General features: G+C 69.6%; 53 protein-coding genes (1 of these 53 running past the window's edge). 29 read left to right on the top strand and 24 right to left on the bottom strand.

The window, feature by feature from the left end; genetic code table 11:
* Positions 1-406, top strand: the end of a protein-coding gene (locus RS83_RS01405; protein ID WP_045277717.1) for an ATP-grasp domain-containing protein. 548 nt of this gene lie to the left of the window's left edge; 406 of the gene's 954 nt are visible here — the last part of the coding sequence; its start codon lies off the left edge, out of view; it ends in the stop codon at positions 404-406.
* A gap of 40 nt (positions 407-446) precedes the next feature.
* Here the strand turns inward: RS83_RS01405 and RS83_RS01400 are convergent, their stop codons facing one another.
* From RS83_RS01400 to RS83_RS01370, 7 genes are all read right to left on the bottom strand, one after another.
* Complete coding sequence (locus RS83_RS01400) at positions 447-1,274, bottom strand: carbohydrate ABC transporter permease (RefSeq protein ID WP_045277716.1); 828 nt, start codon at positions 1,272-1,274, stop codon at positions 447-449.
* Complete coding sequence (locus RS83_RS01395; protein ID WP_045277715.1) at positions 1,271-2,218, bottom strand: carbohydrate ABC transporter permease; 948 nt, start codon at positions 2,216-2,218, stop codon at positions 1,271-1,273. The genes RS83_RS01400 and RS83_RS01395 overlap by 4 nt, the downstream gene beginning before the upstream one ends.
* A complete protein-coding gene (locus RS83_RS01390; RefSeq protein WP_045277714.1) occupies positions 2,218-3,459 on the bottom strand; it encodes a sugar ABC transporter substrate-binding protein in 1,242 nt (413 codons plus the stop codon). Before RS83_RS01390 ends, RS83_RS01395 begins: the two co-directional genes overlap by 1 nt.
* Positions 3,460-3,901: 442 nt before the next feature.
* On the bottom strand, positions 3,902-5,269 hold the full coding sequence (locus tag RS83_RS01385) for an NtaA/DmoA family FMN-dependent monooxygenase (RefSeq protein ID WP_045277713.1): 1,368 nt from the start codon (positions 5,267-5,269) through the stop codon (positions 3,902-3,904).
* Positions 5,266-6,633, bottom strand: a complete 1,368-nt coding sequence (locus tag RS83_RS01380; protein ID WP_082071466.1) for an amidohydrolase family protein — start codon at positions 6,631-6,633, stop codon at positions 5,266-5,268. Before RS83_RS01380 ends, RS83_RS01385 begins: the two co-directional genes overlap by 4 nt.
* Positions 6,634-6,700: 67 nt before the next feature.
* On the bottom strand, positions 6,701-7,960 hold the full coding sequence (locus tag RS83_RS01375) for an adenosylhomocysteinase (protein WP_045277712.1): 1,260 nt from the start codon (positions 7,958-7,960) through the stop codon (positions 6,701-6,703).
* Complete coding sequence (locus RS83_RS01370) at positions 7,957-8,712, bottom strand: hypothetical protein (RefSeq protein ID WP_045277711.1); 756 nt, start codon at positions 8,710-8,712, stop codon at positions 7,957-7,959. Before RS83_RS01370 ends, RS83_RS01375 begins: the two co-directional genes overlap by 4 nt.
* Positions 8,713-8,812: 100 nt before the next feature.
* Here RS83_RS01370 and RS83_RS01365 point away from each other — a divergent pair, with 100 nt between their 5' ends.
* Together RS83_RS01365 and RS83_RS01360 are read left to right on the top strand one after the other, a co-directional pair.
* Positions 8,813-10,192 (top strand): O-acetylhomoserine aminocarboxypropyltransferase/cysteine synthase family protein, encoded by a 1,380-nt coding sequence (locus tag RS83_RS01365; protein WP_082071465.1) that lies wholly within the window; start codon positions 8,813-8,815, stop codon positions 10,190-10,192.
* Positions 10,189-11,397, top strand: a complete 1,209-nt coding sequence (locus tag RS83_RS01360) for an acyl-CoA dehydrogenase family protein (RefSeq protein ID WP_045277710.1) — start codon at positions 10,189-10,191, stop codon at positions 11,395-11,397. Before RS83_RS01365 ends, RS83_RS01360 begins: the two co-directional genes overlap by 4 nt.
* 477 nt (positions 11,398-11,874) lie before the next feature.
* Here the strand turns inward: RS83_RS01360 and RS83_RS01355 are convergent, their stop codons facing one another.
* Entirely contained in the window at positions 11,875-12,339 is a 465-nt protein-coding gene (locus tag RS83_RS01355) for a hypothetical protein (RefSeq protein WP_045277709.1), read from the bottom strand.
* Between the two features lie 144 nt (positions 12,340-12,483).
* On the opposite strand from RS83_RS01355, the gene RS83_RS18165 reads away from it, so the two are divergent.
* Together RS83_RS18165 and RS83_RS01345 are read left to right on the top strand one after the other, a co-directional pair.
* Entirely contained in the window at positions 12,484-14,526 is a 2,043-nt protein-coding gene (locus tag RS83_RS18165; protein WP_052678745.1) for an acyl-CoA dehydrogenase family protein, read from the top strand.
* Entirely contained in the window at positions 14,523-15,776 is a 1,254-nt protein-coding gene (locus RS83_RS01345) for an LLM class flavin-dependent oxidoreductase (RefSeq protein ID WP_045277708.1), read from the top strand. The genes RS83_RS18165 and RS83_RS01345 overlap by 4 nt, the downstream gene beginning before the upstream one ends.
* A gap of 134 nt (positions 15,777-15,910) precedes the next feature.
* Here the strand turns inward: RS83_RS01345 and RS83_RS18640 are convergent, their stop codons facing one another.
* The 6 genes from RS83_RS18640 to soxR form a co-directional block, all read right to left on the bottom strand.
* On the bottom strand, positions 15,911-16,606 hold the full coding sequence (locus tag RS83_RS18640; RefSeq protein WP_045277707.1) for a hypothetical protein: 696 nt from the start codon (positions 16,604-16,606) through the stop codon (positions 15,911-15,913).
* Positions 16,603-17,871, bottom strand: a complete 1,269-nt coding sequence (locus RS83_RS01335) for an LLM class flavin-dependent oxidoreductase (protein ID WP_045277706.1) — start codon at positions 17,869-17,871, stop codon at positions 16,603-16,605. Before RS83_RS01335 ends, RS83_RS18640 begins: the two co-directional genes overlap by 4 nt.
* The gene (locus RS83_RS01330) at positions 17,868-19,175 is read right to left on the bottom strand and encodes an acyl-CoA dehydrogenase family protein (RefSeq protein ID WP_052678742.1); all 1,308 of its coding nucleotides are present in this window, start codon (positions 19,173-19,175) and stop codon (positions 17,868-17,870) included. The genes RS83_RS01335 and RS83_RS01330 overlap by 4 nt, the downstream gene beginning before the upstream one ends.
* 3 nt (positions 19,176-19,178) lie before the next feature.
* Positions 19,179-20,252: a nucleoside hydrolase gene (locus RS83_RS01325; protein ID WP_052678739.1), complete on the bottom strand. Its 1,074-nt coding sequence runs from the start codon at positions 20,250-20,252 to the stop codon at positions 19,179-19,181.
* Positions 20,253-20,272: 20 nt separating this feature from the next.
* Entirely contained in the window at positions 20,273-20,626 is a 354-nt protein-coding gene (locus RS83_RS01320) for a carboxymuconolactone decarboxylase family protein (RefSeq protein ID WP_045277705.1), read from the bottom strand.
* A 151-nt stretch (positions 20,627-20,777) separates the two neighbouring features.
* Positions 20,778-21,275, bottom strand: coding sequence for a redox-sensitive transcriptional activator SoxR (gene soxR, locus RS83_RS01315; RefSeq protein WP_045277704.1), 498 nt, complete (start codon positions 21,273-21,275; stop codon positions 20,778-20,780).
* An 83-nt stretch (positions 21,276-21,358) separates the two neighbouring features.
* Here soxR and fdxA point away from each other — a divergent pair, with 83 nt between their 5' ends.
* Genes fdxA through RS83_RS01295 form a run of 4 tightly spaced genes read left to right on the top strand, consistent with a single transcriptional unit; the run spans position 21,359 to position 24,202 of the window.
* Positions 21,359-21,685, top strand: a complete 327-nt coding sequence (gene fdxA, locus RS83_RS01310; RefSeq protein ID WP_045277703.1) for a ferredoxin — start codon at positions 21,359-21,361, stop codon at positions 21,683-21,685.
* Positions 21,682-23,040, top strand: a complete 1,359-nt coding sequence (locus RS83_RS01305; RefSeq protein ID WP_045277702.1) for an FAD-dependent oxidoreductase — start codon at positions 21,682-21,684, stop codon at positions 23,038-23,040. Before fdxA ends, RS83_RS01305 begins: the two co-directional genes overlap by 4 nt.
* A complete protein-coding gene (locus tag RS83_RS01300) occupies positions 23,037-23,546 on the top strand; it encodes a flavin reductase family protein (protein ID WP_045277701.1) in 510 nt (169 codons plus the stop codon). Before RS83_RS01305 ends, RS83_RS01300 begins: the two co-directional genes overlap by 4 nt.
* A 26-nt stretch (positions 23,547-23,572) precedes the next feature.
* Positions 23,573-24,202 (top strand): superoxide dismutase, encoded by a 630-nt coding sequence (locus RS83_RS01295; RefSeq protein ID WP_045277700.1) that lies wholly within the window; start codon positions 23,573-23,575, stop codon positions 24,200-24,202.
* A 106-nt stretch (positions 24,203-24,308) separates the two neighbouring features.
* Here the strand turns inward: RS83_RS01295 and RS83_RS01290 are convergent, their stop codons facing one another.
* The 3 genes from RS83_RS01290 to RS83_RS01280 form a co-directional block, all read right to left on the bottom strand.
* Positions 24,309-25,820: a SulP family inorganic anion transporter gene (locus tag RS83_RS01290; RefSeq protein ID WP_045277699.1), complete on the bottom strand. Its 1,512-nt coding sequence runs from the start codon at positions 25,818-25,820 to the stop codon at positions 24,309-24,311.
* Positions 25,821-25,912: 92 nt separating this feature from the next.
* The gene (locus tag RS83_RS01285) at positions 25,913-26,923 is read right to left on the bottom strand and encodes a LacI family DNA-binding transcriptional regulator (RefSeq protein ID WP_045277698.1); all 1,011 of its coding nucleotides are present in this window, start codon (positions 26,921-26,923) and stop codon (positions 25,913-25,915) included.
* Positions 26,924-27,060: 137 nt separating this feature from the next.
* A complete protein-coding gene (locus RS83_RS01280) occupies positions 27,061-28,722 on the bottom strand; it encodes an alpha-amylase family glycosyl hydrolase (protein WP_045277697.1) in 1,662 nt (553 codons plus the stop codon).
* A gap of 197 nt (positions 28,723-28,919) precedes the next feature.
* On the opposite strand from RS83_RS01280, the gene RS83_RS01275 reads away from it, so the two are divergent.
* On the top strand, positions 28,920-29,348 hold the full coding sequence (locus RS83_RS01275) for a DUF1761 domain-containing protein (protein WP_045277696.1): 429 nt from the start codon (positions 28,920-28,922) through the stop codon (positions 29,346-29,348).
* Between the two features lie 114 nt (positions 29,349-29,462).
* Here RS83_RS01275 and RS83_RS01270 read toward each other — a convergent pair whose 3' ends face one another.
* On the bottom strand, positions 29,463-30,359 hold the full coding sequence (locus RS83_RS01270) for an SDR family oxidoreductase (protein ID WP_045277695.1): 897 nt from the start codon (positions 30,357-30,359) through the stop codon (positions 29,463-29,465).
* Positions 30,360-30,603: 244 nt separating this feature from the next.
* Here RS83_RS01270 and RS83_RS01265 point away from each other — a divergent pair, with 244 nt between their 5' ends.
* The gene (locus RS83_RS01265; protein ID WP_045277694.1) at positions 30,604-31,863 is read left to right on the top strand and encodes a hypothetical protein; all 1,260 of its coding nucleotides are present in this window, start codon (positions 30,604-30,606) and stop codon (positions 31,861-31,863) included.
* Between the two features lie 67 nt (positions 31,864-31,930).
* Here the strand turns inward: RS83_RS01265 and purQ are convergent, their stop codons facing one another.
* The 3 genes from purQ to RS83_RS01250 all read right to left on the bottom strand — a co-directional run bounded on the left by purQ (position 31,931) and on the right by RS83_RS01250 (position 33,564).
* A complete protein-coding gene (gene purQ, locus RS83_RS01260; protein WP_045277693.1) occupies positions 31,931-32,638 on the bottom strand; it encodes a phosphoribosylformylglycinamidine synthase subunit PurQ in 708 nt (235 codons plus the stop codon).
* Positions 32,635-32,883, bottom strand: a complete 249-nt coding sequence (gene purS / locus RS83_RS01255; RefSeq protein ID WP_045277692.1) for a phosphoribosylformylglycinamidine synthase subunit PurS — start codon at positions 32,881-32,883, stop codon at positions 32,635-32,637. The genes purQ and purS overlap by 4 nt, the downstream gene beginning before the upstream one ends.
* 147 nt (positions 32,884-33,030) lie before the next feature.
* Positions 33,031-33,564: an adenine phosphoribosyltransferase gene (locus tag RS83_RS01250; RefSeq protein WP_045277691.1), complete on the bottom strand. Its 534-nt coding sequence runs from the start codon at positions 33,562-33,564 to the stop codon at positions 33,031-33,033.
* Between the two features lie 224 nt (positions 33,565-33,788).
* Between RS83_RS01250 and RS83_RS01245 the strand changes: the two genes are divergently transcribed.
* The 7 genes from RS83_RS01245 (at position 33,789) to RS83_RS01215 (ending at position 41,538) form a co-directional block, all read left to right on the top strand.
* Entirely contained in the window at positions 33,789-35,099 is a 1,311-nt protein-coding gene (locus RS83_RS01245) for an ABC transporter substrate-binding protein (protein WP_045277690.1), read from the top strand.
* A 250-nt stretch (positions 35,100-35,349) separates the two neighbouring features.
* Positions 35,350-36,402, top strand: coding sequence for a carbohydrate ABC transporter permease (locus RS83_RS01240; RefSeq protein WP_045277689.1), 1,053 nt, complete (start codon positions 35,350-35,352; stop codon positions 36,400-36,402).
* Positions 36,399-37,289 carry a carbohydrate ABC transporter permease gene (locus RS83_RS01235; RefSeq protein WP_045277688.1) on the top strand — a complete coding sequence of 297 codons (891 nt, stop codon included), beginning with the start codon at positions 36,399-36,401 and terminating at the stop codon, positions 37,287-37,289. Before RS83_RS01240 ends, RS83_RS01235 begins: the two co-directional genes overlap by 4 nt.
* A gap of 5 nt (positions 37,290-37,294) precedes the next feature.
* Positions 37,295-38,725: a GH1 family beta-glucosidase gene (locus RS83_RS01230; protein ID WP_197072038.1), complete on the top strand. Its 1,431-nt coding sequence runs from the start codon at positions 37,295-37,297 to the stop codon at positions 38,723-38,725.
* 53 nt (positions 38,726-38,778) lie between these two features.
* Positions 38,779-39,774, top strand: a complete 996-nt coding sequence (locus RS83_RS01225; RefSeq protein ID WP_045277686.1) for a LacI family DNA-binding transcriptional regulator — start codon at positions 38,779-38,781, stop codon at positions 39,772-39,774.
* Positions 39,775-39,939: 165 nt separating this feature from the next.
* Complete coding sequence (locus RS83_RS01220) at positions 39,940-40,608, top strand: TetR/AcrR family transcriptional regulator (protein WP_045277685.1); 669 nt, start codon at positions 39,940-39,942, stop codon at positions 40,606-40,608.
* A gap of 117 nt (positions 40,609-40,725) precedes the next feature.
* Entirely contained in the window at positions 40,726-41,538 is an 813-nt protein-coding gene (locus RS83_RS01215; RefSeq protein WP_045277684.1) for an isocitrate lyase/PEP mutase family protein, read from the top strand.
* Positions 41,539-41,567: 29 nt separating this feature from the next.
* On the opposite strand, the gene RS83_RS01210 is transcribed toward RS83_RS01215, so the two are convergent.
* Positions 41,568-42,206 carry a GntR family transcriptional regulator gene (locus RS83_RS01210; protein ID WP_045277683.1) on the bottom strand — a complete coding sequence of 213 codons (639 nt, stop codon included), beginning with the start codon at positions 42,204-42,206 and terminating at the stop codon, positions 41,568-41,570.
* 172 nt (positions 42,207-42,378) lie between these two features.
* On the opposite strand from RS83_RS01210, the gene RS83_RS01205 reads away from it, so the two are divergent.
* The 5 genes from RS83_RS01205 to RS83_RS01185 are packed head-to-tail and all read left to right on the top strand — an operon-like array spanning position 42,379 to position 48,513.
* Positions 42,379-43,656, top strand: coding sequence for an NRAMP family divalent metal transporter (locus tag RS83_RS01205; protein ID WP_045277682.1), 1,278 nt, complete (start codon positions 42,379-42,381; stop codon positions 43,654-43,656).
* A 4-nt stretch (positions 43,657-43,660) separates the two neighbouring features.
* Positions 43,661-44,425, top strand: coding sequence for a LamB/YcsF family protein (locus tag RS83_RS01200; protein WP_045277681.1), 765 nt, complete (start codon positions 43,661-43,663; stop codon positions 44,423-44,425).
* Position 44,426: 1 nt separating this feature from the next.
* Positions 44,427-45,227: a putative hydro-lyase gene (locus RS83_RS01195; RefSeq protein ID WP_045277680.1), complete on the top strand. Its 801-nt coding sequence runs from the start codon at positions 44,427-44,429 to the stop codon at positions 45,225-45,227.
* Positions 45,227-46,804: an urea amidolyase family protein gene (locus tag RS83_RS01190; protein ID WP_045277679.1), complete on the top strand. Its 1,578-nt coding sequence runs from the start codon at positions 45,227-45,229 to the stop codon at positions 46,802-46,804. Before RS83_RS01195 ends, RS83_RS01190 begins: the two co-directional genes overlap by 1 nt.
* Positions 46,801-48,513, top strand: coding sequence for an acetyl/propionyl/methylcrotonyl-CoA carboxylase subunit alpha (locus RS83_RS01185; protein ID WP_045277678.1), 1,713 nt, complete (start codon positions 46,801-46,803; stop codon positions 48,511-48,513). Before RS83_RS01190 ends, RS83_RS01185 begins: the two co-directional genes overlap by 4 nt.
* An 88-nt stretch (positions 48,514-48,601) precedes the next feature.
* Here RS83_RS01185 and RS83_RS01180 read toward each other — a convergent pair whose 3' ends face one another.
* Complete coding sequence (locus RS83_RS01180) at positions 48,602-49,930, bottom strand: uracil-xanthine permease family protein (RefSeq protein WP_045277677.1); 1,329 nt, start codon at positions 49,928-49,930, stop codon at positions 48,602-48,604.
* A 246-nt stretch (positions 49,931-50,176) separates the two neighbouring features.
* On the bottom strand, positions 50,177-51,055 hold the full coding sequence (locus tag RS83_RS01175) for a phosphoribosylaminoimidazolesuccinocarboxamide synthase (RefSeq protein ID WP_045277676.1): 879 nt from the start codon (positions 51,053-51,055) through the stop codon (positions 50,177-50,179).
* Positions 51,056-51,189: 134 nt separating this feature from the next.
* Between RS83_RS01175 and RS83_RS01170 the strand changes: the two genes are divergently transcribed.
* From RS83_RS01170 to RS83_RS01145, 6 genes are all read left to right on the top strand, one after another.
* Entirely contained in the window at positions 51,190-51,813 is a 624-nt protein-coding gene (locus RS83_RS01170; RefSeq protein ID WP_045277675.1) for a PadR family transcriptional regulator, read from the top strand.
* Positions 51,810-53,354, top strand: coding sequence for a DHA2 family efflux MFS transporter permease subunit (locus tag RS83_RS01165; protein ID WP_045277674.1), 1,545 nt, complete (start codon positions 51,810-51,812; stop codon positions 53,352-53,354). Before RS83_RS01170 ends, RS83_RS01165 begins: the two co-directional genes overlap by 4 nt.
* Before the next feature lie 192 nt (positions 53,355-53,546).
* Positions 53,547-53,783 (top strand): DUF2442 domain-containing protein, encoded by a 237-nt coding sequence (locus RS83_RS01160; RefSeq protein WP_045277673.1) that lies wholly within the window; start codon positions 53,547-53,549, stop codon positions 53,781-53,783.
* 42 nt (positions 53,784-53,825) lie between these two features.
* Positions 53,826-54,356 carry a GNAT family N-acetyltransferase gene (locus tag RS83_RS01155; protein WP_045277672.1) on the top strand — a complete coding sequence of 177 codons (531 nt, stop codon included), beginning with the start codon at positions 53,826-53,828 and terminating at the stop codon, positions 54,354-54,356.
* Positions 54,357-54,478: 122 nt separating this feature from the next.
* On the top strand, positions 54,479-55,951 hold the full coding sequence (locus RS83_RS01150; protein ID WP_082071462.1) for an amino acid ABC transporter substrate-binding protein/permease: 1,473 nt from the start codon (positions 54,479-54,481) through the stop codon (positions 55,949-55,951).
* The gene (locus RS83_RS01145) at positions 55,948-56,676 is read left to right on the top strand and encodes an amino acid ABC transporter ATP-binding protein (protein ID WP_045277671.1); all 729 of its coding nucleotides are present in this window, start codon (positions 55,948-55,950) and stop codon (positions 56,674-56,676) included. The genes RS83_RS01150 and RS83_RS01145 overlap by 4 nt, the downstream gene beginning before the upstream one ends.
* The last annotated feature ends 35 nt before the right edge of the window (positions 56,677-56,711 follow it).

Here is a 56,711-nt window from a genome sequence, read left to right as displayed (position 1 = left end):
GGCGGCACCGTTCGTCACGCGCGTCGAGTTCGCCGGCGGCGAGTTCGTCTACGCGGTGCGGGTCGACACCAGCGCAGGCAGCTTCGAGCTGTGCCCGGCCGAGGCGTGCGCGCTGCCGGGCGCTGACGGCGTCGAGCCGGAGCCGCTGTTCCGCATCCGTGCGGAGATCACGGCGCAGCATCCGCTCGTCCAGCAGTACCGCTCGTTCCTGCAGGATGCGGGAATCACGGTCGCGGGCATCGAGTTCATCGAGACCGTCGACGGCCGACTGGTCACCTATGACGTCAACACGAACACGAACTACAACCCCGACGTCGAGGCGGGGGCCGCGGTTTCGGGTCCTGGCACGATCGCCCGCTACCTCGGCGGCCTGCTGGCGCGCGAGGCGGAGTCGGTCGCGGTCTGAGCCTGCGGCACGGCGCCCTGCATCCGCCGGCCCAGCCCGCCTACCGCCCGCTGCCGGTGATCACGCCCTCTTTCACGTACCGCTGCGCGGCGAGCACCAGCACGAGCGCAGGCAGGCTCGCGATCAGGGATGCCGCCATGGTCGCGGCCCAGGTGTTCAGGTTCGAGTTCGCGAGCGCGTAGATGAACACCGTCACCGGGTACATGTCGGTCTTGGTGACCAGCGTGAGCCCGAACAGCAGATCGCCCCACGAGAACAGGAACGTGAAGACGCCTGCCGTGATGATCGCGTTGCGCGACAGCGGCACGACGACGCGCCACAGTGCGCCGAGCGGACCCAGCCCGTCGAGCGTCGCCGCCTCGATCACCTCGGTGTCGAGGCGCAGCATGAACGATCGGAGCAGGATGATCGCGAACGGGATGCCGGCGGTCGAGTTCGCCAGGATGAGCCCGATGTAGCTGTTGAGCACACCCCAGGTGTTGAACATCGCGTAGAACGAGTTCGCGAGCACGATGCTCGGGATCATCTGCGCCAGCAGCAGGAGCACGAGTCCGAGGCTCACGGCCCTGGAGCGCAGCCGGCTCAGCGCGTACGCGGCCGGCACGGCCACGATCAGCGTGAGCAGCACCGAGCCGAACGCCGTGATGAGGCTGACCCGCAACCCGTCGAGGCCGCCGTTCTCGAACGCGTCGATGTAGCCGTCGATCGCGGCCTTCGAGGGGAACCATTCGGTGTCGGTCGAGTTCGCGCCGGGCTGGAGGGATGCCGAGACCATCCAGTACACCGGGAACAGGTAGACGATCAGGATCGCGACGGTGAGGATCGTCCAGAACCAGCCGCGCGGGCGGCGTCGGGCGTGCGCGGTCATCGCTCAGCACGCTCCCGCCGCGCTGACAGCCAGGTGTAGACGATCGCGAAGCCGAGACTGATGACCAGCAGCAGCATCCCGTAGGCGCCGGCCTGGCCGAACTCGAACGTCGTGAACGCCGCCCGGTACGACAGCACGCCGAGCGTCATGGTGCTGTTCGCCGGACCGCCCTGCGTGAGTGCGAGCACGAGGTCGACGATGAGCAGGTTGAACACGACGCTCATCACGACCAGCACCGAGATCACCGGCCAGATGCTCGGGATGATGATGTGCCAGAGCCGCTTGGCGGCACCGGCGCCGTCGAGCGCGGCCGCTTCGAGATGCTCGGCCGGCACCTGCTTGAGCGCCGCGGCGAGGATCGTCGACCAGTACGGCAGGCTCGCCCACACCGCCACGACGATCACGCAGGCGAGCGCTGTCGTGGGGTCGGCCAGCCATGCCGTGCTCGGCAACCCGAGGGTGCGGAGGATGTCGTTGATGGCGCCGTCTCCGGCGAGGAGCGACTTCCAGATCGTCGCGACCACGACGGCCGGCAGCAGCCACGGGATCAGGATGAGCGCCGGGAGCCAACGGCTGCCGGGGAATCGCCGGGTGAACAGCAGGGCGAGCGCGAGTCCGATCACGAGCTCGGCGCTGACGGCGACCACGGTGATCGTGAGCGTGTTCACGATCGCGATGCCGGTCGCGTCAGCGCGGAAGATGTCGAGGAAGTTCTGGAACCCGACGAAGGGAGCCTCGCCGGTGATGAAGGTGCCGGTCGTGAAGTCGGTCGTGCTCATGAACACGCCGTACCCGAGTGGGAACAGGAAGAAGACGGCGAAGAACAGGATCGCCGGGACGAGAAACGCCCACAGCTCAACGGTCCGCCGCCTGCCGAGGGTCAGGCCGAAGCGGCCGGAGACGGTGGTCTCCGGCCGCTTCGGCGCCGCTGTGACTGCGGTCATCAGCCCTGGTCGGCCTTGCTCAACGCTTCCTCGGCGCTCACGCCGTTGACGGTCGCGTTCTGCAGCGCATCGACGTACTTCTGCTGCAGGGCGTTCCACTCGGTGCCGAGGGATGCCGGGTTGAAGGCGTTCTCGACGGGAGTGACGAAGGCCTCGGCCGCCGGCACCTCGGAGACGAACGCATCCTGCGCCGAGGTCAGTGCCGGCACGTAGCCGCCCTTCGTGGCGGTGTCGATCTGGTTCTCCTCAGCTGCGCGGCACTCGACGAGCGCTGCCGCCGCCTGCTCGCGCTTCTTGTCAGCCTGCACGGCGACGCCGTAGCCGTAGCCGAGGAGTCCGACGCTGCTGGTGTCGGCGCTGGTGGCCGCCGGGATCGGGAAGGTGCCGTAGTCGAAGCCGAGGCTCGTGTCGACGAGGTTCCACGGGCCGGAGACCGTGATGGCCGCCTTGCCGGACTTCCACTGGTCGATGCCGTCCCAGCCCCAGTTCACGAACTCCTTCGAGAGGCTGCCGTCGGCGACGAGGGTCTTGTAGAGGTCGATCGCTGCGGCAGCGCCGTCGCTCGTCACCTCGGCGGGGTCGCCGCCGGCGCTGAGCAGGAACGGCAGGAAGTACGACGAGGTCGAGCCGTCACCGGCGATGCCCGGCAGCGCGATGCCGTAGTGCTCGGCGTTCGTGGTGGCCTTCGCGGCGGCGATGAGCTCGTCGAAGGTCGTCGGGAGCTCGGTGATGCCGGCCGCGTCGAAGATCTCCTTGTTGTAGAAGACCGAGTAGTCCTCGACCTGCACCGGGAGGGCGAAGAGCGTGCCGTCGTACTGGCCGAGGTCGGCGACCGAGTCGGCGAGGCCGTCGGTGGTCAGGCCCAGCTCGCCGAGGTCGGCGAGCACGCCCTGCGCAGCGAGCTGCGGCAGCTGCGTGTCGGTGTTCATCAGCGCGACGTCGGGCAGCGACTTCGAGCTCGCGGCCTGCAGCAGGCTGGTGGTGTAGTCGCCGGACAGCGTCTGCACGTCGACCTTGATGCCGAGGTCGCTGGCGCACTGCTCGAAGTACTCCTTCTGCAGCGACTGGTACGGGTCGAAGTCGATGTTGTTCCAGACCGTCAGCTCGACCCCTTCGAAGCCGTCGCCGTCGGATTCGGCTGGTGCGGTCGAACCGGCGCAGCCGGCGAGGAGGATGACGGTCGCGAGTCCGGCGGAGGCGGAGAGAGCGACGCGAGACGGGCGCGTTCGGAGGATGCTCATGAGGGCGGGGGGTCCTTAGCTCGATCGGGCTGTGACCGATCGTCGGGAGAAGGGCGGCGGATGCTGTGGCATGAGTCTCGTGGACGCGCGCCCGGGCGTGTTCGATCGCGGAAACATGACGAAATGATCCGACGCACATCGTCGCAATACGACGTCGACCGGATGGGGCGCTTCGACAGGCTCAGCGACCCATCCTCGGGTCCCCCGGCTGGGGCGCTTCGACAGGTTCAGCGACCCATCCCTGGGCCCGAGGGCTGGGGCGCTTCGACAGGTTCAGCGACCCATCCCTGGGCTCTGAGCCGCACTCCCTTGGGTCCCTGAGCTCGTCGAAGGGCCGGCGTCACCACCCTGGGTCCCTTGAGGTGGGGCGCTTCGACAGGCTCAGCGACCCATCCCTGGGGCGCACCCCCCCTGGGTCCCTGAGCTTGTCGAAGGGCCCGCGTCAGCGCCGTCGAGCGCCGGCGGGGTGGTCGCCGCCGAGCACATCCGACCCGTCGGTGCGCAACCGCGAGCGCAGCGTGCCCGAGTTCGGGAACCCGCCGAAGAGTCCGCGCTCGCGCAGCTTCGGGGCGAGCAGCTCGCTGAAGTCGTCGAGCGTGCCAGGGGAGAGGAACTGGTGCAGCAGGAAGCCGTCGACCCCGGACTCGTCGACGAACTCCTCGATGTTCGCAGCCACCTCGTCCGGCGTGCCGATGTACCGGTCGTCCGCGAACGCCGTGACCGAGGCGAAGCGTGCCCGCACGTCACCGGCGGTGAGCGGCGGAGCATCCGTCCTCGTCTCCTTGGTCTGCGTGTGGGTGGTGTTCTGCTTGGCGATCGGCTCGTCGTCGGCGTAGGTGCTGAAGTCGATGCCGCTCCACCCCGCGTATGCGGCGAGCTGGGCGTCGGCGTTGTAGTGCGCCTGGTAGCCGTCGAGCTTCTCCTGCACTTCGATGCGGGTGCGCGCGATCACGGGGTTCATGCCGACCACGGCGCGGATCTGCTCGGGGTCGCGGCCGAGCTCGGCTGCCCGGGCGCGGATGCCGGCGAGCCCGGCCCTGATCGCCTGGGGGTCGGAGTCGCCGACGAAGATGAGCTCGGCGTGCCTGGCGGCGAACTCGCGGCCGCGCGGCGACCAGCCGGCCTGGATCAGGTACGGCGTGCGCTGCGGCGAGGGGATGCTGAGGTGCGGGCCGGCGACGGCGAAGTGCGCGCCCTCGTGGTCGATGCGGTGCACCTTCGACGGGTCGGCGAACAGGCGCCGCTCCTTGCTGCCGACGAAGGCCCCTGGATCCCAGCTGCGCTCCCACAGGTCGTAGACCACGTCGAGGAACTCGTCTGCCCGGTCGTAGCGGCTGTCGTGCGCCATCACGTCGAGGCCGAAGTTCGCGGCGGCACCGGGGAGGTACGAGGTGACGATGTTCCAGGCGATGCGGCCGGCGGTGAGGTGGTCGAGCGTGCTGAAGCGGCGCGCGTGCGCGAAGGGGTGCTCGTACGTGGTCGACACGGTCGCGCCGAAGGCGATGCGTTCGGTGACGGCGGCCAGTGCGGGGATGTGCATGAGCGGATCGTGCGCCGGCAGTTCGACGCCCCACTCCAGGGCGGTCGCCGCGCCGCCGCGGTAGGTGTCGTACAGGCCGAGCACGTCGCCGAAGAAGAACAGGTCGAAGCCGGCATCCTCCGCCCGTCGTCCGAGGTCGAGCCAGTACTTCAGCGAGGTCGCACCGAGTCGTTCGTCGGCCGGGTGGGTCCACAGGCTCACGGCGCCGGAGCCGTTGCCGACGCACGCCTGCTCGTAGAGCCCGTACAGCAGGGGGCGTCGTTCGGTCATCGGTTCGTTCCGTTCTGTCGGGTCCCTGAGTCTGCGCCCTGGGTCCCTGAGCCTGCGCCCTGGTTCCCTGAGCCTGTCGAAGGGGCGGCGGTCCACAGCGTGCGTCCGTCGACGATGGTCGCGACCGCCGCAGGGGCGCTCTCGACGAGCTCAGCCAACGCGTCGCGGGGGCTGGTCGATGCGACGTCGAACACCGCGAGGTCGGCGCGCGCGTCTGCTGCCAGGAATCCGCTCGGCGCGGGGCCGCTGCCGAGACCGAGTCCGAGCGCGCGAGCGCCGCCGGCCGTGGCCGCGTGCAGCAGCCGGGCGTGCAGGTCGTCGCCGGTGTAGCCCTGGACCTGGGCGAGGCGGTGCAGCTCGGCGACGTCGTCGAGCACATGCAACGAGGGAGACGACGACAGCGAATCGGTGCCGACGCCGATCGGGTTGCCCTCGCGCAGGTACGCGGCGATCGGCGGTGCGTCGAGCCCGATCACGGCGTTCGACCGCGGGCACAGCGCCACCGAGACGCCGCGTTCGCGCAACAGTGCGCGGTCGTCGGCGTCGACGTAGATGCCGTGCGCGAGGTGCGAGTGCGGAGTGAGCACGCCGACCGTGTCGAGGTAGTGCACCACCCCGCTGCCGGAGCCGCCTGCCGAGAGCAGCTGCATGTCGGAGTGCCCGAGCCCGCGCCACCGGTCGGCGAGCGGGCCGGTGCCGAAGCGCGCGAACTCGTCTTCGGATGCCGACTCGGCCGCGTGGATGTGCAGGCGGACGCCCTGTTCCTCGGCGAGCTGCTGCAGCGATCGGAACACGTCGGTGTCGAGCGAGTAGATCGCGTGCGGCGACAGGCCGGTCGCCGGCGGCGACGGCAGCGCGTCGAGCTGGGCGAGCACGCGCTCGCGACCGTCGACCTCCCAGCCGGCGCGTTTGAAGCCGAACACCTCCCAGAACACGATGCCGTGCAGGCCCGCATCGTGCACCGCGCTGCCGGCTGCAGGGTCGGTGACGATCTCGGCGACGGCGGTGGTGCCGCCCTCGATCGACTGTCGAGCGCCCTCGGCTGCCGACGCCGCCCAGTCGTGCTCGACGCGGTATCCCTGCTCGAAGGCCAGCGCCCACGTCTCGAAGCTCGGGTACGAGCCACGGCCGACCGCTGCCATGTCGGTGTACTGCAGGTGGGTGTGCGCGTTCACGAGCCCCGGGGTGAGGGTGCCGTCCCACTCATGGCGCTCGCCGACGGCCGTGCCGAGCTCGGCGGTCAGGTCGTCGTGCGTGCCGACGGCCACGATGCGGCCGTCGCGCACGGCGACGGCGCCGTCGGCGATCGGCGGGGTGGCGACGGGGAGCACCGTGCGCGCGCGGTGGAGGGTGATGCTGCTCATGCGGATCCGGTCTGGTCGGGGTCGGACGGTTCGGGTGCTGACCGGTCGGGTGCTGACCGGTCGAGGGTCAGGGGGTGATGTCGCGTGGACGCCACGACGTCAGGTCGTCGCGCTGTTCGGCCGACACGGCATCCAGTCCGCCGCCGAAGGCGCGCAGCGCGAGCGACGCGACGCGGTCGTCGGCCGCAGCGGGCAGGATGTGCACGGTCGGGGTCAGGGCGCCGCGCGATGCGAGCAGGTGGTCGACTGCCGCGAGCTGCACGCCGAACGACAGGTCCATCACCTGGATCGGGTTGCCTTCTGCCGCGCTGACGTTGATGCAGTGGCCGTCGTCGAGCACGCGGATGCTGCGCCCGTTCGGCAGCCGCAGCACCGAGACGGCGCCGACCCGTGAGGTCTCCACCGCGCCGGCCTCGCGGGCGTGCAGCAACGAGATCTCCTGGAACGCCCCGCCGCCGACCGCGACCGCAGCGCCGTCCGGCAGCCGTTCGAGGTGCTCGAGCGCGACGGTGTGGGCGATCCCCGTCGTCGAGATCAGCACGTCGGCGTGCGCTGCGGCATCCGACAGCGTCTCGACCGCGTATCCGGCGAACACGGCCTGGAGCGCTGCGACCGGGTCGACCTCGGAGACCGTGACGTGCGCGCCGAGCGCAGCGGCATGCCGCGCGACGCCGCTGCCGACGCGGCCGAACCCGGCGACCACGACCTCGGTGCCGGCCCAGGGCTGATCGAGCAGGTCGGCGATCGCCAGCACCACCGACTGGCCGGTGCCGTGCGCGTTGTCGAACAACGACTTCGTGCGGGCGTCGTTCGCGGCGATGATCGGGATGCGCAGCTCGCCCAGCCGCTCCATGGTGCGCAGCGGGCGGACGCCGCTCGTGGTCTGCTCGGTGGCGCCGGCCATCGCAGGCAGGATGCCAGGACGCTCGGTGTGCGCGAGCCGGATCGTCGCCGCGCCGTCGTCGACGATGACTTCTGGGTGGTGGTCGAGCAGCGCGAGCACGTTGTCGCGGTCATCGGCCTCCGTGGCGTTCCGTTGCGCGTAGGTCGGGATGCCGGCGCGCACCAGGGCAGCGGCCACCGCATCATCCGTGTCGCGCCCGACGCACGACACGGCGACATCGGCACCGGCCTCGGCGAGCAGCAGGGCGACCGTCGCGGTCTTCGGCTCCAGCACATCGGAGACGGCGATGCGGATGCCGCTGACGCGCCCCGAGTCCGCGAGCTCGGCGGCGAGCGCGGTCGTCGCCGGCATGAACTCCCGCGCCCAGGCGATGCGCGCTGCGCCCTCGCGCCAGAGCCGCGGGTCGGCGATGCGCCCCGTCATGAGAGCACCAGCTCGGCGAGGCCGGCGTCGGCGTCAGCGGCGTGTGCGTGCAGGATCGACAGCGCGACGAACAGGTCGGCGATGCGGCCCGGTTCGCCGTCGGCTGTCGTGAACGGTTCCGGTGGGGCCACGACCCAGGAGTGCGGAGCGATGTGCTGCACGAACGGACGCACGGTCTCGCCGGATGCCCGGATGAGCCCTGTGCCGTCGAGCGATGCGTCGATCGCGACGCCCGACCGGGCTGCCGGATCGACGGGAGCGTGTCCCTCGCCGGTCACGATCGACAGGTCGGCGGCTGGCAGGGGAGCGGATGCCGTCGCGGTGCGGGTGCCGGCGAGGTGCGCCCGCAGTCGAGCGGCCGGCGCATCGATCACGCGGATGATCCGGGTGCCGCCGGCGGAGAGCGTCGCCGCGATCGTCTCGGCGATCGGCCCGTCACCGACCACGAGCGCGGCCGCGGCGGGGAGCACCAGGTTCGTGCGCGTGGCGAGGGCACGGACGACCTGCTCCGAGCGCGCATGCGCGAGCAGCACCGAGAACGCCCGTCCGTCGCGGGGATCGGGAGCCGTGTCGTCCGCGACGACCGTCACGCCCCAGGCGGCGCTCGCCGCATCCGCCACGGCAGCGGGCAGCGCGGGGAAGCGCCAGCGGACGACACGAGGCTCGGACGAGGGGTGCGCGGATGCCGCGGCGGCGGCGAGCGGGAAGCCGGCGGGCGGCGCATCCGCGGCTCGCGAGGGGACTGCGATCACGGTGGTGACGCTACGCGCTCGCGCTCGCGCTCCGCCGGTCTGTGACCTCTCATGACGCCTGGGCGCGCGCGTGACGCGCGCGTTGTCTAGCGTCGGGGCAATGAGCCACGGCATCCCTCCCGAATCCGTTCCGCACGAGGTGCTCGACCCGGTGTACGACTGGACAGACTTCGGCTTCGACACCCGACAGGTGCACGCCGGCGAGTTCGACGAGCCCGCATACGGTTCACGGGTCGCGCCGATCTACCTGAGCGCCGCGTTCCGCTTCGACTCGTTCGACGAGAGCACCCGCCGCTTCGGCGGCGAGGACGGGCAGATCTACTCCCGCAACCTCAACCCGACGAACGGCGTCGCCGAACGGCGCATCGCCGCCCTCGAGGGTGGCGTCGGCGCGATCGTGGTCGGTTCAGGGCAGGCGGCGATCAGTGCGGCGATCCTCTCGATCGTCGGCAACGGCGACCGCTTCGTGTCGACCGCGAGCATCTACAGCGGCACGCGAATCCTGTTCGGACGGTCGTTCGCGCGCTTCGGCGTCGGCGTCGACTACGTGTGGGACCCCACCGACGAGGCCGAGTGGGAGGCAGCGATCGGGCCGGACACCAAGGCGATCTTCACCGAGACCATCCCGAACCCGAAGAACGACGTGGTCGACATCGCCGCGGTCGCCCGCATCGCCGAGCGCCACGGCATCCCGCTCATCGTCGACAACACGATCGGCACCCCCTACCTCGTGCGTCCCATCGAACAGGGCGCGCACATCGTGGTGCACTCGGGAACGAAGTTCCTCACCGGGCACGGCGCCGCGATCTCGGGCATCGTCGTCGACGGCGGCACCTTCGACTGGGCAGGCAGCCCTCGCGACTTCTCGGTCATCACGGCATCCCCCGCTCCCGGCGTGCCATCGGCCCTCGAAGCGCACGGCCCCCGCGCATACGAGCAGTTCGTGCGCGGCGGCATCGTGAACGACCTCGGGCCGGCGCTCTCGCCGTTCCACGCGTTCCTCCTGCAGCAGGGCATCGAGACACTGTCGCTGCGGATGGAGCGGCACGTCTCGAACTCCCGAGCGATCGCCGAGTTCCTGGCGCAGCATCCGGCCGTCGAATACGTCGACTACGCAGGACTCCCTGGGCATCCGCAGCACGAGATCGCGCAGCGCACGCTCGACGGGCGCTCCGGATCGGTCTTCGCGGTCACCGTGCGAGGCGGGAGGGCAGCGGCCGAGATCTTCATCGACAGCCTGCGCGTCTTCAGCCGCATGACGAACATCGGCGACGTGCGCTCGATGGCGCTGCACCCGGCGACCACCACGCACCTCTCCTTCACGCCAGAGCTGCGCGCCCAGCTCGGCATCGACGACGGGCTCGTCCGACTCTCGGTCGGCATCGAGACCGTCGCCGACCTCATCGCCGACCTCGACGGTGCGCTCGCCGCGGTCACCGCCCACCTCGAGGGCACTGCCGGCTCGGAGTCGGCGTCATGACCGCCCGCAGCCAGTGGACCGGCGTCGCCACCCGCGAGGAGCATGCCCACTGGCGGCGGATCGCGCAGGACGTCGCTGCCGAGCTCGCCGTCGACGTGCTCGAGCGCGAGAAGGCCGGCGCAGTGCCGCGGGCCGAGTCGGCGTTGCTGCAGCGCTCAGCGCTCACGACACTGCTCGACCCCGCCGAGTTCGGGGGCGGCGGCGGACACTGGTCGTCGGCGTTCCTCGCGGTGCGCGAGATCGCCAGAGTCGATGCCGGCATCGCCCAGCTGCTCGGCTACCACTACGCGAACTCGGCGACCATCGCGCTGGTCGCCGACGCAGCCGATCGCGAGGACTGGTTCCGGCGGAGCATCCGGAACACCTGGCTGTGGGGAGACTCGGTCAATCCGGTCGACCCGACGTTGAGCCTCACACCCGACGGTGACGGCTTCCGCCTCGTCGGCACCAAGCGCTTCTCGACCGGATCCTCGGTCGGCGATGTGATCCTCGTGAATGCGGTGGTCGACTCGGGACCGGATGCCGGACGCTTCGCGTTCCTGGTGCTGCCCGCCGGACACCCCGGCGTCGAGGTGCAGGACGACTGGGACTTCCTCGGGCAGCGTCTGTCGGCCAGCAACACGGTGCGCTTCGACGACGTGCCGGTCGGCCCCGAGCACCTGCTCGGCTACGGCACCGACGAATGGTTCCAGGCGCTGCTCACCCCGGCGGTGCAGCTCATGTTCGGCAACCTCTACCTCGGCATCGCGCAGGGTGCGCTCGACCAGGCGAGGGCGCTGACGAATGCTCGGCCGAACGCCTGGTTCCTCAGCGCGGCCGAGAAGTATCGCGATGACCCCTTCGTGCAGCGCCTCTACGGTGAGCTCGTGGCGCAGGTCGCAGCGATCGAGGCCCTCGCCGACCGCGTGAACGAGGAGTACGACGCGGTCGTCGCGCGGGGCGGCGACGTCGACGAGCAGGCGCGGGGTGACATCGCGATCCGGGTCGCACAGCTCAAGGTCGTCTCGAGCGACACGGCCGTCGACGTCGCGAACCGGGTGTTCGAGGCGACGGGGTCGAGCTCGACGGCGGCCAAGCACGGGCTCGACGCGCATTGGCGCAACGTCCGCACGCATTCACTGCACGACCCGATCGACTACAAGAAGCTCGAGGTCGGCGCCGACTTCCTGCTCGGCACGCGGCAGCCCCTCTCGCTCTACACCTGAGCGGTTCCGGTCGCAGCGTTCGGATGCTTCGACAGGCTCAGCAACCCAGTGGCTGGAACCCTGAGCGTGTGTTGGGATGCTTCGACAGGCTCAGCAACCCAGTGGCTGGGTCCCTGAGCTTGTCGAAGGGCCCGGCGACCGCAGTGTTGGGATGCTTCGACAGGCTCAGCAACCCAGGGGTTGGGTCCCTGAGCTCGTCGAAGGGCCCGGCACGCGGTTCCGGTCGCAGTTGCTGCCGCCTGCTCGGGTGAGAGGCGGCACGAAGTGCGACCGGAGTGTGCGGATGCTTCGACAGGCTCAGCAACCCAACCCCCTGGGTCCCTGAGCTCGTCGAAGGGCCCGGCACGCGGTTCCGGTCGCAGTTGCTGCCGCCTGCTCGGGTGAGAGGCGGCACGAAGTGCGACCGGAGCGTGCGGATGCTTCGACGGGCTCAGCAACCCAGGGGTTGGGTCCCTGAGCTTGTCGAAGAGCCCCGCGTCACCGGGCTTCGAGCTCGTGCAGCCGGGTCCAGAACAGGTGCAGGCCGTGCTCGGTGAGCGTGCTCGAAGCGCCGAGGGTCTCGAACAGAGCGCGGACGGCCTCCCGCGACAGCGGAGCGAGACCGGCGGCGATCAGCTCGGCGTCCGCGACGGAGGCCGCGCCTGCGTCAGCCCGCTGCACCAGCGAGTCGGCGGCGGCGGATGCCACGGCTGAGCGCGCCGCGGCATCCGCGAGCACTCGGAGGAACTGGGGGTCGTCGGCGGCCCGTTCGGTGTTGCCGTGCTGCTGCCGGCGGGTGCGAGCCGCGGTCTGCGTGGCACCGGTCTCGGTGACCTCGGCGATCAGCTCGGCGTGATCCAGCACCAGCCCGAGCGCCCGCGCCCCCGCACCGTCGTTCCACGGGGCGCCGAGCGCGGCGGCGCGCGAACGGAGTGGCGTGACGGGAGCGGTGTCGACGGGCATGATTCTCCTCGCCGCGGACGCGCGCAGTGCGGGTCCGCGCGGATCGGGTGCGGAAGCTCCGACTGTACCGAACAGCATCCGCCGGCACCGTCATGCGCGTTCACATGGACGCCCGCACCGAGTGTCGCTGGCTACGCTGAAGTCATGACCTCCCGTCCGTTCGGCTCCCTCGATTGGGCGCGGAGAACTTCCGGCATCCCCGAGCTCCTCGACCAGATCCGTCAGGCGAGCATCGCCGATGCCTCCGAGCTCCCGAAGAGCTTCTTCACCCGTCTCGCCGCGGCCGGTTTCGGTCGCATCAGGGTGCCGGTCGCCGAGGGCGGACTCGGTGGCGATGTGCTCGACCTGCTCGACGCGATCGTCGCGATCGCCGCGGCCGACTCCAACCTCGCGCAGAGCTGGCGCACCCATGTGCTCGCCACCGAGCGGCACGTGAAGGCCCCGACCGGTCCGCTGCGCGACCGCTGGATCGCCCGGGTCGCGGCAGGCGAGATCATCGGCGGCGGATGGACCGAGGCAGACGGATCGGGTCCGAGCGTCTTCACCACGCGCCTCTCGACCGAGAGCGGATCGCCCACGCTGACCGGCCGCAAGTTCTACTCCACGGGCAGCCGCTACGCCGACTGGCTCGAGTACAGCGCGGTCGACGATGCGGGCGAGCTCGTGATCGCGGCGCTGCGCACGACCGCGCCCGGTGTGACCCTGCTCGACGACTGGACCGGTTTCGGGCAGCGCGCCACCGCGAGCGGCACGACCGTGCTCGACGGGGCCCCGGTCGACCCGGCCGATGTCGCACCCTTCGACACGCAGCACCTCGGCACTCCCGGCTGGCAGCAGCTGATCCTGCTCGCGGTGCTCGTCGGCATCGGCGAGGCTACGCGCGCCGCCGCCGCCGACCTCGTCGCCCGCATCGACCGGGCCCACGGCGGCTCGCCGATCCTGGTGCTCGAAGGGTACGGCCGCATCAGTGCGCTCGCCGCGTCGTCGCATGCCTCGCTCGGCCGGATCGGGCGCCTGAACGAGATCGCGCACCAGGCGATCATCGCGGGAGATGCGGATGCCGCCGCGCTCGCCGACGACGCGGTCAACGCCGTGTTCCAGGCACAGGCCGTGATCGTGGAGCAGACCATCGAGGCCGCCGACCGGCTGATGACGTTGCCCTCGTTCCTCGATGACAACGCCGAGGCCGCCGACCTGCGGAGCAGCCTGCGGCTCGACCGCTTCTGGCGCAATGCGCAGACGCTGTCGACGCACAACCCGGTGCTGCACCGGCTTCGCGCGATCGCCGACCGCGAGCTGTACGCCCTCGATCGGATCGCCGAGCCAGGAGAACGGGCCGTCGCCGTCGAGCGGGCGATCGCCGACGCCATCCGTCCGCTGACCGTGGTCCGTGTCGATCCGGCCCTCGCCGCCAGGCTCACGGCCGACCCGCGCTCCCTCGACCGGGTCGCCGCAGCGTTCCGCGACCGTGAGCCCGCACTGTTCCAGTTCGACGAGCGCCCAGGTGCCCACTTCGATGCATCCGTCGCGATCGCGACCCTGCTGCATCGGCTGCCCACCGCCTGGTTCGCGATCGGCACGGCAGACCTCTCGGTCACCGGGCACCCGTACAACCTGGCCCGCCGCATCGCCTCGCTCGAGCAGCTCTCGGGCGGGCGCACGGCCTGGGTGCTCGACGACGGCGCCGCCGAAGACGGTTTCGTCGAGAGCGACGCCGAACGCGACCGCATCAGGGTCGTGCAGCAGTTGCTGCGCAGCTGGCCGCTCGAGAGCATCGCCGCCGACGCGTCAGCGGAGCATTTCGCGCAGACCGAGCGCATCCGCCGCATCAACGCCGATGGCGCGTATCCGACGGCCGGACCGTTGAACGTGCCGAGCAGCCCGCAGCAGCTTCCGGTCATGGTGTCGTCGCGACGCTTCGACGACGTGCACCGCTACGTCGACCTGCTCGTGCGCGGCGACGGCTGGGTGCTGCCGTACGCCGACGCCGCCGGTCACGTCCTCGCCGCAGGCCACGTGGTCGCCGACATCGACGGACTCCTCGCGATCGCGGCATCCCTCCCTGGCGCCTCGACCACGACCCCGCAGACCCTGCGCGCGCGACTGCAGCTCCCGGTGCCGGCACTGTACGAGCTGCCTGGAGCATCCGCCCGCTTCGAGCGCGGCAGCGACACGGAGGCATCATGACCGACGACCGGCGACTGCTCACGGTCAACATCAACGTGCTCGGCGTCGGGCAGCGTCCTGCCGCATGGCGCGCGCCCGACATCCGCCCGGACGCGATCGTCGACCTCGCGCACTGGCAGGAGGTCGCCCGCATCGCGGAGCGCGGCCTGGTCGACGCGATCTTCCTCGCCGACCGCCCGGCGATCACCGATCCGCGCAGCCGCCCGGTGCAGTACCTCGACCCCGGCGTGCTCGTGCCGGCGATGGCTGCGGCCACCGAGCATCTCGGCTTCGTCGCGACGGCCTCGACCACGCTGAACGAGCCGGTGGAGCTGGCCCGTCGCCTGTGGGCGCTGCACACCGCGACCGGCGGACGCTTCGCCTGGAACGCCGTGACCAGCTGGGATCCGGAGGCCGTCCGCAACTTCGGCATCTCGGAGCTGCCAGAGCGCGCGGTGCGCTACGCCCGCGCCGAGGAGTTCGTCACCGTCGTCAAGCGCCTGTGGGAGACCGCAGGCACCGCCGACGTGGTCGAGCACGACGGCTCGTTCTCGGTGCGCGCGGGCCTCGAGATGGAACGTCTCGTGGCGGACCGTCCGGCGATCGTGCAGGCCGGCGGATCGGAGCCGGGCTGGCGTCTGGCCGGGCTCGTCGCCGACGGCGTCTACTCGGTCGACCACGACCCGGCATCGGCCGCGGAGCACCGGCAGAAGATCCGCGGCTATGCGGTCGACGCCGGACGCTCGGCCGACGATGTCCGGGTGTTCCCCGGGCTCGCCGTCGTGATCGGCAGCACCGAGCAGGAAGCCTGGGACCGCTTCGACCACTGGGAGCACCTCGCACCGGCGACCTACAGCCTGAACGAACTGTCGAAGGCGCTCGGTGCGGACTTCTCGGGCCTCGACCTCGACCAGCAGGTGCCCGAGCAGCTCCTGCTCGACGCGGAACAGCAGGATGCCGGATGGTCGACCGCCTACCGGCGCGTGCTCGTCGAGCGGATCCGCGCGGAGCGCCCGACCGTGCGACGCCTGCTGCGCGACTTCGGCGGTTACGGCCAGCGGTTCCTCGCCGGCACGCCGGAGCAGATCGCCGACACCATGGAGGCCTGGTTCCGCAGCGGCTCCGCCGACGGCTTCAACATCATGCTCGACCTGTTCCCCTCGGGGCTGACCGACTTCGTCGACCAGGTCGTGCCAGAGCTGCAGCGCCGCGGCATCTTCCGCCGGGAGTACGGCCAGGGCGGCATCCTGGAGCGTTTCCGCCGACCCTGATCCGGGGTGGCGGGCCCTTCGACAGGCTCAGGGACCCAGGGTGCGGCTCAGGGACCCAGGTGGCGGCGCGGGGACCCAGGTGCGGCTCAGGGACCGCACCCCTGGGTCGCTGAGCCTGTCGAAGCGCCGCCGCGTCAGACCTGGTCGAGGCGGCCAGCGCCGGCGAACGCGGGGGAGCCCGCCGCGAAGGGCACGGATGCGCCGAGCCCGAACGCAGCGCGCGCCCCGGCAGACGCGACGCCGCCGCCCTCGACGGCACCACCGCCCCACACCGGCACCGCGCTCGCATCGAGCACGACGTCGATGCCCGGCCCCACGGCACCGGATGCAGCGAGCAGCACCGTCACCGACTTGTCCGCAAGGTCGACGGGCACCGTGATCGGTCCGCCGATCGAGGGGTGCACGGGGTCGGCGATCCGCACGATGCGGGCGTCGTCCACGTACACGCCGGCATCGGCGTCCCCGACGATCGCGTCGAGCGGCCACGACTCGAACAGTCGAGCGATCAGGGCGAGCGCCGATGCGTCAGCGCCGGCGAGCCCGATGCGCCGCGCGTGCAGGTTCGACAGGGTCGCGACGTTCCGAGCCAGGTTGATCGGATGCTGCCGCGCGCCGATGATCGGCACCACGACGACCCGTGTGGTCACCGCGAGCAGCGCACCTGCCGCTGCGGTGCGGTCGGGGGAGACCCCGTCGATGTCGCCGAGCAGCAGCACGTCGGCGGCCGCATCCAGCTCGGCGCCGAGTGCAGCGCGCGAGTCGCGCCCCGCGCCGGAGCGCACCGCGAAGGCAGCGAGCGTGGCGTCGTCGACGCGCAGGATCCGGGTCATCGACGTGCACCTCTCATCCAGGCCGTGAAGGGTTCGTCGCCGCGCTCCACGAGCAGGCCGCGGGCGCGCAGCACGGGCGTGACGTGCTCGGCGAACTCGCGCAGCCCCCACGGGTTGGTGTCGAACAGCAGGTTGAAGCCGTCGGCTGCCCCGGCATCCACCCAGTCCGTCATGATGTCGACCAGGCGCTCTGGCGAGCCGACGAACAGCTGGTGCCCGAACCCGGCGAAGTAGCGCAGCAGCTCACGCACCGTGAGGTTGCCGGCAGCGCCGTAGGCGGCGATCGCCTTGCGGAAGCCGATCGGCGCGGCGGAGGGGTCGCCCGACAGGCGGGTGATCTCGTCTTCGGCCGGCGCGTCCAGGTCGAGGCGCGAGCCGTCGATGCCGAACATCGCCGTGAACCGTTTGAGCACGTAGCCGTCGGGGCTGCGCTCGTGGACCACGGAGAAGCGGCGCTCGGCCTCCTCCTCGGTCGAGCCGACGACGAGATGGATGCCGGGGAGCACGAGCGGTGCAGGGCGGCCGAGCGCGGCGGCGCGGTCGCGGAGGTCGGCGGCGTTGGCCGCCGCGGTCTCCTTCACCGTCTCGGCGGCGAACACCGCCTCGGCGCTCTCGGCGGCCAGCTGGCGGCCGCGCGGTGAGCCGCCCGCCTGCACGATGAGCGGTGCGACGTCGGGCAGCAGCGACCGGATCGCCGGGTCGACGCCGAGGTCGGCGCGCGCGATGCGTTCACCGAACAGCTCGCCGGTGTGGTGGTAGTCGGTGTCGTCGCGCACGGCGGCGATGAAGGCGCTGTACGCCTCGACGAACTCCTCGGCGCGCGCGTAGCGTTCCTCGCGGCCGGGGTCCGCGTCGTACCCGAAGTCGGTGATCGCATTGCCGGTGATGCCGGTGACCACGTTCCACCCGAAACGCGAGCCGCTGAACGCGCTGACCGAGAGCAGCCGACGGGCCAGCTCGACCGGATCGTTCGAGCTCGACGAGACGGTCGAGATGATGCCGAGGTGCTCGGTCTCGGCTGCGACCGTCGCCAGTGCGGCCAGCGGCTCGAGCAGGCGGCTCGGCCGGATCGCCGGGTTCGACGCGAGACCGGGGGTGTCGGCGAGGAAGATCGCGTGGATGCCGGCATCCTCAGCGGTGCGAGCGGCATCACGCCAGAAGTCGGCGCCGAACACGCGCAGCGGGTCTTCGCCCGGCGCACGCCAGGCCCCGGCATCCGTGCCGTAGTCGTAGACGTTCGCGCCGAGCACGAGGGGACGGGTCATCTGGCTGCCTCCATCGCGTCGGTGCCGATCTCGGTGCTGGTCTCGGTGCTGGTCTCAGTGCGGTCCGTGCCGAGTCGACGGGTGCCGACGTACCAGATCTCCGGGAGGTCGGCGTCGAGCAGGGCGCGCTCACCGAGTGCCTTGGCCTTCAGGTGCACCGGGTTGTGGTTGCTGAGCGTGCGGGCGTTGCGCCAGTGCCGGTCGAGCGCGAGACGGCCGTCGACGAGCGAGCCGCCGCCGAGGTCGAACACGCTCTGCGCCGCCTGCAGCACGAGCGACGGCACGAGCACCTGGGCTCGGGTCACCGCGAGATGGCCGTCGCCGGTCTGCTCGTCGAGCGGGCGCTCGAGGTCAGCCCCGAGCAGCGCGGCGGCGGCGCGCACCGAGGCGACGACGCCCTGGGCGAGAGCGTCGAGCGTGCCGATGCGCTCCTGCAGCTGCGGGTCTTCGGCTGGCGTCGCGGTCGACGCGTGACTGAAGGTGCGGGTGCGCGAGCGCAGCCAGGCGATCGCATCGTCGCGGGTGCGCAGCGCGATGCCCGCGAGCGTCGCGAGATGCGTGAGCTGCAGCACCGCGTCGAGGTTGCCGAGGCGATCGGTGCGCGAGCCCTCGCCGACGCGGAGGCGCGCCGGGTCGACATCGACGTCGGTGAACTCCACCGTGCCGGAGGTGGTCAGGCGCTGCCCGACGCCGTCCCAGTCGTCATGCAGCACGATGCCGTCGGCATCCGCCCGCACGAGCGCCACCAGGTGGCGGCCGTCGTCGTCGGAGACGAGCACCGAGATCCAGTCCGCGTAGCCGGTGCCGGTCGCGTAGGCCTTGCGTCCGTTCAGGCGCAGGATGCCGTCGGCATCCGTCCGCAGTGTCGTGCCGACCGTGCCGATCGCGTGCGCGCCGCTCTCGGTGGTCGCGCCGGCGTAGACGCGCCCGGCGGCGATCTCCTCGGCCGCGTCGTCGGTCTCGCCGCGCGCGATCGCCCTGGCTGCGCGGTCGCTGGTCGTGAAGTGGGTGCGGAGGCTCTGCGTCACATTCGAGTCGGCGCGAGCCAGGAGGATCTGCAGGTCGACCAGCTGCGGGTACGTCAGCCCGGCCCCGCCGACAGCGACCGGCAGCCGAGCAGCGGTCAGCCCGAGCGCTGCGAGCTCGCGCACATCGGCCCTGAGACCGTGGTCGGGGTCGCCGTCGTGGTCGCGCGCGGGCGCTGCGGCCGCGATCCTGGCGATGACCGCATCGATCTCGGCGGCGTTCGACAGGCCGTAGCCCGCATCGGCGACCGAGGTGAACGCGAGCAGATCCTCCGGCATCCTTCAGTCCTGCCCGACCGCAGCGCCTGCGGCGCCCGAGTTCGGCCAGTTCGCCGGCGCCGTGCGGCCGGCGGCGTCGAGTGCCGGCCGGGTGCGGCCGTAGGCGAGCGCGTGCACGAACCGCCGACGGAACTGCGTGAGATCGAACGACGTGACAGCGCGGGTCGACGGACCCTCCGGCGTGCCCCACACCAGCGGCAGCCCCTCGGCGGTCAGTGCGACGCGCGTCGCGAGTGAGCCGGCGGCCGGCGTGAAGTCGACCGGTCCCTCGACCCAGCCGGTCACGATCTCCGGGCGGTGCAGGATGACCGAGGCCAGTCCGTCGTGCGCCGCCGAGATCCGGCGTCCCCACTTGTACTGGTAGAAGTCGTTGTACGCGTCGAGGATCGTGCCGGCGAACTGCGCAGCCGGCAGCTCGGAGTCGAGCAGCGTCGCTGTCACGTGCTCTTCGAGCAGCGCCTGGGAGGTGACGTTCACGCCGACCATGATCACGTTGCCGCGGTTGACGGCGCCGAACACCCGCTCTGCCGCAGCGCGGTCGTTGTGCGTGTTCGCATCCGTCACTGTCGGGGTGCCGGCGGCCGGGTACGGCCCTGCGCCGCCCATGATGACGACCGAACGGAACTTCAGGAACAGCTCCGGGTCCTGCTCCAGCGCGAGCGCGATGTTCGTGAGCGGACCGAGCGGGTGCAGGTCGATCTGGCCCGGATGCTCGTTCGCGATCCGCACCAGGTAGTCGGCCGCGGACTCCGCCTCGAGGGTCGGCTCAGGGCGCACCAGACCGCGGTCGCCGAGGCCGTCGTGGCCGTGCACGAACCACGCGATCGACGCGTCGCCGTCGAGCGGCGCATCCGCTCCGCCGTAGATCGGGATGCCGGGAGCATCCGCCACATCGAGCACGGAGGCCACGTTGCGGGCGGAGTCCTCGACCGAGCAGTTGCCGTAGATCGTCGTGATGCCGACGATCTCGACATCGGGCTGCGCGAGCAGGTACAGCAGCGAGTGGGCGTCGTCGATGCCGGTGTCGGTGTCGACGACGATCCACTGCTTCTCGGGGGCGAAAGCGGGCGAAGGCATGGTTGTCTCCGTCGTCCGGATCAGTGCTGGTGCTCGTGCGCGGGCTCGGCGAGCTTGAACGCCAGCCGTCCGTGCGCGAAGCCGCCACCCGCGCGGATCGCGGTCGCGACCCAGGCGGCCTCGGCGAGCTCGGCCTCGTCGGCACCCGCGGCGACGGCCTTCTGCGAGTGCGCGTCGATGCAGTACACGCACTGGGTGGTGATGCCGACGGCGAGAGCGATCAGCTCGCGGTACTTCAGCGGGATCGCGCGCGACTCGTCAGGGGCGAACACCGCGCTGTCGAACGCGGCGAAGGCGGCGAGGATGTCGGGGGTGTGCTGCTTGTAGACCTTCGTGTAGGTCTTGTCGGCCTCGCTGTCGAAGTATGCGCTCATGCTCTGCTCTCTGATCTGTCTCGGATGCTCCCGACGCGGATGCCGACGCGTTGGCGCGACGGCACGACGAAGAGAGCAGGGGTCTACCGCGACGCTATGACCCCCGGCATCCGACCGCATCTCGGAGCGCAACATGCGGTCATGCGACGACTCAGTCCTCGTCTTCTCCTCGGAGGCGCTGCGGGCCGACGCCCTGGTTCGCGAGTTCGTCGTCGGGGTTGAGCAGTCCGCATGCCTTCATCGACAGGCAGCCGCACCCGATGCATCCGGTCAGTTCGCGCTCGAGCCGCTCGATGCCCTCGCGGCGCTTCTCGAGCTCGCGCTTCCACCGGCGCGAGGCGCGCTGCCAGTCGGCATGCGTCGGTGTCTCGGTGAGCGGCACGTCGGCGAAGGCGCTCTGCACGTCGGCGAGCGGGATGCCGAGGCGTTTGGCGACCGAGATGAGCGAGACCCGGCGCAGCATGTGCCGCGGGTATCGGCGCTGATTGCCGGGCGTGCGGGTCGAGGCGATCAGGCCCAGGTTCTCGTAGAAGTGCAGCGCGGATGCCGCCACACCGGTGCGGCGGGTCATCTCGCCGATCGTGAGGAACTCGTCAGCGGTGTGCAGGTGCGTTCCCTCGCCCTGTTCGGCGTTGGGTCCAGCGGTCATGGTGATCCATCCCGATGTTGTCGGATTTGCCCTCAAGCGTACTTGAGGTTTTACGGTAGAGGTATCCCGAGGAAAGCCGCCAGATGACCTATGTGATCGCCCTGCCCTGTGTCGACGTGAAGGATCGTGCGTGCATCGACGAGTGTCCCGTCGACTGCATCTACGAGGGAGAGCGCTCGCTCTACATCCACCCTGACGAATGCGTGGACTGTGGAGCGTGCGAGCCCGTCTGCCCCGTCGAAGCCATCTACTACGAGGACGACCTGCCCGACGAGTGGCAGGACTACTACAAGGCCAACGTCGAGTTCTTCGCCGAACTCGGCTCGCCCGGTGGCGCAGCCAAGGTCGGCATGTACTCGTTCGACCATCCGTTCGTCGCGGCCCTGCCGCCGCAGGAGAGTGCCGAATGAGCGCGCTCGCCCCCCGTGTCGCGATCGTCGGGGCAGGACCCGCCGGCATCTATGCGGCCGACATCCTGCTCGGGCTCGCACCGACGGTCGAGATCGACCTCTTCGAGAAGCTGCCGGCTCCGTACGGGCTGGTCAGATACGGCGTCGCGCCCGACCATCCGCGGATCCGCAAGATCACGGATGCCCTGCACGACGTGCTCAGCGATCCGCGCATCCGGCTGCGCTGCAACGTCGAGATCGGCGTCGACATCACGATCGACGAGCTCCGCGCCGCGTACGACGGGGTCGTCGTCGCCACCGGGGCGGACCTCGACGTGCGGCTCGACATCCCCGGCATCGATCTGCCCGGTTCGTTCGGTGCCGCCGACTTCGTCGCCTGGTACGACGGGCATCCGGATGCGCCGCGGGACTGGCCGCTCGCGGCGGAATCGGTCGCCGTGCTCGGCGCTGGCAACGTGGCGCTCGACGTCACCCGGATCCTCGCCAAGCACGCGGCAGCGCTCACGCACACCGACACTCCAGATCATGTCCTCGATGCGCTCGAAGCCAGCCCACTGCGCGACGTGCACCTGTTCGCGCGCCGTGGTCCGGCCGATCTGCGGTTCTCCGCGCTCGAACTCCGCGAGCTCGCCGAGCAGCACGACGTCGACGTCATCGTCGATCCGGCCGAGATCGCGCTGGACGAGCACGCCGAACGCATGATCGCGCAGTTCTCCCAGCGTCGGATCATCGTGCGGACGCTCACGGAATGGGCGGCGCGCGATCAGAGCATCCGATCGGCTTCGCGGCGGGTGCATCTGCACCTGCGCCAGCGCCCGGTGCGCGTGCTCGGCGATGACCGAGTGACCGGCATCGAGATGGAGCGCACCGCGTCTGACGGACTGGGCCGCATGGTCGGCACCGGCGAGCTGCTGCGCTACGACGTCGGCGCCGTGTACCGAGCGATCGGCTATCGGTCGACGCCGGTCCCTGGCGTGCCGTTCGACACCGAGAACGGAGTCGTGCCGCACGCCGAAGGGCGAGTGCTCGGCGAGGGTGGAGCCCCGCTCCCGCGGCTCTACGCGACCGGCTGGATCAAGCGCGGTCCGGTCGGTCTGATCGGCTCCACCAAATCGGATGCCGCGCAGACCGTGCGGCATCTCGTCGACGATCTCGCCGCCGCCGATGTGTCGGAACGCGACGCCGACCCGATCGCGCATCTCACCGATGCGGTAGACCTGGAGGGGTGGCTGCGGATCGACGCCGCCGAGCGCGGTGCCGGTGCGGAACGCGGTCGCGAGCGCACGAAGATCGTCGACCGGACCGAGATGCTCTCGCACGCCGGGCAGACGCACATGACGGAGGCAGGACGATGAACGAGAAGCCGGTGCCGACCGCGGTCGGAGAAGGACTCAAGGCGGCATTCCGCACCCACCCGGCCGGCGTCGCGATCATCACGGCGTCGACGCCCGACGGACCGGTCGGCCTCACCGCGTCGAGCGTCGCCTCGGTCTCGGTCGATCCGGCTGCGATCGTGTTCTCGGTGACGCGGGCGACCGGGTCGGCCGGTGCGCTCCTCTCGGCCTCGAGCTTCGTCGTGCACCTGATCGATGACGAGCACTCCGAGCTCGCGCAGAGCTTCGCCACGAGCGGCGCCGAGCGGTTCACGCCCAGCCAGGGGTGGACCGCGCTCGACACCGGCGAACCGCATCTCGCCTCCGCTCGTGCCGCCCTGCGCTGCCACACGTTGCGAACCGTGCCCGTCGGGGCATCGACCGTCGTGATCGCCGAGGTGCTCGACGTCATCTCCGGCCCGCAGGGACGCCCCCTCATCTACATGGATCGCCGCTTCCACACCCTGGCATCCGACTACACCATCTGAGATCCGCACCATCGAAAGGAACACGCATGTCCACGCTGTACACGCTCCCCGAACTGCCCTACGACTACTCGGCGCTCGAGCCGCACATCTCCGGCAAGATCATGGAGCTGCACCACTCCAAGCACCACCAGGCCTACGTGACGGGCGCGAACACCGCGCTCGAGCAGCTGGCCGCAGCACGCAGCGCCGGCGACCTCGCGGTCGTCAACAAGCTCGAGAAGGACCTCGCCTTCAACCTCGGCGGCCACATCAACCACTCGGTGTTCTGGCAGAACCTGTCGCCCGAGGGCGGCGGAGCACCCGAGGGCGAGCTCGAGGCGGCGCTCGTCGACGCCTTCGGCTCGATCGATGCCTTCCGCGCGCACTTCACCGCCACCGCACTCGGCGTGCAGGGCTCCGGCTGGGCCGTGCTCGCCTGGGACAGCGTCGGCGCCAGCCCCGTGATCTTCCAGCTGTTCGACCAGCAGGGCAACGCTCCGCTCGGCGTCATCCCGCTGCTGCAGCTCGACGTCTGGGAGCACGCCTACTACCTCGACTACCTCAACGTGCGCGCCGACTACGTCAAGGCGTTCTGGAACCTCGTGAACTGGCCCGACGTGCAGCGCCGCTTCCAGGCGGCCCGCACCGCGACGCAGGGGCTCATCACCGCTCCGTGAGCCGAGTCGGCTGTTCACGTTTCAGCAAGGATTCGCGTCGGCGCCGCCGAAACGCGCAGTCCGGCCCTCCCGGCTGGCGTTCTTGCTGAATTGTGAACGAGCGGAGTCAGTGACCGCCGTCGAGCTTCCCGGAGAGTCTCCGGTGCAGCTCGGCGGCGGTGTCGTTCAGGCCGCGGATCTCGACCGTCGTGCCGCGCTGCTCGTACTTCGTGACGACGGCGTCGAGCGCGGCGACCGTCGATGCGTCCCAGATGTGCGAGCCGCTCATGTCGATCACGACGTGCGCCGGGTCGTCGGCGTACTCGAACTGCGTCGTGAGGTCGTTGCTCGACGCGAAGAACAGCTCGCCGTCGACCGTGTACAGCGCGCGTTCGGCGTCGACCGTGCGCCTCACGGTCGCGAAGTGCGCGACCCGCCTGGCGAACATGACCATCGCGGTGATCACACCGAGCACGACGCCGATCGCGAGGTTGTGCGTCCAGACCGTCGCGATCACGGTGATCAGCATCACGGCGGTCTCGCTCTTCGGCATCCGCCGCAGCGTCGCAGGACGGATGCTGTGCCAGTCGAAGGTCGCGAAACAGACCAGGAACATCACCGCGACCAGTGCCGCCATCGGGATCACCGCGACGACGTCGCCGAGCGCGAGCACCAGGATCAGCAGGAAGACGCCGGCGAGGAACGTCGAGATGCGGGTGCGGGCACCAGAGGCCTTCACGTTGATCATCGTCTGCCCGATCATCGCGCAGCCGCCCATGCCGCCGAACGCGCCGGACAGGATGTTCGCGACACCCTGGCCCCAGGCTTCGCGGGTCTTGCGGGAGTGCGTGTCGGTGATGTCGTCGACGAGCTTCGCGGTCATCAGCGACTCGAGCAGCCCGACCACGGCCATGGCGAGTGCGAACGGCGCGATGATCGCGAGCGTCTCGACCGTGAGCGGCACATCGGGGATGAACAGTGAGGGCAGGCTCTGGGGCAGCTCGCCCTGGTCGCCGACCGTCGGCACGCTCCAGCCGAACACCGCGACCGCCGCGGTGAGCAGCACGATCGTGACGAGCGGCGCCGGCACGACCTTCGTGATCCGCGGCATCAGGACCAGGATGGCGAGGCCGACCGCGACCAGCGGGTAGACGAGCCACGGCACGTCGAACAGCTGCGGGAGCTGGGCGATGAAGATCAGGATCGCCAGCGCGTTCACGAAGCCGACCATGACCGAGCGGGGGATGAAGCGCATGAGCTTCGCGACGCCGAGCAGCGCCAGCACGATCTGGATCACGCCGCCGAGCAGCACGGTCGCGATCAGGTAGTCCACGCCGTACTCGCGCACGACCGGGGCGATCACGAGCGCGACGGCACCGGTGGCGGCGGTGATCATGGCGGGGCGTCCGCCGACGAACGCGATCGCGACGGCCATGATGAACGACGAGAAGAGCCCGACCCGCGGATCGACGCCAGCGATGAGCGAGAAGGCGATCGCCTCGGGGATCAGCGCGAGGGCGACGACGAGTCCGGCGAGCACCTCGCGGGTCAGCAGTCGAGGACTCCGCAGGGCCTGCAGCACGGTCGGTTCGATGCGGTAGCGCGAGGCGCTGTCGCGGGCGGGGGTGACCGCGGTCATGGGTGCTCCTGGAAGGCGTGCGATCGCAGGCCGTCTGGCGCGCTGGCACGGAGGACGGTGCGGAGAAGAGGGGGGTGATCGAGCGAGTGCTCTCAGTCCGAGCGTACCGGCCCGGTCGACCCGCGCACCGTCAGCTCGAACGGCAGCGGCGACGGGGACGTCGCGGCATCCGCTCCGCTGAGCTGGCGGATCACGGCATCCGCAGCCCGCTCTCCCTGCCGGAGCGGGAACTGATCGACCGTGGTCAGGCCGAAGAACGCGCCGAGCTCGTGGCCGTCGACGCCGATGATCGACACGTCCTCCGGCACGCGACGGCCCCGCTCGCGGGCGGCGAGGATCGCGCCGATCGCCATCTCATCGGATGCCGCGAAGATCGCCGTCGCACCAGGCATCCGATCGAGGATCCGCGCGGCCGCCCTGTGCCCGCCCTCGACCGTGAAGTCGGCGAGCTCGATCAGAGCCGGGTCCTGCGCGATGCCCGCAGCGGCCAGCGCCCCTTCGAAGCCGGCGCGACGTCGACTCGGCACGCGGAAGCCGGTGTCGAACGCCGGACTCGCGCTGATGTGGGCGATGTCGCGGTGCCCGCGCGCGATGAGATGCGTGGTCGCGAGCTGAGCGACGGCCTCCTCGTCGACCGTGAGCGTCTCGAGCCGCGGGTGCGGTCCGCCAATCGCGACCACCGGCATCCCGAGGTCGAGCAACCGCTGCGTCTCGTCGTCGTCGAGCTTGATCGACACCGCGATCACGGCATCCACCCGCTGTCGCCGCAGGAACGTGTCGAACACCTCGCGGCGAACGTCGCGGTCGCTCGTGATGTTGTACAGGGTGATGTCGTAGCCCTGGCGCATCGCCGCCGCCGAGACGCCGGAGAGCACCGCGCTGTAGAACCAGCGGTCCAGGAACGGCACGATCACGCCGATGTTGCGGGTGCGTCCGGAGGCAAGGCTGGAGGCCCGGGACGACACGACATAGCCGAGGTCGGATGCCGCGGCCAGCACGCGTTCGCGGGCGGATGCCGAGACCTGCCCCCGCCCGCTCAGCGCGCGCGAGACGGTCGCCGTCGAGACCCCGGCGAGCCGGGCGACCTCATCGATGCTCGTCATGTCGTCGCTCCGTCTGCGTTCGTTCCGGTTCGTCGGTCCGGCTGCGTTCCGGCATCCGTTCGTCCGCGTTCCGGTCGCGATTCCCGCCGCCCGTCAGGGCGACACGCGGCAGGAATCGCGACCGGAACCGGGATGCATCAGCCCTGCGTGTACCAGACGGCCGTGTCGATCGGCAGCGCGGTGCCGTCGAACGCCTGGCTTCGCACCAGGATCGTCGCATCGCTCGGCAGGTCGAGCGGAGCCGTGCCGAGGTTCGCGACCACGTGCACGTCGCCCCGGCGGAATGCCACGGCATCCGATCCGGCATCCTCCCAGATCAGCGAGCCGCTGCCGAACCCGTGAGCGCGGCGCTCGGCGAGCAGCTGCGTGTAGAGCGACAGCGTCGAGTTCGGGTCGCCCGCTTCGACGTCGCGGGCGTAGGTCGCCCAGTCGGCCGGCTGCGGCAGCCACGAGCGGCCGGTGTCGTTGAACCCGAAGGCGGCGCCCTCGGCGGTCCAGGGCAGCGGCACGCGGCATCCGTCGCGGCCGTAGCGCTCGCCGTGCGTGCGGAACCAGGTCGGGTCCTGGCGGAATGCGTCGGGGATCTCCATCGCCTCCGGCAGCCCGAGCTCCTCGCCCTGGTACAGGTAGGACGAGCCGGGGAGGGCCAGCATCAGCGTCGTGGCGGCACGTGCACGGGCCAGGCCGATCGCGGCATCCGGCTTGTCGGGGGTGTTCGGGCCGATGCCCTCACCCTGGGGGTTGTCGGCCGTCAGTGCGAGGCGGGTGGCGTGCCGCACGACGTCGTGGTTCGAGAGCACCCAGGTGCTGGGTGCGCCGACCTCGCCGAAGGCGTCGAGCGACTCGCGGATGACGTCGCCGAGCTCTTTCGCGTCCCACGCAGTCTGCAGGTACGGGAAGTTGAACGTCTGGTGCATCTCGTCCGGTCGCACCCAGAGCGCGGTCTTCTTCAGGGTGGGCAGCCAGGCCTCGCCGCAGAGGGCACGGTCGCCGTCGTACTCCGCGAGCACCTGGTGCCAGTCGCGGTAGATGTCGTGCACGGCATCCTGTCCCCAGTAGGGCACGTCCGCCTCGCCGCCGCCCATCGAGTCGGCGTCGCTCGGCGGGGTGTAGTCGGGCAGGCCGTCGGCCTTGATCATGCCGTGGGCCACGTCGACCCGGAAACCGTCGACACCGCGGTCGAGCCAGAAGCGGAGGATGGAGCGGAACTCCTCGCGCACCTCTTCGTTGTTCCAGTCGAAGTCGGGCTGCGTGGGGTCGAAGATGTGCAGGTACCACTGGCCGGGGGTGCCGTCTGCTTCGGTGATGCGCTCCCACATGCCGCCGCCGAACACGGACTCCCAGTTGTTCGGGGGCAGCTCGCCGTTCTCGCCCTTGCCGTCGCGGAAGATGTACCGCGCGCGCTCCGGGCTGCCGGGAGCGGCCTTCAGTGCTGCCTGGAACCAGGCATGCTGCGAGGAGGAGTGGTTCGGGACGAGGTCGACGACGACGCGGATGCCGCGGGCATGCGCTTCGGCGAGCATCTCGTCGAAGTCGGCGAGCGTGCCGAACAGCGGGTCGACGTCGCGGTAATCGGCGACGTCGTAGCCGGCGTCGTGCTGCGGGCTCGTCATGAACGGGCTGAGCCAGATCGCGTCGACCCCGAGCTCCTGCAGCGCGTCGAGGCGGCTGGTGACACCCGGCAGGTCGCCGATGCCGTCGCCCGATGCGTCCGCGAAGGAACGGGGGTAGATCTGGTAGATGACGGCGCTGCGCCACCATTCGGAACCGGGCGCTGCGATCTGCTCAAGCTGGGTCATGCGCCCAGGCTACTGCAAGCGCTTGCAGCCACGCCAGCGCCCCCCTCTCTTCTCCAACCCTTCCGTGTGCGCGAGCGGCCCCCTTGTGTGCGACCCACCCCCTTGTGCACGGCGCAAAGAGGGGTGGCTCGCACACAGAGGGGCCGCTCGGCGGGGGTGAGGAGTAGCCTGACGGCATCCGATTCGAGGAGGCGACGATGGTTCCCGAGATCAACTACTGGGCTGTGCTGCTGGCCACTGCGTCGAGCATGGTGGTCGGCTCGATCTGGTACACGCCGAAGGTCTTCGGCACCCGCTGGTCGAAGCTCGCGAACGTCGACATGGACCGGCCCGCCGCCAGCGCCACGTGGGCGATCGTCACGACCGTGATCGTCAGCTTCATCACGTCGTGGGTGCTGGCGGGAGCATCCGCCATCTCCTGGCATTTCTACGGCGGCTCGTTCTTCTGGGGCGCGATCGTCACCGCGGTCACCCTATGGGCCGGGTTCACCGCCGCTCGCTTCATCACCCACGATGCCTTCGAGGGCCGCTCGACCGCGCTGACCACCCTGAACATCGCGCACGAGCTCGTGACGGTCGTCGTCATGGCGGTACTCATCGGAGTCTGGCCTCCCGCGCTCGCATAAATCCCCCCTGGATTGCGCCGCGAGCGGCCCCTTTCCACGCGAGCGGCCCCTTTGCGTACGGCCCGAAAGGGGTGGCTCGCACGCAAAGGGGCCGCTCGGCGGGAACAGCGGGGGTCAGGGGGTCGGCATGCCGCCGTTCACGTTGAGCGTCTCGCCGATCACGTAGCTCGACTCGGCCGAGGCGAGGAAGACATATGCGGGGGCGAGCTCGGCGGGCTGACCCATGCGGCCGAGCGGCGTGTCCTCGCCGAAGCTGTCGATCTTCTCCTGCGGCTGCCCGTCGCTCGGCTGCAGCGGCGTCCAGATCGGACCGGGAGCGACGGCGTTCACACGGATGCCCTTCGGGGCCAGCTGCTGGGCGAGGCCCTTCGTGAAGGCGTTGATCGTGGCCTTCGTCGAGGCGTAGTCCACCAGGATGTCCGACGGGGAGTACGCCTGGATCGACGTGGTGTTGATGATGGCCGAGCCTGCCGGCAGGTGCGGCAGCGCAGCCTTCGTGGTCCAGAACATCGCGTACACGTTGGTCTTGAAGGTGTCGTCGAACTGCTCGTCCGTGATGTCGGAGAGCGACTCCTGGTAGATCTGCTTGCCGCCGTTGTTGACGAGGATGTCGAGGCCTCCGAGCGCCGACACGGCGTCGGCCACGAGCGAACGGCAGTAGTCCGGATCCCGCAGATCTCCCGGCAGCGTCGCGACCGTCGCGCCGGCCTCGCGGAGGATGCCGGCGATACGACTCGCGTCCTCCTCTTCCTCCGGGAGGTAGGAGAGCGCGACGTCGGCGCCCTCGCGGGCGAAGGCGATCGCGGTCGCCGCGCCGATGCCGGAGTCGCCGCCGGTGATGAGCGCCTTGCGTCCCTTCAGCCGCCCGGTGCCGCGGTAGCTCTCCTCACCGAGGTCGGCCTTCGGGCTCAGGTCGGCGTCGAGCCCGGGTTCCGGCATGTGCTGCTTCTCGGGCGAGATGTCCGAGTAGAGCTCGGCGGGGTTGGTGAAGGTGTACTGGTCACGGGACATGGGGTGTCCTTTCCTTGTTTCCGTTGGCAAAGAGGAAGGCATCGCCCCATCGTGCGTCCGGCCCCGCAGGGGCGCAAAAGCCTTGCGTGCCGGGATGCTTCTTGCTACGCGCGGGCGCGCTCGAAAAACCCGGCGCCAGCCCCTTCCGTCCGGCTGTGCGAGCATGCGAAACTACTGACGCGGTTCCCCAGACCGCACGTGCGAATCGTCCGTCCCCACCGATCCGTCCAGCGAGGTATCCCCCATGCCAGCGTCGCGCCGTTCCGTTCCAGCCGTCGTCGCTGCCGTCGTGGCGGCGGCCCTGGTCGTCGGGGCGGCCCCGGCAGTGCTGAACGCTGCCGCTGCATCCGGCGATGCGGCAGCGGCCACCGGCGCACCGGACCCGTCGACCTCCGTCGCGATGGCATACGAGTTCCTCGACGGTCGAGTCGACGAGTTCTGCGACGGTGCAGGCCACTGCCTGCCGCGCAGCTACGAGGGCGGATTCTTCACCACCCCGAGCTGGGACTTCACGCCGTCATTCGTCTACGACGATGCCCTGGTCGTGATCGCGTACACCGCGCGCGGTCGGCCGGACGACCTGCGACGTGCGCAGACCGTCGGTGATGCACTGCTGTTCCTGCAGGACTCCGATCCGATCGGCGACGGGCGGGTGCGCACCTCGTATGAGCCCCACGGCATCCGGCAGGGGCGGATGGAGATCACGGGCCCCGGAACGTTCACCGGCAACCAGGCATGGGTCGGCATGGCGCTGACCCGTCTCTTCCACGCGACGGGGGAACAGAAGTACCTCGACGGTGCGCTGCGCATCGCGCAGTGGATCCAGACCAACACCGCCGACACGGTGCGCGCTCCGTTCGGATACACGGGCGGGCAGACCGACAACGGCACATCGCTCACCTGGAAGTCGACCGAGCACAACGCCGACATCGCCGGATTCTTCGGGCAGCTCGGACAGCTCACCGGCGACGCGACCTGGACCGACCGCGCCGCGACCGCCGCCGCCTTCGTCGCGGCGATGCAGTCGGCTGACGGCCACGTCGACACCGGCACCCTGAACGACGGCGCCACCACGAACACGCACCCGGTGCCGCTCGACTCGCAGACCTGGACGGCTCTGGCCACCGGAGACGCGCGCTACGGTGCAGCGCTCGACTGGACGCTCGCCAACCTCATCGCCACCGACGGCCAGTACGAGGGCGCGTCGATCAGCGACACCGACGTGTCGAAGGTCTGGTTCGAGGGCAGCGGCCACCTCGCGCTCGCGCTGAAGCTGCGCGACGGACAGGGGGATGCCGCCGAGGCGGAGACGCTGCTGAGCAGCATCCGCCTCGCGCAGCGCGACGCCGCGAACGGCGACGGCAAGGGCATCGTTGCGACGTCGACCGACGGGCTCGACTCCGGCTTCGGCGACCTGTACTACGCGAGCCTGCACACCGGCGCGACGGCCTGGTACCTGCTCGCGGCGCTCGGCGACAACCCGTTCACGCTGCCCGTGGAGTGACCTCGCCGGCCACTGCCGTTCCGCCGGCCGCGGCGGCCCCGCCGGGGCGACGCCGCGCGGCTCGGGGCTAGGCGGCGACGCGGGCGACCGCGGCGATCGCGCTCGCGAAGAAGCCGAGGCCGTCGATGCCGCTGCGCATGGCGACTGCGGTGTCGGGGCCGAAGCCGGCCTCGACCGAGTGCTCGGGGTGCGGCATCAGACCGACCACGTTGCCCGCCTCGTTCGTGAGTCCGGCGATGTCGCGCAGCGAGCCGTTCGGGTTCACGCCGGCGTAGCGGAAGGCCACCAGGCCCTCGCCCTCCAGGCGGTCGAGCGTCGCGTCGTCGGCGATGTAGCCGCCGTCGGCGTTCTTCAGCGGGATCACGATCTCCTGGCCGGTGCGGAACGTGTTCGTCCACGCGGTGTCGGAGTTCTCGACCGTGAGGCGCTGGTCGCGGCGCACGAAGTGCTGGTGGTCGTTGCGGATCAGCCCGCCGGGCAGCAGGTGCGCCTCGACGAGCATCTGGAAGCCGTTGCAGATGCCGAGGATGGGCATACCCTTCGCAGCGGCATCCTTCACCTCGCTCATGATCGGCGACAGTGCGGCGATCGCACCGGCGCGCAGGTAGTCGCCGTAGCTGAAGCCGCCGGGGAGGACGAGCGCGTCGACGCCCTCGAGGTCGTGCGAGCCGTGCCACAGGGCGACGGGCTCAGCGCCGGCGATGCGGACCGCGCGCTGCGCGTCGCGGTCGTCGAGCGAACCGGGGAACGTGATGACCCCGATACGTGCGGTCATTCGACGACCTCGATGCCGACGACGTCCTCGATCACGGAGTTGGAGAGCACCTCGTCGGCGATGCGCGCGGCCTCGGCGAGCAGCTCGTCGGTGACCTCGCCCTCGACGGTGAGCTCGAAGCGCTTGCCGATGCGGACATCGGTGAAGCCCTCGACGCCGAGACGGGCGAATGCGCCGGAGACGGCCTTCCCCTGCGGGTCGAGCAGTTCGGGCTTGGGCATGACGTCGACGACGATGGTGGGCATCTTGATCCTCTTGGCGGCCGCAGGCCGCACCTCTCGGTCAGTGAGCGACGAGCGCAGCGAGGAGTCGAAACGCCGGAAGTCGCGGGAAGGCTGGCGGCCCCAGTCTACCGGGCCGTGGCTGCCCACCACGCCGGTGCGACGCGGTCGTCATTCGGCGTGAAAGACCGTGTGCAGATCGCCGATCAGGTCGCGACCGCCGAGCCCGTCGATCTCGAACAGCACCGAGATGCCGATCACGTGGCTGCCGAGCTGCTCGACGATCCGGCGTCCGGCGGCGAGGGTGCCGCCGGTGGCGAGCACGTCGTCGATCAGCAGCACGCGCGACCCTGCCGGCAGGTCGTCGTGCATCTCGATCGTGGCGGTGCCGTACTCGAGCGCGTAGTCGACGGATGCCGCAGGTCGGGGCAGCTTCCCGGCCTTGCGGATCGGGATGAGCCCGGCGCCTGCGGCGATGGCCGCGGCCCCGGCGAGGATGAAGCCGCGTGCCTCGATGCCCGCGACCACGTCGAACTGTCCGGCGAAGGGCTCGAGGATCGCGTCGGTGGTGGCCTTCAGCGCCTCGGCATCCGCGAGCAGCGGCGTGATGTCGCGGAAGACGATGCCGGGCTGCGGGTAGTCCGGAACGTTGCGGATCAGCGATGCGGCGCGGAGGAGGGCGGGGGAGAGTTCGGCTTCGGGCACCGAGCAAGGCTACCCGCGTTCAGAACTCAGCAAAAACGCGGGGGCGAGGGGCGGATCTGGGCTGAGAGGCGACATTCGGGCTCGGTTTTGCTGAATCGTGCACCGATGACGATCTGCTTGACATGCATGGGAGCGCTCCCATAGAGTGGCGAACCAGTCGTGGGAGCGCTCCCACGGCTCCCTTGAGCACCACCCATCGCACGACCCCCACAAAGGAGTGAACCGTGAACACCCGCGCCCGCAATCGCATCCTCACCACAGCAGCCGTGGCATCCGTCGCAGCCCTCGCCCTCGCCGGCTGCACGCCCGGTACCGGCGACGCGACCGGCGGAGACGCCGACGGAGACGTGACGCTGACCGTCACGACCTTCGGCACCTTCGGCTACGAAGACCTCTACAAGGAGTACGAGAAGCTCCACCCGAACGTGAAGATCGAGGCGACCAACATCGACACCGGTGGCAACGCCCGCACCGACGCCTTCACCAAGATCGCCGCCGGCTCCGGCCTCAGCGACATCGTCGCGATCGAAGAGGGCTGGCTCGGCGCCGTGATGGACGTCTCCGACACGTTCGTCGACCTTCGCGACTACGGCATCGAAGACCGCAAGGATGACTGGGTCGACTGGAAGTACGCACAGGGAACCGATGCCGACGGTCGCGTGATCGGCTACGGCACCGACATCGGCCCGAGCGGCATCTGCTACAACGGCCCCGCGCTCGAGGCTGCAGGTCTGCCGAGCGACCGCGAGTCCGTGAAGACGCTGCTCGACGGCGACTGGGCGAACTTCTTCCAGGTCGGCGCCGACTACACGGCCAAGACCGGCAAGGCCTGGTATGACCACTCCGGCTTCGTGTGGAACGCGATGGTCAACCAGCTCGACGAGGGCTACTACACCGCAGACGGCGAGCTGAACGTCGAGGGCAATGCCGAGCTCAAGGAACGCTTCGAGCTGCTGGGAGCCGCGACCGAGGGCGGCCAGTCCGCAGCGCAGACGGCCTGGGACTGGAACGGCGGCAAGTCGTTCGTCGACGGCACCTTCGCGACCTTCGTCTGCCCCGGATGGATGCTCGGCATCGTGCAGGGCCAGGTCGAGGCCGGCGGCGGCGACGCAGACACCGGCTGGGACTTCGCCGACGTCTTCCCCGGCGGCGCGGCGAACTGGGGCGGCGCGTTCCTGTCGATCCCCGAGAGCTCGCAGCACAAGGAAGCGGCCGCAGAGCTCGCCGACTGGCTGACGCAGCCCGAGCAGCAGGTGAAGCAGTCCGCAGCGGCCGGCAACTTCCCGTCGACCGTGAAGGCACAGGAGACGCTGGCATCGGATGCCACGCCGAACCCGTTCTTCAACGACGCACCGACCGGCGCGATCCTCGCCGAACGCGCCAAGGGCGTCGTCGCGCAGTTCAAGGGTGCGGATGACTCGGTCATCCAGGAGAACGTCTTCGGTCCGGCGCTGAGCAGCCTCGACCGCGGCGAGACCGACACCAAGGGTGCCTGGGACCAGGCGATCCAGCTGCTGAACGACCTCGTCGGCTGATCACTTCGACAGGCTCAGTGACCCAACGGGGTTGCTGAGCCTGCCCCTCTTGGGTTGGTGAGCCTGCCCTCTTGGGTTGGTGAGCCTGCCCTCTTGGGTTGGTGAGCCTGCCCTCTTGGGTTGCTGAGCCTGTCGAAGCACCACCGGACCCTTCGACAGGCTCAGGGACCCAGAGGGGCTCAGGACCCTTCGACAGGCTCAGGGACCCAGACGGCTCAGCGCCCCCACTCGCGTCAAGCAAGGACGACTCATGACCATCACAGCGGAACGCCGCGAGACGGCATCCGAACAGACACCGGATGCTGCGTCCAAGCGGCCATGGCGGCACCGGCTGTCGCGGTTCGACCAGCGCGCCTCCCCGTACTTCTACATCTCGCCGTTCTTCCTGCTGTTCGGCCTCGTCGGGCTCTTCCCGCTGCTGTACACGGTCTACGTGGCCGTGCACGAGTGGGATCTCCTGAAGGGCGAGCAGGGCTTCGTCGGTCTCGACAACTTCGTCGAGATCCTGAACGACGCGATGTTCTGGAACTCGATCGGCAACACGCTCAGCATCTTCCTGCTGTCCGCGATCCCGCAGCTCGCGGTGGCCCTGGTCGTCGCCTACCTGCTCGACCGAGGCCTGCGCGCACCCACCTTCTGGCGCATGAGCGTGCTCATCCCGTTCGTGGTGACCCCGGTGGCGGTCGCCATCATCTTCTCGAGCATCTTCAACGAGGCCGACGGTCTCGCCAACAACCTGTTGAACCTGATCGGCATCGCCGACCAGGAGTGGAAGCACAACACCGCGCTGTCGCACCTCGCGATCGCGATCATGGTGAACTTCCGCTGGACCGGGTACAACGCCCTGATCCTGCTCGCCGCGATGCAGGCGGTGCCGCGTGACCTGTACGAATCGGCCGCGCTCGACGGCGCTGGCTCCGCCCGCCGGTTCTTCTCGATCACGATCCCCACGATCCGACCCACCCTGATCTTCGTGATCATCACCGCGACGATCGGCGGACTGCAGATCTTCGCCGAACCACGCCTGTTCGACGTCTCGACCGCCGGTGGTATCGGCGGGAGTGACCGGCAGTTCCAGACCACGGTGCTGTTCCTGTGGGAGCTCGCCTTCTTCCGGCGGAACCTGGGTGAAGCATCCGCCGTCGCGATCCTGCTGTTCCTGCTGATCGTCGGTATCGGCGTGATCAACTTCCTCATCTCCCGGCGGATCTCCACCGGCAACGCCCCGAAGAACCGTGCAGCGCGCCGCCGCGCTCGTACGACCACGACGTCCACCTCCACGACCGAGGAGCGCGCACGATGACCGCGACCCAGGCGCTCAGCGTGCCAGAGAAGATCCGCCGCCGACGTGGCACGACCGGAGGAACCGCCGGCATCGGCAGTCGTCCGGGGTTCCTCACCTACGGCCTGCTCGCCGCCTTCATCATCGGCAGCGTGTATCCGCTCTGGTGGTCGGTCGTCGTCGCCAGCGGCACCAATGCCACCCGTGGTGAGACGCTGCCGTTGATCCCCGGCGGGAACTTCTTCGTGAACGCCGCGAAGGTGCTCGACGCGATCCCGTTCTGGCTCGCGCTCGGCAACTCGTTCCTGATCTCCGGCATCATCACGATCTCGGTCGTGACGTTCTCGACCCTCGCCGGCTACGCGTTCGCGAAGCTGCGGTTCAAGGGCCGAGACGGGCTGATGATCTTCGTGATCGCGACCATGGCGATCCCGACCCAGCTCGGCATCATCCCGCTGTTCATGCTGATGCGCGAACTCGGCTGGACCGGATCGATCGGTGCGGTGATCGTGCCGACCCTGGTCACCGCATTCGGCGTCTTCTTCATGCGGCAGTATCTGGTCGACGTGATCCCGGACGAACTGATCGAGGCCGCGCGCATGGACGGTGCGAACCAGTTCCGTACCTTCCTCACGGTCGGCATCCCCGCCGCTCGTCCGGCCATGGCGATCCTCGGACTGTTCACCTTCATGACCGCGTGGACCGACTACCTCTGGCCGCTGATCGTGCTCTCCCCGCAGAATCCGACCCTGCAGACGGCGCTCAGCCAGCTGCAGTCCGGCTACTACATCGACTACTCCATCGTGCTCGCCGGTGCCGTGCTCGCTACCCTCCCGCTCCTCGTGCTCTTCGTGGTCGCTGGACGGCAGCTGGTCAGTGGCATCATGGCTGGCGCGGTGAAAGGATGACCCCTATGACCCGCGCTTTCCCCGAGAACTTCCTGTTCGGCGCCGCGACAGCGGCCTATCAGATCGAGGGGGCGGCGTTCGAGGACGGACGCACGGCATCGATCTGGGACGCGTTCTCCCGGGTGCCCGGCGCGGTCATCGGCGGCGACACCGGCGACGTCGCCTGCGACCACTATCACCGGTACGCCGACGACGTGGCGCTGATGACGCGGCTCGGCCTGCAGACCTACCGCTTCTCGACCTCGTGGTCGCGCGTCCGGCCGGATGGCGGCGCTGTGAACGCGAAGGGCGTCGACTTCTACGAGCGCCTGGTCGACGAACTGCTGGATGCCGACATCCTGCCGTGGCTGACGCTGTACCACTGGGACATGCCGCAGGCGCTGCAGGAGCAGGGCGGCTGGACGAACCGCGACACGGTCGGCCGATTCCTCGAGTACGCCGGCACCATGCACGACGCACTGGGTGACCGGGTGAACGTGTGGACCACGCTGAACGAGCCGTGGTGCTCGTCGTTCCTCTCGTACACCGGCGGTGAGCACGCGCCAGGACACACGAGCATCGAGGAGGGGCTGCTCGCCTCGCATCATCTGCTGCTGGCGCACGGCGAGACCGTCCGCGAGCTGCGCGGGCGCGACGCCGGCCTGAACCTCGGCATCACCCTCAACCACACGGTCGCCGACGCCGCTGACCCGGACGACCCGGCCGATGTCGACGCCGCCCGCCGGATCGACGGGCAGTTCAACCGCTGGTTCCTCGATCCGATCTACCGCGGTGCGTATCCGGCCGACATCGTCGAGGACATCAGGGCGGTGGATGCCGCGGCCGTCGCCGCCTTCGAAGCGGCGGTCCACGACGGCGACCTCGCGACCATCGCGCAGCACATCGACACGCAGGGCGTGAACTACTACCACGGCGACCTCGTCTCGGGCACGGCCCCGGCGGAGTCCGCTGTCGAGAGCGTGCCGGACACCGAGCGGAAGGTGCGCAGCCCGTACCCGTCGTTCGAACGCATCCACGCCGTCGAGCGCGGGCTGCCTCGCACTGCCCAGAACTGGGAGGTGCAGCCGGAGGGGCTCACCCGGCTGCTCGAGCGCATCTGGACCGAGTACGCGCAGCCGGCTGGCACGGTGCTCTCGATGACCGAGAACGGTGCGGCGTACGACGACCTCGCGGTGGTCGAGGACGGCGAGACGCGGGTGCACGACACCGAGCGCACCGAGTTCCTGCGCCTGCACCTCGAGGCGGTGCTGGATGCCGTCGAGGCGGGTGTCGATGTGCGCGGCTACTTCTACTGGTCGATGTTCGACAACTACGAGTGGGCCTGGGGCTACGACAAGCGCTTCGGCATCGTGCGCGTCGACTACGACACCCAGGAGCGGAGCGTGAAGGACTCCGGCCGGGAGTACGCTCGCATCATCGCCGCACGCAGTATCTGAGCGCGGCGAGGCTGGCGGAGCATCCGAGCCGTCGTCGGACTTGAAGGAGAGCCGTGCCGTCACGAGCGACCATCGAAGAGGTGGCGTCCACCGCCGGGGTGTCCCGTTCGACCGTGTCTCGCGTGGTGAACGGGTCGACCGCGGTCAGCCCCGAGGCGCTCGTCGCGGTGCGTGCGGCGATCGCGCAGCTCAACTACGTGCCCAACCGCGCGGCGCGCTCCCTGGCGTCGAATCAGACCCAGGCGATCGCCCTGATCGTTCCGGAGGACACCACCCGCTTCTTCGGCGACCCCTTCTTCGCGGCGATCGTCGCCGGCATCACCGGCGCGTTGCGCACCTCGGACTACCTGCTGAACCTGCTGATCGCGAGCGACGACCCGGGCGACAAGATGTCGAGCTTCGTGCTCAACGGCGGGGTCGACGGCGCGCTGATCGTGTCGCACCACATGAGCGACGCGTTCATCGACCGGATCGCCGACGCGGTTCCGGTGGTCTACGGCGGCCGCCCGGTGCGCCAGCGCGAGGACGACTACGTGGTCGACGTCGACAACGTCTGGAGCGCCCACCAGGCCACTCGTCGCCTGATCGACATCGGCCGCACCCGGATCGCCACGATCTCGGGCACGCCGACGATGGTCTCCTCGGTCGACCGGGTGCAGGGCTTCCGCAGTGCGCTCGCCGAGGCGGGCCTGCGGCCGTTCGCCGAGGAGGCCGGCGACTACAGCGAGTCCAGCGGAGCGGATGCCGCGCGCCGCATCCTCGCAGCCGGGCGTCCTGATGCGATCTTCGTCGCGAGCGACCTGATGGCCCGCGGCGCCCTCACGGTGCTGCGCAGCGCCGGGGTGCGCGTGCCGGAGGACATCGCGCTGGTCGGTTTCGACGACTCCGCGGTCGCGACGTCGACGGATCCGCAACTCACGACCATGCGGCAGCCGATGTATGCGCAGGGGGAGTCGATGGCGCGGGTCCTGCTCGCACGTCTCGGCGGCGGCGATCCGCCGCACACGACGATCCTGCCGACCGAGCTCGTGGTTCGCGCCTCAGCCTGAGCTGTGCACTGACGGGCGAGCGACATGTGGGCGGGCTTGACGCCCCTCCAGGACAAGCCCGCCCGCATGTGGGTGAACGATTCTTAGATTGAATACACGTTCAGTGAGTAATCTATACGTCGGGGGGAACAACCGGAAGTCCGGTGTACCAGGAGGTGGACCCCCATGGCGCGCTCAGACGAGCAGAACCGCCTGGCGCGCGAGCGCGCCAGAGAGAACATCCTGCACGCAGCCATCGAGACGTTCAGCGAACGCGGCGTCGCCGGTGCGAGTGTCGCCGACATCACCCGTCGCGCCGGCGTCGCCCAAGGGCTCGTGAGCTACCACTTCGGTGGCAAGGAGCAACTGATCGTGGCGGTCATCGACCAGTGGTTCGCCGCGCTGTTCGGGCTGCCGGAGGTGCAGGGGTCGGCGGATACCCGACTGGCCGGCATCATCGACGGTGCGATCCTGTCGACGGGCTACGCGCTGCCGCTGCAGAAGGTCGTGCTGGCGCTCCAGCAGCAACCTGCGACGCACCGTCTGTACGCGCAGTCCGAGGACCGCTTCCACGAGCGGGCGATCCAGTCGGAGGAGTCGGTGCGCGACGTCTTCCGCGAACGTGGTGCCGTCGATCCCGAGCTCGAGGAGATCATGCTGCGCAGCACGCTCGAGGGGATCCTGTTGAAGTTCTCGGTCTACGGCGACACGTTCCCCCTGGAAGACGCGCGTCGGTGGATGTACCGGCTCTACGATCTGCCCGAACCGGATGCGGCGCTGCCGCTGGAAGCACCGGCGCGCGAGGTCCCGGTGCGGCTGCGAGCCTCCGGCGCCGTGCGCGGGCAGGTCGACTGACCGCGCGCAGGATCACAGCCCCGTACATCGCCACCCAGGGTGCGGCTGTCGGCCGTCGTGGCCGCATCGCTCGCTTCCGTGCACGGTGACGGACACGCACTGTGCTGGAATTGCAGGATGACCACGCTCGTCGAGTCCGCCCGCGCTCTCCACGAACTGCATGTCTCGGGCGATCCCTTGATTCTGCCGAATGTGTGGGATCTGGCCTCTGCTCGCGTTGTTCTGGCCGCGGGTGCTCGCGCGATCGCGACGACGAGCGCCGGAGTCGCCTGGTCGCTCGGCTCTCGTGATGGGAACGAGCTCACCCGAGATCGCGCGGTCGATGTCGTGCGGAGAGTGGTTTCGTCGGTGACGGTACCAGTCACTGCCGATATCGAGCGTGGATACGGCGAGACCCCACACGACGTCGCCACCACCATCGCCTCGTGTCTCGACGCGGGCGTCGCCGGAGTCAATATCGAGGACTCGCTCAGACCTGTCGAGGATCAGGAGCAGCGGATCATCGCGGCCCGGACTGCGGCGGAGAACGCTGGAATACCACTGTTCATCAACGCCCGCATCGACACGCATCTTCTCGCCGACGTGGGGAGCACGCGCTGGACAGAGGAGACGGTGGAGCGCGCCGAGGCGTATGCCCGTGCCGGTGCGAGCGGGTTCTTCGTGCTCGGAGCGTTGCGGGCTGACACCATCGCCACTCTCGCGCGCGCAACGCCGCTTCCGCTCAACGTCGCGTTCGGTCCAGGCACACTGTCCATCTCCGAACTCGCGCTGGCCGGCGCGAGCCGCATCAGTGCCGGGTCCTCGATCGCCGAAGCGGCATACAGTGTCGCCCAGCAGTGGGCCTCAGCGATGTTCGAAACCCCGGATGCCGTCGTCTCGTCGCCGCCGATCCTCGGCTGGGCCGCGCTGAACAGTCTCGTCCACGGCTGAGTGTCATCGTTCGCCGGTGGTCGGCGGCGTCAGGCGTGGCCCATGCGGGCGAAGGCCCCGAGCACGCTGCGTTCGGATGCAGTGAGGTAGCGCTCGAGCTCATCGGCAGCAGCCTCGGGACCCCGCTCGAGCAGCGCAGTGAGCACCGCCCTGTTGCGGCGGACGAAGGGCTCGTGCAGCGACTTCGGCTGGTCGATCTCGAGGAAGACGAGTCGCAGCTCGGCGGCGACGTCACGATAGGTGCGGGCCAGGCGCGCGCTGTCCGCGAGCGCGACGATCGCATCGTGGAAGGCCATGTTCGCGCTGCCGATGCGCCGCCAGTCCTCGTGCGGCAGCTGCTCCTCGGCTTCGGCGAGTGCCTCGTGCATGAGCTGAACGGCAGGATGCTCGGGCTCGGACTGGCGCAGCGCCGCGCACTCGATCACCCGGCGGGCGCGGTAGATGTCGATCACGTCGGCGATGGTCGGCGACGCGACGGAGACGCCGCGGTGCGGGATGTGCTCGACGAGGCCCTGTTCGGCGAGTACCCGGAAGGCCTCGCGGAGGGTGTTGCGCGAGACGTCGAACTGCTCGGCGAGCGCCGACTCCGACAGTCGTGACCCCGGCGCGAAGTCCCCGTCGATGATGCGCTGACGGAGCACGTCGGCGAGCATGCCCTGCTGATTCATGCCTTCATCGTAGGTGCCGGAGCGGGCGGATCGTCGACGGATGCGCCGCAGGAATCACACGAAAGCAACCTCGTTGTAGCACAGCGGAAACAAACTTGTTGAACAATCAGGGACTATCCGTTCTACACTGGGTGCCAACCGACACCCACCAACGACGATGGGAACCCCCCGCATGACCGAGCAGTCACCCACCTCCCTCTCCCCGGAGGACGAAGTCCGCCTCGCTGCCGTCAAGAAGCGCGCAGGGCGCAGCGCCGTCATCGGTGCGATCTTCCTCATGGCCACCAGCGCCATCGGCCCAGGCTTCATCACGCAGACCGCCACGTTCACGGCGACGATGGGAGCGGCGTTCGCGTTCGCGATCCTCATCTCGATCCTCGTCGACATCGCGGTGCAGCTGAACGTGTGGCGCATGATCACCTCATCCGGCAAGCGTGCCGGCGAACTCGCCAACAGCGCCATCCCATTCTCCGGTCACCTGATCGCGCTGCTCGTGGTGATCGGCGGCCTGGCCTTCAACATCGGCAACATCGCCGGTGGTGGCCTCGGGCTCAACGCGCTCCTCGGCATCGACCCCAAGATCGGCGGCATCCTCACCGCAGCGCTCGCGATCATCATCTTCCTGGTGAAGAAGGCTGGTCCGGTCATGGACGTCGTCCTGGTCGTGCTCGGTGTGGGCATGATCGTGATGACCGTGGTGGTGGCGGTCATCGCCCAGCCTCCGATCGGCGAGGCGCTGCGTCAGACCTTCGTGCCCGACGAGCTGAACTTCGCCACGATCACGACGATCGTCGGCGGAACCGTCGGCGGATACATCACGTACTCCGGTGCGCACCGCTACCTCGACTCGGGACACACCGGCCCAGAGCAGGCGGGCCCAGTGATGCGCGCTGCGGCGAACGGCATCCTCGTCACCGGTGTCATGCGCTACGTGCTGTTCCTCGCCATCCTCGGCGTCGTCGCCTCCGGTGTCACGCTCGACCTCTCCGGTCAGGGCGCGAACCCCGCGGGCCAGGCCTTCGGCGCCGTCCTCGGCGATGCAGGTCTCCGCATCTTCGGCGCCATCTTCTGGGCCGCCGCGATCAGCTCGGTCATCGGTGCGGCGTACACCTCGGCGACCTTCCTCTCCACCTACACGAAGAAGCTCGCCGGTGGCTGGCCGCTGCAGCTCGCGACCGTCGCCTTCATCGTCGTCTCGCTCATCGTGTACCTGTCGATCGGCACGGCGCCCGCTGCGATCCTCGTCTTCGTCGGCGGGTTCAACGGGCTGATCCTGCCGATCGGACTCACGGTGTTCATGTACATCGGATGGTTCCGCCGCGACCTCCTTGGCTCGAAGAAGTACCCGATGTGGCTGCTCATCGCCGGCACGCTCGTGACCGCGCTGACCTGGTACATGGGTGCGGTCTCGATCGGACCCATCTTCGCCTTCCTCGGAATCGGAGCGTGATCGCATGGCGTCGATCGACCTGAACTCGGACCTCGGCGAGAACGTCGCCGACCGGATCGTGAGCGACGACGAGAGCATGCTGCGTCTCGTCACGAGCGCGAACGTGTCGTGCGGCTTCCATGCGGGCAGCCCGGAGGGTATCCGTGACACGCTCGCCGCAGCGGTGCAGGGCGGCGTCGTGATCGGTGCGCACCCCGGGTACCGCGACTACGAGAACTTCGGACGCACCGCGGTCGACATCGACTCCGCCACGCTGCAGGCGCACGTCGAGTACCAGCTCGGTGCGCTCATCGGACTCGCCGCCGCGGTCGGCGGGCGGGTCGCGTACGTGAAGCCGCACGGAGCCCTGTACAACACGATCGCCCGCGACGAGCGGCAGTCGAAGGACGTCGTGGCGGCGATCAGGGCGATCGATCCGAGCCTCGTGCTGCTCGGGCTCGCCGGCGGTGTCGTGCTCGACGTGGCCGAGCGGGCGGGCCTGACGGTCGCGGCCGAGGCCTTCGCGGATCGCGCCTACCAGCCGGATGGGCAGCTCGTGTCGCGGGCCGAACCCGGGTCGGTGCTGCACGATCCGGCCGCAGTCGCCGAGCGCATGGTGCGGCTCGCCGCCGACGGCGTGATCCGTGCGATCGACGGCACGGACGTGCCGGTGGACGCGCAGTCGATCTGCGTGCACGGCGACAGCCCCGGATCCGTCGCGATGGCCGCGGAGACCCGACGGATGCTGCAGGCTGAGGGCATCACGATCGCTCCGTTCGTGCGGGTGTGACATGACGGTGCTCGCCACGATCGATCAGCTCGCCGCAGCGCGTGCGGCCCGCGCAGCGCATCGCGCAGGGCATGCGGAGCCGACCAGCGGGATCGCGGCCGGTCTGACCCAGGCGAACCTCATCGCCGTGCCCGCAGACTGGGCGTTCGAGACGCTGCTGTTCACGCAGCGGAACCCGAAGCCCTGCCCGGTGCTCGAGGTGATCGAATCCGGGCAGGTGGAGTCGCGCCTCGCGCCGGGCAGCGATATCCGCACCGACATCGGTCGCTACCGCATCTGGCGCGACGGTGAACTGACCGACGAGGTCGACGATGCCAGCGCGGCATGGGCAGAGCATCCCGACCTCGTGTCGTTCCTCATCGGCTGCAGCTTCACCTTCGAGACCGGTCTCGTGCAGGCAGGCGTCCCGATCCGGCACCAGGAGCTCGGCCGCAACGTGCCGATGTATCGCACCTCGGTGCAGTGCGTGCCGGCGGGACGGCTCAGCGGCGAGATGGTGGTGTCGATGCGTCCGATCCCCGCCGCACGCGTGGCCGACGCCGTGCAGATCTCAGGCCGCACGCCAGCCGTGCACGGCGCGCCGGTCCACATCGGCGACCCGGCGTCGCTCGGCATCCTCGACCTGGCGACGCCCGACTTCGGCGACGCCCCCGAGGTCCGCGACGGCGAGGTACCGGTGTTCTGGGCGTGCGGTGTCACCCCGCAGGCTGCGATCATGGCGTCGAAGCCGCCGTTCGCCGTGACGCATGCGCCCGGCTACATGTTCATCACCGATGTGCCGGATGCGGAGTACCTGATCTGATGCGAATCCTCACGGCATCCGATCGTGCCCTGCTCGTCGAAGCAGCCGATCTCGATGAAGCCATGCGGTTGAACCTCGCGTGGGACGGCCTTCCCGGCGTCGTCGAGCGCATCCCCGGCGCTCGGACCGTGCTCGTGCGCTTCGATCCGCTCCGAGTCTCGGCGGCTGATCTCGCCGGCGTGCTCGCCGCAACCGAGGTGGGCGGCGGCGAGCTGCCGCGCGCCGGTGCCGCCGTGGTGCCGGTGCACTACGACGGCGAAGACCTCGACGAGGCCGCAGCGCTGCTCGGCGTCTCGGCGGATGAGCTCGTGCACCGGCATCTCGCAGCCGATTGGCGGGTCGCGTTCTCCGGCTTCGCGCCTGGGTTCGGCTACGTCGTGAGCGGTGACCCGCTGTTCGACGTGCCGCGTCGTTCCTCGCCGCGAACCCGTGTGCCGGCCGGATCGGTCGCGCTGGCCGGACCGTTCACCGGGGTCTATCCCCGCGAGAGCCCCGGCGGATGGCAGCTCATCGGCCACACGGATGCCGTGATGTGGGACATCGACCGCGACCCACCCGCCCTGCTCGCGCCCGGTGCGACCGTGCGATTCGAGCAGGTGCGTGCGAGGGCACGGCTGGGCGGGAGCGGAGCCGAGCGACCGCGGTCCGGTCGTGCCGACGCTGCACGCACCTCCACGGGGTCGGGTGACGCGGATGCTGCTGTCGAGGTCGTCCGCACCTCGCTGCAGCTGCTCGTGCAGGACGCGGGGCGCCCCGGCTACGCGGCGCTCGGCGTCTCGGCATCCGGCGCCGCCGACCGGCAGGCGATGCGCGATGCGAACCGTGCCGTCGGCAACGCGCCGTCCGCCGCCGTGCTCGAGAGCGTCGGCGGAGCCGTGCTGCGGTTCCGTGGCGCGGGGGTCGCGGCGGTCGCCGGCGCACTCGGTTCGCTCAGTCTGACCGAGGCAGACGGCACGGTTCGCTCCGTCGCGCACGGCGAACCGTTCGCCACGGTCGAGGGCGATGAGCTCGCCCTCGGTCATCCCGAGCGCGGGCTGCGATACGTGATCGCCGTGCGTGGTGGATTCGACGCCGAGCCGGCGCTGGGCAGCCGAGCGGGCGACACCCTCGCCGGGCTCGGACCGGACGCACTCGCGGCCGGCGCCGTCATCCCCGTCGGAGTCGCCGCGACCCAGCCGGTCGAGCCCGGTGCCGTGGTTCGCGACCTTCCAGGACCCGGTGACGTCGTCGAGCTCGAGATCACGCTCGGGCCGCGCGACGACTGGTTCACCGCTGCCGCGCTCGATGCGCTCACCGGCCAGGAATGGACCGTGACGCCCCGGTCGGATCGCGTCGGTATCCGCCTGCAGGGCGAGGTGCCGCTCGAGCGCTCGGTCGGCGGGGAGCTGCCGAGCGAAGGCGCGGTCACCGGAGCGATCCAGGTGCCGCCCGACGGCCAGCCGGTGCTGTTCCTCCCCGACCATCCCCTCACCGGCGGGTACCCCATCATCGGTGCGCTCACGGATCGCAGCCTCGACCTCGCCGGTCAGCTGGCCCCCGGCGTCCGTCTTCGTCTCATCGTCAAGGAGAACTCATGACCACGGTGCTGATCGCGAATCGCGGCGAGATCGCAGTGCGCATCATCCGCGCCTGCACGGAAGCAGGGTATGCGTCGATCGCGGTCTTCGCTGATCAGGATGCCGACGCGCTGCACGTGCGGCTCGCGGACGAGGCGGTCGCACTGGGCGGCGACACGGCGGCGACGACGTACCTGTCGATCGATGCGCTGCTCGCCGCTGCCGAGCGGACCGGGGCGGATGCCGTGCATCCCGGCTACGGATTCCTCTCGGAGAGCGCGGCGTTCGCGCGAGCGGTGGAGGGCGCTGGGCTCATCTGGATCGGTCCGTCGCCCGAGAGCATCGACGCGCTCGGCGACAAGATGACCGCGCGGCGCATCGCGCAGCGCGTCGGCGCACCCCTCGCAGCCGGCACCGACGAACCGCTCGCAGGGCCCGAGGAAGCCGTGGCGTTCGCGGAGCAGCACGGCCTGCCGATCGCGATCAAGGCCGCGTTCGGTGGCGGCGGACGAGGACTCAAAGTCGTGCGCGAGCTGTCCGAGGTCGCAGACGCGTTCGACGCGGCCACACGCGAGGCGATCGCCGCCTTCGGTCGCGGTGAGTGCTTCGTCGAGCGGTTCCTCGAGAGCCCGCGGCACATCGAGGTGCAGGTGCTCGGAGATGGACACGGCGGCATCGTCGTCGTCGGAGACCGCGACTGCTCCATGCAGCGTCGGAACCAGAAGCTCATCGAAGAGGCCCCGGCGCCCGGGCTCTCGTCGGAGCAGCGGTCGCTGATCCACGAGGCCGCCAGGTCGATCTGCGCCGAGGTGCGGTATCGCGGCGCCGGCACCGTCGAGTTCCTGCTCGCCGCCGACGGCACGATCTCGTTCCTCGAGGTCAACACGCGGCTCCAGGTGGAGCATCCGGTCACCGAAGAGGTCGCCGGGGTCGACCTGGTGCGCGAGCAGTTCCGCATCGCGTTCGGCGAGGGCATGTCGCTCACCGAGACGCCGACGCCTGCCGGGCACGCGTTCGAGTTCCGGATCAACGCGGAAGACCCCGGGCGCGGATTCCTCCCCAGCCCCGGTCGAGTCGAGACGCTGCGCATCCCGGGCGGCCCCGGCGTGCGCTGGGACAGCGGCATCGAAGCGGGCGACATCGTGCAGCCGGCCTTCGATTCCATGATCGCCAAGCTCATCGTGCACGCCGAATCGCGTGACGCGGCGCTCGTTCGTGCCCGGCGGGCCCTGCGCGAGCTCTCGGTCGAGGGTCCGGCCACCGTGATCCCGTTCGACCGGCTCGCGATCGACGACCCGGCGTTCGCCACCGACACCTTCGCGGTGCACACACAGTGGATCGAGAGCGCACTGCTGCTGAAGCTGGAGTCGCAGCTGCGTCCGGCCGCGGTATCGGACGCCGCGCTGCAGCGCTTCCCCGTGGAGATCGACGGTCGTCGGGTCGTGCTCGGTCTGCCTGCGGCGCTGCTCGCTGGCCTCGGTCAGGTCGGCGGAGGTGCTGTCGCCACGCCGACGGCCGACCCGACCGAGTTGCGCTCACCCGCGCCTGGCACGCTCGTCCGCTGGCTCGTCGACGACGGTGCCCAGGTGGCCGAGGGCGATGCGGTCGCGGTGCTCGACGCGATGAAGATGGAGACGTCTGTCGTCGCCCATCGCTCCGGCACACTGTCGCGCAGGGCGGAGCTGACTGCATCCGTCGCAGCGGACGGGGTGCTCGCCGTCATCGACTGAGGTGTCACGACACGCCGTGTGCTGCGTGGCTGAAGCGGCCATTCGCGACCCCTCCCGCGGAGGAGGTGCCGCGAACGGCCGCTTCGGATCAGGCGGGGTCGCCGCCGAGCGGGCCAACCGCCTCGAGTGGCTTCGGGTCGTCTGCGCCGGTCTTGCGGGCACGGGCGATCAGGTTGCCCACGTGGTAGATCAGGATCGCTGCCACGGTCGCGATGACGATGCCGCCGAGCTCGAACCCGGACGCCTCGTCCTTGATCATGAACCCGCCGACCGACATGATCAGCGCGACGGCTGCCGTGTACTGGTTGACCGGGCGCGAGAAGTCGACACGGTTGTCGACCCAGATCTTGATGCCGATGACGCCGATCAGACCGTACAGCGCAGTGGTCACGCCGCCCAGCACGCCGGCCGGCACGGAGTTGATGACCTCACCGAACTTCGGGGAGAGGCTGAGCAGGATCGCCGCCGCACCGGCCACCCAGTACGCGGCGGTGGAGTACACGCGCGTCGAGGCCATCACGCCGATGTTCTCGCCGTAGGTCGTGGTGCCGGAGCCACCGAAGAAGCCGGCCAGCGTCGTCGAGACGCCGTCCGCGATCAGCGCCTTGCCCGTCTGCTCATTCACGGTTCCGTCGCCGGTCATGGTCGCGACGCCGCGCACATGCCCCACGTTCTCGGCGATCAGCACCAGGACCACCGGGAGGAACATCGCGAGCGCAGTCAGGGTCCCCGGCTCGGTGAAGTTCGGGAACGTGAACGTGGGGAGGCCGACCCAATCGGCCTTCTCGACGGCCTCGAAGTTCAACTCCCCGCGGAACGCCGCGAAGATGTATCCGGCGATGACGCCGAGGAAGATCGAGATGCGCCCGAGGAAGCCGCGGAACACGACGGCGAAGAGGATCGTGATCGCGAGCGTGAAGGTCGCGGTCACGGGGGCCGCGGCGTAGTTGTTGTGTGCAGCGCCCGCCAGGTTGAACCCGATCAGGGCGACGATCGTGCCGGCGAGGACCGGTGGCAGGAAGCGGTCGACCCACTTGACACCGACCGTGTGCACGACGACGCCGATGATCGCCAGCAGCACGCCGACCGCGACGATGCCGGCGAGGGCGGTGCCCATGTTCGCGGATGCGGTCGCCGCGGTGACCGGGGCGATGAACGCGAACGATGAGCCGAGGTAGCTCGGGAGCTTGTTGCGGGTCACGAGCAGGAACAGGATCGTCCCGACGCCGCTGAAGAGCAGCGTGGTGGCGACGGGGAATCCGGTGATGATCGGCACGAGGAATGTCGCGCCGAACATGGCGACGACGTGCTGGAGCCCGATCGCGATCGTCGCGGGCCAGTTCAGGCGCTCATCGGGGCGGACGACGGCGCCGGGTTCGACGGTGCGGCCGTTTCCATGCAGCTTCCACGGGGGCATGCGGGCTCCTCAGGTTCGGGGGAGGGAGAGGGGAGTGCTGGAGCAACCCTACCGATTCCTGAGTGTTCCCTGGGTGCCCCTCGGGGGTCTCGCGCACCATGCGGTGCGACGTGCAGGAGAACTGGCGGACTGCAGGACGGTTCGGTGGCGATTCCTCCTGCATCCCGCCGATCCTCCTGCACGTCGCAGGGGCGGGCGGGCGCCGCAGGGGCGGGCGCGCGCCGAAGGAGGGCGGATGCCGCGGACTCAGACCCCGAGGCGTCCGAGCAGCTCGCGGTAGCGGTCGGCGGTGCGCCCGACGATGTCGTCGGGGAGCAGCGGCGGCTCGCCCTGCTTGTCCCAGTTCGCGGCGAGCCAGTCGCGCACGATCTGCTTGTCGAAGCTCGCCATCCGCTCCCGCGGCGTCGTGCCGGTGCGCCACGCCTCGGCATCCCAGTACCGTGACGAGTCACTGGTGAGCACCTCGTCGGCGAGGCGCAACGTGCCGTCCGAATCGGTTCCGAACTCGAACTTCGTGTCGGCGAGGATCAGGCCGTGCTCCTCGGCGATCGCTGCGGCGCGGGCGTAGATCGAGAGGGAGGCTGCACGCAGCTCCGCCGCCCGCTCGGCCCCGACGAGCTCGACCGTCTGCTCGAAGGTGATGTTCTCGTCGTGCTCGCCCATCGGCGCCTTGTAGGCGGGGGTGAACAGCGGCTCGGGCAGGCGGTCGCCATCCTGCAGGCCGGCGGGGAGCGGGATGCCGCAGACGGTGCCGTGCTCCTGGTACTCGGCCCAGCCGGATCCCGTGATGTATCCACGGACCACGCACTCGATCGGCAGCATCTCGAGCGACTGCGCGAGCATGGCGCGGTCTTCGACGAACGCCGGGATGTCGCCATCGGCGAGGTGGTTGGGCACGTCGTCGAGCTGTGCGAACCACCACCGGCTGAGAGCGGTGAGCAGGGCGCCCTTCTCCGGGATGCCGGGGGAGAGCACGAAGTCGAACGCGCTGACCCGGTCGCTCGCGACGACGAGGATGCGGGTGTCGCCGGGATCCTCCGAGGCGTACAGGTCGCGGACCTTGCCCGAGTAGATGTGCCGCCAGCCAGGGACGCTCTGTGCTGATCCTTCTGAAGGTGTGCTCACCCGCCCATTATCCCGGTGATCCGGCTGCGGCCGTGGCTGTGCGTCATGGCCGGCCGAATCCGTCAGCCGGATCGCTTGATCGGATGCCGGAACAGGCGTATAGTCCACGTGGACTAGTTGGGATGGAGTAGGTGATGAAAGACCCGATCGATTCGCTGACGCCGATGGGCGTGATGGTGCTCGCACTGCTGCGCGAGGGCGACATGCACCCGTACGAGATGGTGCGGCTGCTGCGCGTGCGAGACGACGATCGACTGCTCACGATCACGAACGGCACGCTCTATCACACGGTGTCGCGGCTCCAGAAGACAGGACTCATCGATGAGGTGGGCATCGACCGCGACGGCAATCGCCCGGAGCGCACCACGTACACGCTGACGGATGCCGGACGCAGCGCTGTCATCGCCTGGGTGCAGCGCGAACTGCCCCGCGTCGATCGCCCGACCGATTTCCGCATCGCGCTCGCCGAGGCGCACAACCTCGAACGCGACGATGTGGTGGAGCTGCTCGGCGACCGCCGGACCGCGCTCGTCGAGGAGCACACGGCGCACCGCGACGGACTCGCCGAGGCGTACGCCAAGGGCGTTCCGGCCCAGGTGCTCGTCGAGGTCGAGCGCCAGGAGGTGCTGCTCGAAGCCGAGCTGCGCTGGCTCGACGCGTTCCTCACCAGACTCGACGGCGACGACCTCCCCTGGGGGCCGTCGGCGTTCCCCGATTCAGACCGCTATCTCGCTCAGCGAAAGGCTGCACAGCTATGACCGAATCACGCCAGGCGACGGGACCCGATACGGGAACCTTCGCACCGGGGCACCGCCCCGCCAGCCCATGGCCCGCCCTGTGGGCGCTCGTCATCGGCTTCTTCATGATCCTCGTCGACACCACGATCGTCTCGGTCGCGAATCCGGCGATCAAGGCCGCACTCGACCCGAACACGAACAACCTCGACAACGTCGTGTGGGTCACGAGCGCGTACCTGCTCACCTACGCCGTGCCGCTGCTGATCACGGGACGACTCGGTGACCGCTTCGGACCGAAGAACATCTACCTCATCGGCCTCGCGATCTTCACGCTCGCATCGCTCTGGTGCGGGCTGTCGAGCTCGCTCGAGGGCCTGATCGCTGCACGTGCAGTGCAGGGCCTCGGCGCGGCGTTCATGACGCCGCAGACCATGGCCGTCATCACGCGGACGTTCCCGCCGAACCGACGAGGAGCCGCCATGGGCCTCTGGGGTGCCACGGCCGGCGTCGCCACCCTGGTCGGCCCGCTGCTCGGTGGCGTGCTGGTCGACGGCCTCGGCTGGGAGTGGATCTTCTTCGTCAACCTTCCCGTCGGCGTGATCGCCTTCGTCGCGGCGTGGATCCTCGTTCCGAAGCTCCAGACGCATCCGCACCGCTTCGACATCCTCGGCGTCGTGCTCAGCGCTGCCGCGATCTTCCTCGTGGTCTTCGGGCTGCAGGAGGGCGAGAAGTACGACTGGGGCGTCATCTGGGGTCCGATCTCGGTCTGGGGCCTGATCATCGCCGGCATCGTCCTGCTCGCGGTCTTCATCCTGCAGCAGTGGAAGACGAAGAGCGAGGCACTCGTGCCGCTCGAGCTGTTCCGCGACCGCAACTTCTCCGGCGCGAACATCGCGATCGCCACGGTCGGCTTCGCCGTGACGAGCATGTCGCTGCCGTTGATGTTCTTCCTGCAGATCGCGCGCGGGCTCACGCCGACGCAGGCCGCACTGTTGATGATCCCGATGGCCGTGTTCTCGGGAGTGCTCGCACCGCTCGCGGGGAAGATCCTCGATCGCACCGATCCGCGGCTCATCCTCATCCCGGGCCTGGTCCTCTTCTCGGCCGCGCTGCTCTGGTACTCGTCGCTGGTGAACATGGACAGCGAGATCTGGATGTTCCTCTTCCCGTCCGCACTCCTCGGCATCGGCAGCGCCGGCATGTGGGGACCGCTCGCGACCACCGCGACCCGGATGCTCCCGATGCGCCAGGCCGGTGCCGGCGCCGGCATCTACAACACCACGCGGACCATCGGGTCAGTGGTCGGGTCCGCGTCGATCGCGACGTTCATGCAGGCGCGCCTCGAAGCCAACCTGCCTGGCATGGACGATGCCGCAGGCTCGATCGGCTCCGGAGGCTCGCTGCCGGCGGCCGTCGCCGACGGCTTCTCGGCGGCGATGTCGCAGGCCATCCTGCTGCCGGCCAGTGTGATCGTGATCGGCCTCATCGCCTCGCTGTTCCTGCGCGGAGCTCCGAAGCAGGCGGCGCCCGCGGCCGAGGCGTCCGCCGCCCCGGCTGCGTAGTCCTGCACAGACCGTCGGTGGATCCGGGATATCCACAGCAACGCGGCACATCGCATCTCGCCCGGCGCCACCGCCGGGCGAGATGCGTAGCCTCGGTAGAATCTGCCGCGAGCTCGCGGTTCGGAGACCGTGAGCTGCGGCTGCTGCAGCGTATCGTCGAGCAGCGACGCGAACTGATCGAGGAGGCGTGGAATGAGCACTTCCATTGATGCTGCGCTCGCCGTCGGGATCGAGATCGACGATCAGGAACTGCACGTTCGGATCAAGGACGGTCGCACGATCAGCGTTCCTCTCGGGTGGTTCCCTCGGCTCGCGAACGCGAGCGCGGCGGAGCGCCTGGACTGGCGCTTGATCGGGGAGGGCGAAGGCATCCGCTGGCACCGCATCGACGAGGACATCTCGATATCCGCGCTGCTGCGGGGCCGATGATCGCGTTTTGCGTGTCCGGCGTCCGCATGATGTCATCGGGTGATGACGACGGAACTCGTGCGCCCGACCCCCGCCCTCTTCGACAGCTGGGCATCCGCCGTCGCCGAGTTCGGTGACGGACACATCGACGGATCAGGGCTCACGGCACCGGTGACCCCGGACCGGGCGACGCTCGAGGCGCTCGTCGCCGAGTCCATCACGATCGCGGACACGACCGTCGCACCGCCGGAGGGACGAGTCCACAACGACCTGTACTGGATCGTCGACGAGGGCGAGGTCGTCGGCTTCCTCTCGTTCCGGCACGCGCTGAACGACTATCTGCGCGAGGTGGGCGGGCACATCGGCTACGCGGTCCGGGTATCGCGACGCCGTCAGGGGTACGCATCCGCAGGGCTCGCTCTCGCCCTCGACCGCGCACGTGAGATCGGTCTCGACCGCGTGCTCGTGACGTGCGACGACGACAACGTCGGGTCGGCGCGCACGATCGAGGGCGCCGGTGGCGTGCTGCAGGACGTCCGCGAAAGGTCCGAGATGGGCCACCCGATGGTGCGGCGCTACTGGATCACGCTCTAGCCGAACGGTGCGCGCGGCGCCGGCGGCGGTGGCATCCGGCATTCCGGACCGGGTCCAAGTGTTGACTAGGGTGGTTTCTCGGCGCCCGTCCGGTCGTCACCGCCGATCGAGGAGCATCCGTCGTGATCCGAAATCCCTCTTCCGCGGCCGGAAGGCTGCGCCGACTCGGTCGCACCGCGACGGCCACGGTGTTGACGGTCTTCGTCGCCATCGGCGCGCTGCTCGGCGGCGCCACCGCGGCGAACGCCGAGACCGAGACCTACGTGATCGGCACCGACACGACCTTCGCGCCGTTCGAGTTCACGAACGCCGATGGCGAGCTCGTCGGCATCGACATGGACCTGCTCCGCGCGATCGCGAAGGATCAGGGTTTCGAGGTCGAGATCCGTCAGCTCGGATTCGACGCGGCCCTGCAGGCACTGCAGTCGAACCAGGTCGACGCCGTCATGGCGGGCATGTCGATCACCGACGAGCGCAAGCAGGCCTTCGACTTCAGCGACCCGTACTTCACCAGCGGCATCCAGCTCGGTGTGCTCGAGTCGAGCGACATCCAGTCGCTCGACGACCTCGACGGCAAGACCGTCGCGGTCAAGACCGGCACGCAGGGGCAGACGTTCGCCGAGGAGCACGAAGACGAGTACGGCTTCCGCGTCACCCCCTACAGCGACACGACCGACATGGTGGATGCCGTCAAGGCAGGCCAGGCGGTCGGCTACTTCGAGGACTTCCCGGTGCTGGCCTACGGCATCCAGCAGGGGTCGGGCTTCCGCCTCGTCGGTGAGCCCGAGCTCGGCGGCGAGTACGGCTTCGCGGTCAACAAGGGGATGAACCCCGAACTGCTCTCGATGTTCAACGAGGGGCTCGCGAACCTCCAGGACTCCGGCGAGTACGACACGATCGTCGACACCTACCTCAGCGCCGACGAGACCAGCGCGCAGCCGACCGACATCGTCTCGGTCGCGGTGAAGTACTGGCCGGCGCTGATGAGCGGTCTCTGGCTCACGATCCTCGCGACGCTCGTCGCGCTCGTCGCATCCTTCATCCTGGGCATCGTGTTCGGCTTCGGACGCATCTCGAAGTTCCTGCCGTTCCGCTGGCTCGCCACCGCCTACGTCTACGTCTTCCGCGGCACCCCGATCCTGGTGCAGGCGTTCTTCGTGTTCTTCGCCATCCCGCAGCTGTTCCCCGGCCTGCAGTTCAACCCGTTCGTGGCCGGTGCGATCACGCTCTCGCTCAACACGGGCGCGTACATGACCGAGATCATCCGTGGTGGCATCCAGGCGGTCGATCCCGGCCAGGCCGAGGCATCCCGCTCGCTCGGACTCGGCCACTGGAAGACCATGCAGAAGGTCGTGCTGCCGCAGGCATTCCGGATCATGATCCCGTCGTTCGTGAACCAGGGCATCATCACCCTGAAGGACACATCGCTGATCAGCGTCATCGGTCTCGCGGAGCTCACGTTCGCCTCGCGTCAGATCATCGCGTCGACGTACCTGTCGGCGCAGGTGCTGACGATCGTCGCCATCATCTACTTCGTCGTGATCACGCTGCTGACGCTGCTCGCGAACCGCCTGGAGAGGACGTTCAACGCATGAGCAAGATCGCCGTGCAGGATCTGCACAAGTCGTTCGGAAGCAACCAGGTACTCAAGGGCATCGACCTCACGGTGGACGACGGCGAGGTCGTCGCGGTCATCGGACCCTCCGGCTCCGGCAAGTCGACGCTGCTGCGCTGCCTGAACAAGCTCGAGGAGCCCACCTCGGGCAAGGTCGTCATCGACGGTGTCGACCTGACCGACAAGAGCGTCAAGCTCGACGAGGTGCGCCAGCGCATCGGTATGGTCTTCCAGCACTTCAACCTGTTCCCGCACATGACCGTGCTCGAGAACATCACGCTCGCTCCGATCGAGCTCGGCCGGCTCTCGAAGACGGAGGCGCGTGAGCGTGCGATGTCGCTGCTCGAGCGTGTCGGGCTGCAGGAGAAGGCGGATGCCAAGCCGGCATCCCTCTCCGGCGGACAGAAGCAGCGCGTGGCGATCGCCCGTGCGCTCGCGATGGACCCCGAGATCATGCTGTTCGACGAGGCCACCAGCGCGCTCGACCCCGAGATGGTCGGCGAGGTGCTGCAGGTCATCCGCGACCTGGCCTCCGCCGGCATGACGATGGTGCTCGTGACGCACGAGATGGGCTTCGCCCGCGAGGTGTCCGATCGCACGGTCTTCATGGACGGCGGCGTGGTCGTCGAGGAGGCTGCGCCGGCAGACCTGTTCGGCGCCCCGAAGAACGAGCGCCTGAAGGACTTCCTCTCGAAGGTGCTCTGACCTCCCTGCCGCTCCTCCCTGTGCCGAGCGGCCCC

The organism is Microbacterium oxydans (assembly GCF_000956525.1).
Lineage (GTDB): Bacteria > Actinomycetota > Actinomycetes > Actinomycetales > Microbacteriaceae > Microbacterium > Microbacterium oxydans_A.
This window is presented reverse-complemented; position numbering and strand designations above follow the sequence as displayed.

Coding starts and splice junctions, on each gene's coding strand:
- RS83_RS01360 (WP_045277710.1), top strand. CDS start 10,189: ATGACCGCCCGCAGCCAGTGGACCGGCGTCGCCACCCGCGAGGAGCAT.
- RS83_RS01355 (WP_045277709.1), bottom strand. CDS start 12,339: ATGCCCGTCGACACCGCTCCCGTCACGCCACTCCGTTCGCGCGCCGCC.
- RS83_RS01290 (WP_045277699.1), bottom strand. CDS start 25,820: ATGACCGCGGTCACCCCCGCCCGCGACAGCGCCTCGCGCTACCGCATC.
- RS83_RS01375 (WP_045277712.1), bottom strand. CDS start 7,960: ATGACGGGGCGCATCGCCGACCCGCGGCTCTGGCGCGAGGGCGCAGCG.
- RS83_RS01205 (WP_045277682.1), top strand. CDS start 42,379: ATGACCGAGCAGTCACCCACCTCCCTCTCCCCGGAGGACGAAGTCCGC.
- RS83_RS01195 (WP_045277680.1), top strand. CDS start 44,427: ATGACGGTGCTCGCCACGATCGATCAGCTCGCCGCAGCGCGTGCGGCC.
- RS83_RS01160 (WP_045277673.1), top strand. CDS start 53,547: ATGAGCACTTCCATTGATGCTGCGCTCGCCGTCGGGATCGAGATCGAC.
- RS83_RS01185 (WP_045277678.1), top strand. CDS start 46,801: ATGACCACGGTGCTGATCGCGAATCGCGGCGAGATCGCAGTGCGCATC.
- RS83_RS01215 (WP_045277684.1), top strand. CDS start 40,726: ATGACCACGCTCGTCGAGTCCGCCCGCGCTCTCCACGAACTGCATGTC.
- RS83_RS01270 (WP_045277695.1), bottom strand. CDS start 30,359: ATGTCCCGTGACCAGTACACCTTCACCAACCCCGCCGAGCTCTACTCG.
- RS83_RS01180 (WP_045277677.1), bottom strand. CDS start 49,930: ATGCCCCCGTGGAAGCTGCATGGAAACGGCCGCACCGTCGAACCCGGC.
- RS83_RS01240 (WP_045277689.1), top strand. CDS start 35,350: ATGACCATCACAGCGGAACGCCGCGAGACGGCATCCGAACAGACACCG.
- RS83_RS01390 (WP_045277714.1), bottom strand. CDS start 3,459: ATGAGCATCCTCCGAACGCGCCCGTCTCGCGTCGCTCTCTCCGCCTCC.
- RS83_RS01285 (WP_045277698.1), bottom strand. CDS start 26,923: ATGACGAGCATCGATGAGGTCGCCCGGCTCGCCGGGGTCTCGACGGCG.
- soxR (WP_045277704.1), bottom strand. CDS start 21,275: ATGACCGCTGGACCCAACGCCGAACAGGGCGAGGGAACGCACCTGCAC.
- purS (WP_045277692.1), bottom strand. CDS start 32,883: ATGCCCACCATCGTCGTCGACGTCATGCCCAAGCCCGAACTGCTCGAC.
- RS83_RS01220 (WP_045277685.1), top strand. CDS start 39,940: ATGGCGCGCTCAGACGAGCAGAACCGCCTGGCGCGCGAGCGCGCCAGA.
- RS83_RS01330 (WP_052678742.1), bottom strand. CDS start 19,175: ATGCCGGAGGATCTGCTCGCGTTCACCTCGGTCGCCGATGCGGGCTAC.
- purQ (WP_045277693.1), bottom strand. CDS start 32,638: ATGACCGCACGTATCGGGGTCATCACGTTCCCCGGTTCGCTCGACGAC.
- RS83_RS01265 (WP_045277694.1), top strand. CDS start 30,604: ATGCCAGCGTCGCGCCGTTCCGTTCCAGCCGTCGTCGCTGCCGTCGTG.
- RS83_RS01295 (WP_045277700.1), top strand. CDS start 23,573: ATGTCCACGCTGTACACGCTCCCCGAACTGCCCTACGACTACTCGGCG.
- RS83_RS01200 (WP_045277681.1), top strand. CDS start 43,661: ATGGCGTCGATCGACCTGAACTCGGACCTCGGCGAGAACGTCGCCGAC.
- RS83_RS01335 (WP_045277706.1), bottom strand. CDS start 17,871: ATGACCCGTCCCCTCGTGCTCGGCGCGAACGTCTACGACTACGGCACG.
- RS83_RS01280 (WP_045277697.1), bottom strand. CDS start 28,722: ATGACCCAGCTTGAGCAGATCGCAGCGCCCGGTTCCGAATGGTGGCGC.
- RS83_RS01190 (WP_045277679.1), top strand. CDS start 45,227: ATGCGAATCCTCACGGCATCCGATCGTGCCCTGCTCGTCGAAGCAGCC.
- fdxA (WP_045277703.1), top strand. CDS start 21,359: ATGACCTATGTGATCGCCCTGCCCTGTGTCGACGTGAAGGATCGTGCG.
- RS83_RS01305 (WP_045277702.1), top strand. CDS start 21,682: ATGAGCGCGCTCGCCCCCCGTGTCGCGATCGTCGGGGCAGGACCCGCC.
- RS83_RS01300 (WP_045277701.1), top strand. CDS start 23,037: ATGAACGAGAAGCCGGTGCCGACCGCGGTCGGAGAAGGACTCAAGGCG.
- RS83_RS01275 (WP_045277696.1), top strand. CDS start 28,920: ATGGTTCCCGAGATCAACTACTGGGCTGTGCTGCTGGCCACTGCGTCG.
- RS83_RS01170 (WP_045277675.1), top strand. CDS start 51,190: ATGAAAGACCCGATCGATTCGCTGACGCCGATGGGCGTGATGGTGCTC.
- RS83_RS01400 (WP_045277716.1), bottom strand. CDS start 1,274: ATGACCGCGCACGCCCGACGCCGCCCGCGCGGCTGGTTCTGGACGATC.
- RS83_RS01230 (WP_197072038.1), top strand. CDS start 37,295: ATGACCCGCGCTTTCCCCGAGAACTTCCTGTTCGGCGCCGCGACAGCG.
- RS83_RS01320 (WP_045277705.1), bottom strand. CDS start 20,626: ATGAGCGCATACTTCGACAGCGAGGCCGACAAGACCTACACGAAGGTC.
- RS83_RS01385 (WP_045277713.1), bottom strand. CDS start 5,269: ATGACCGAACGACGCCCCCTGCTGTACGGGCTCTACGAGCAGGCGTGC.
- RS83_RS01145 (WP_045277671.1), top strand. CDS start 55,948: ATGAGCAAGATCGCCGTGCAGGATCTGCACAAGTCGTTCGGAAGCAAC.
- RS83_RS01235 (WP_045277688.1), top strand. CDS start 36,399: ATGACCGCGACCCAGGCGCTCAGCGTGCCAGAGAAGATCCGCCGCCGA.
- RS83_RS01210 (WP_045277683.1), bottom strand. CDS start 42,206: ATGAATCAGCAGGGCATGCTCGCCGACGTGCTCCGTCAGCGCATCATC.
- RS83_RS01155 (WP_045277672.1), top strand. CDS start 53,826: ATGACGACGGAACTCGTGCGCCCGACCCCCGCCCTCTTCGACAGCTGG.
- RS83_RS18640 (WP_045277707.1), bottom strand. CDS start 16,606: ATGACCCGGATCCTGCGCGTCGACGACGCCACGCTCGCTGCCTTCGCG.
- RS83_RS01345 (WP_045277708.1), top strand. CDS start 14,523: ATGACCGACGACCGGCGACTGCTCACGGTCAACATCAACGTGCTCGGC.
- RS83_RS01365 (WP_082071465.1), top strand. CDS start 8,813: ATGAGCCACGGCATCCCTCCCGAATCCGTTCCGCACGAGGTGCTCGAC.
- RS83_RS01395 (WP_045277715.1), bottom strand. CDS start 2,218: ATGACCGCAGTCACAGCGGCGCCGAAGCGGCCGGAGACCACCGTCTCC.
- RS83_RS01165 (WP_045277674.1), top strand. CDS start 51,810: ATGACCGAATCACGCCAGGCGACGGGACCCGATACGGGAACCTTCGCA.
- RS83_RS01380 (WP_082071466.1), bottom strand. CDS start 6,633: ATGAGCAGCATCACCCTCCACCGCGCGCGCACGGTGCTCCCCGTCGCC.
- RS83_RS01325 (WP_052678739.1), bottom strand. CDS start 20,252: ATGCCTTCGCCCGCTTTCGCCCCCGAGAAGCAGTGGATCGTCGTCGAC.
- RS83_RS18165 (WP_052678745.1), top strand. CDS start 12,484: ATGACCTCCCGTCCGTTCGGCTCCCTCGATTGGGCGCGGAGAACTTCC.